The organism is Pseudomonas sp. R84, from assembly GCF_009834515.1.
In the GTDB taxonomy this organism is placed as follows: domain Bacteria; phylum Pseudomonadota; class Gammaproteobacteria; order Pseudomonadales; family Pseudomonadaceae; genus Aquipseudomonas.
This window is the reverse complement of sequence record NZ_CP019426.1, coordinates 5,475,847-5,533,517: the sequence shown is the minus strand read 5'-3', so window position 1 is coordinate 5,533,517 and position 57,671 is coordinate 5,475,847. Positions and strand designations below refer to the sequence as shown.

General features: G+C 59.9%; 52 protein-coding genes and 2 tRNA genes (2 of these 54 only partly in view). 23 read left to right on the top strand and 31 right to left on the bottom strand.

All coding sequences use genetic code 11. The features are described from left to right. The 3 genes in view from mksF to mksB are tightly spaced (each overlapping or abutting the next) and all read right to left on the bottom strand, a layout consistent with a single transcriptional unit that may run on beyond the window. Positions 1-1,695: the 5' portion of an Mks condensin complex protein MksF gene (gene mksF / locus PspR84_RS24420; protein WP_160059430.1), read on the bottom strand. 1,146 nt of this gene lie to the left of the window's left edge; 1,695 of the gene's 2,841 nt are visible here — the first part of the coding sequence; its start codon is at positions 1,693-1,695; its stop codon lies beyond the left edge, outside the window. Then, a complete protein-coding gene (gene mksE, locus PspR84_RS24415; protein WP_160059429.1) occupies positions 1,692-2,393 on the bottom strand; it encodes an Mks condensin complex protein MksE in 702 nt (233 codons plus the stop codon). The genes mksF and mksE overlap by 4 nt, the downstream gene beginning before the upstream one ends. Beyond that, the gene (mksB, locus tag PspR84_RS24410; protein ID WP_026000484.1) at positions 2,383-3,660 is read right to left on the bottom strand and encodes an Mks condensin complex protein MksB; all 1,278 of its coding nucleotides are present in this window, start codon (positions 3,658-3,660) and stop codon (positions 2,383-2,385) included. Before mksB ends, mksE begins: the two co-directional genes overlap by 11 nt. Positions 3,661-3,892: 232 nt before the next feature. On the opposite strand from mksB, the gene PspR84_RS24405 reads away from it, so the two are divergent. Together PspR84_RS24405 and rimI are read left to right on the top strand one after the other, a co-directional pair. Then, positions 3,893-4,642 (top strand): energy transducer TonB, encoded by a 750-nt coding sequence (locus tag PspR84_RS24405; RefSeq protein WP_160060138.1) that lies wholly within the window; start codon positions 3,893-3,895, stop codon positions 4,640-4,642. Continuing rightward, complete coding sequence (rimI, locus tag PspR84_RS24400; protein ID WP_007912963.1) at positions 4,635-5,087, top strand: ribosomal protein S18-alanine N-acetyltransferase; 453 nt, start codon at positions 4,635-4,637, stop codon at positions 5,085-5,087. The genes PspR84_RS24405 and rimI overlap by 8 nt, the downstream gene beginning before the upstream one ends. Before the next feature lie 97 nt (positions 5,088-5,184). Here rimI and PspR84_RS24395 read toward each other — a convergent pair whose 3' ends face one another. After that, positions 5,185-5,589 carry a serine kinase/phosphatase gene (locus PspR84_RS24395; protein ID WP_160059428.1) on the bottom strand — a complete coding sequence of 135 codons (405 nt, stop codon included), beginning with the start codon at positions 5,587-5,589 and terminating at the stop codon, positions 5,185-5,187. 141 nt (positions 5,590-5,730) lie between these two features. Here PspR84_RS24395 and can point away from each other — a divergent pair, with 141 nt between their 5' ends. After that, the gene (can, locus tag PspR84_RS24390; RefSeq protein ID WP_160059427.1) at positions 5,731-6,375 is read left to right on the top strand and encodes a carbonate dehydratase; all 645 of its coding nucleotides are present in this window, start codon (positions 5,731-5,733) and stop codon (positions 6,373-6,375) included. Between the two features lie 20 nt (positions 6,376-6,395). Here can and PspR84_RS24385 read toward each other — a convergent pair whose 3' ends face one another. The 6 genes from PspR84_RS24385 to PspR84_RS24360 all read right to left on the bottom strand — a co-directional run bounded on the left by PspR84_RS24385 (position 6,396) and on the right by PspR84_RS24360 (position 15,246). Further along, on the bottom strand, positions 6,396-6,920 hold the full coding sequence (locus tag PspR84_RS24385) for an SET domain-containing protein-lysine N-methyltransferase (protein ID WP_160059426.1): 525 nt from the start codon (positions 6,918-6,920) through the stop codon (positions 6,396-6,398). Positions 6,921-7,100: 180 nt separating this feature from the next. Further along, complete coding sequence (locus PspR84_RS24380) at positions 7,101-8,288, bottom strand: hypothetical protein (protein ID WP_160059425.1); 1,188 nt, start codon at positions 8,286-8,288, stop codon at positions 7,101-7,103. Positions 8,289-8,407: 119 nt separating this feature from the next. Then, a complete protein-coding gene (gene acpA / locus PspR84_RS24375) occupies positions 8,408-10,102 on the bottom strand; it encodes an acid phosphatase (RefSeq protein ID WP_160059424.1) in 1,695 nt (564 codons plus the stop codon). Between the two features lie 99 nt (positions 10,103-10,201). Then, entirely contained in the window at positions 10,202-11,929 is a 1,728-nt protein-coding gene (locus PspR84_RS24370) for a J domain-containing protein (protein ID WP_160059423.1), read from the bottom strand. 11 nt (positions 11,930-11,940) lie between these two features. Then, a complete protein-coding gene (locus tag PspR84_RS24365; protein WP_160059422.1) occupies positions 11,941-13,638 on the bottom strand; it encodes a molecular chaperone HscC in 1,698 nt (565 codons plus the stop codon). A 189-nt stretch (positions 13,639-13,827) separates the two neighbouring features. After that, positions 13,828-15,246 (bottom strand): TIGR00366 family protein, encoded by a 1,419-nt coding sequence (locus PspR84_RS24360; RefSeq protein ID WP_160059421.1) that lies wholly within the window; start codon positions 15,244-15,246, stop codon positions 13,828-13,830. Positions 15,247-15,597: 351 nt separating this feature from the next. Here PspR84_RS24360 and PspR84_RS24355 point away from each other — a divergent pair, with 351 nt between their 5' ends. Beyond that, positions 15,598-16,911, top strand: a complete 1,314-nt coding sequence (locus PspR84_RS24355; protein WP_160059420.1) for an MFS transporter — start codon at positions 15,598-15,600, stop codon at positions 16,909-16,911. Positions 16,912-16,950: 39 nt separating this feature from the next. Here PspR84_RS24355 and PspR84_RS24350 read toward each other — a convergent pair whose 3' ends face one another. Continuing rightward, on the bottom strand, positions 16,951-18,321 hold the full coding sequence (locus PspR84_RS24350; RefSeq protein ID WP_160059419.1) for a gluconate:H+ symporter: 1,371 nt from the start codon (positions 18,319-18,321) through the stop codon (positions 16,951-16,953). A gap of 238 nt (positions 18,322-18,559) precedes the next feature. On the opposite strand from PspR84_RS24350, the gene PspR84_RS24345 reads away from it, so the two are divergent. The 3 genes from PspR84_RS24345 to PspR84_RS24335 all read left to right on the top strand — a co-directional run bounded on the left by PspR84_RS24345 (position 18,560) and on the right by PspR84_RS24335 (position 21,304). Continuing rightward, positions 18,560-19,876 carry a methyl-accepting chemotaxis protein gene (locus PspR84_RS24345; RefSeq protein ID WP_160059418.1) on the top strand — a complete coding sequence of 439 codons (1,317 nt, stop codon included), beginning with the start codon at positions 18,560-18,562 and terminating at the stop codon, positions 19,874-19,876. 121 nt (positions 19,877-19,997) lie between these two features. After that, entirely contained in the window at positions 19,998-20,597 is a 600-nt protein-coding gene (locus tag PspR84_RS24340; protein ID WP_160059417.1) for a flavin reductase family protein, read from the top strand. Positions 20,598-20,671: 74 nt separating this feature from the next. After that, a complete protein-coding gene (locus PspR84_RS24335; protein ID WP_160059416.1) occupies positions 20,672-21,304 on the top strand; it encodes a LysE family transporter in 633 nt (210 codons plus the stop codon). A gap of 41 nt (positions 21,305-21,345) precedes the next feature. Here the strand turns inward: PspR84_RS24335 and PspR84_RS24330 are convergent, their stop codons facing one another. The 3 genes from PspR84_RS24330 to ggt all read right to left on the bottom strand — a co-directional run bounded on the left by PspR84_RS24330 (position 21,346) and on the right by ggt (position 24,105). Continuing rightward, positions 21,346-21,717, bottom strand: coding sequence for a helix-turn-helix domain-containing protein (locus PspR84_RS24330; RefSeq protein WP_064387655.1), 372 nt, complete (start codon positions 21,715-21,717; stop codon positions 21,346-21,348). 3 nt (positions 21,718-21,720) lie between these two features. Then, the gene (locus PspR84_RS24325; protein ID WP_095122959.1) at positions 21,721-22,023 is read right to left on the bottom strand and encodes a type II toxin-antitoxin system HigB family toxin; all 303 of its coding nucleotides are present in this window, start codon (positions 22,021-22,023) and stop codon (positions 21,721-21,723) included. Between the two features lie 249 nt (positions 22,024-22,272). Beyond that, complete coding sequence (ggt, locus tag PspR84_RS24320; RefSeq protein WP_160059415.1) at positions 22,273-24,105, bottom strand: gamma-glutamyltransferase; 1,833 nt, start codon at positions 24,103-24,105, stop codon at positions 22,273-22,275. 267 nt (positions 24,106-24,372) lie between these two features. Here ggt and PspR84_RS24315 point away from each other — a divergent pair, with 267 nt between their 5' ends. Beyond that, positions 24,373-25,473 (top strand): DUF2817 domain-containing protein, encoded by a 1,101-nt coding sequence (locus PspR84_RS24315; protein WP_160059414.1) that lies wholly within the window; start codon positions 24,373-24,375, stop codon positions 25,471-25,473. A gap of 190 nt (positions 25,474-25,663) precedes the next feature. Continuing rightward, positions 25,664-26,062: a helix-turn-helix transcriptional regulator gene (locus PspR84_RS24310; protein ID WP_238785170.1), complete on the top strand. Its 399-nt coding sequence runs from the start codon at positions 25,664-25,666 to the stop codon at positions 26,060-26,062. A gap of 68 nt (positions 26,063-26,130) precedes the next feature. On the opposite strand, the gene PspR84_RS24305 is transcribed toward PspR84_RS24310, so the two are convergent. Together PspR84_RS24305 and PspR84_RS24300 are read right to left on the bottom strand one after the other, a co-directional pair. Continuing rightward, a tRNA-Met gene (locus PspR84_RS24305) sits at positions 26,131-26,207 on the bottom strand. Between the two features lie 115 nt (positions 26,208-26,322). Next, positions 26,323-28,380, bottom strand: coding sequence for a methyl-accepting chemotaxis protein (locus tag PspR84_RS24300; RefSeq protein ID WP_160059413.1), 2,058 nt, complete (start codon positions 28,378-28,380; stop codon positions 26,323-26,325). A gap of 421 nt (positions 28,381-28,801) precedes the next feature. On the opposite strand from PspR84_RS24300, the gene PspR84_RS24295 reads away from it, so the two are divergent. Then, complete coding sequence (locus PspR84_RS24295) at positions 28,802-30,019, top strand: MFS transporter (protein WP_160059412.1); 1,218 nt, start codon at positions 28,802-28,804, stop codon at positions 30,017-30,019. A gap of 46 nt (positions 30,020-30,065) precedes the next feature. On the opposite strand, the gene PspR84_RS24290 is transcribed toward PspR84_RS24295, so the two are convergent. From PspR84_RS24290 to PspR84_RS24270, 5 genes are all read right to left on the bottom strand, one after another. Further along, positions 30,066-31,469: an SUMF1/EgtB/PvdO family nonheme iron enzyme gene (locus PspR84_RS24290; protein ID WP_160059411.1), complete on the bottom strand. Its 1,404-nt coding sequence runs from the start codon at positions 31,467-31,469 to the stop codon at positions 30,066-30,068. 14 nt (positions 31,470-31,483) lie between these two features. Next, positions 31,484-32,473: a LysR family transcriptional regulator gene (locus tag PspR84_RS24285; protein WP_160059410.1), complete on the bottom strand. Its 990-nt coding sequence runs from the start codon at positions 32,471-32,473 to the stop codon at positions 31,484-31,486. A gap of 171 nt (positions 32,474-32,644) precedes the next feature. Beyond that, positions 32,645-33,292 carry a 3-isopropylmalate dehydratase small subunit gene (leuD, locus tag PspR84_RS24280; protein WP_160059409.1) on the bottom strand — a complete coding sequence of 216 codons (648 nt, stop codon included), beginning with the start codon at positions 33,290-33,292 and terminating at the stop codon, positions 32,645-32,647. A gap of 13 nt (positions 33,293-33,305) precedes the next feature. Further along, positions 33,306-34,739 (bottom strand): 3-isopropylmalate dehydratase large subunit, encoded by a 1,434-nt coding sequence (leuC, locus tag PspR84_RS24275; protein WP_160059408.1) that lies wholly within the window; start codon positions 34,737-34,739, stop codon positions 33,306-33,308. Between the two features lie 104 nt (positions 34,740-34,843). Further along, positions 34,844-35,746 (bottom strand): LysR family transcriptional regulator, encoded by a 903-nt coding sequence (locus PspR84_RS24270; protein ID WP_160059407.1) that lies wholly within the window; start codon positions 35,744-35,746, stop codon positions 34,844-34,846. A gap of 425 nt (positions 35,747-36,171) precedes the next feature. On the opposite strand from PspR84_RS24270, the gene PspR84_RS24265 reads away from it, so the two are divergent. From PspR84_RS24265 to PspR84_RS24235, 7 genes are all read left to right on the top strand, one after another. Further along, on the top strand, positions 36,172-37,236 hold the full coding sequence (locus PspR84_RS24265) for an iron-containing redox enzyme family protein (protein WP_160059406.1): 1,065 nt from the start codon (positions 36,172-36,174) through the stop codon (positions 37,234-37,236). A 20-nt stretch (positions 37,237-37,256) separates the two neighbouring features. Further along, the gene (locus PspR84_RS24260; protein WP_160059405.1) at positions 37,257-38,531 is read left to right on the top strand and encodes an aminotransferase class I/II-fold pyridoxal phosphate-dependent enzyme; all 1,275 of its coding nucleotides are present in this window, start codon (positions 37,257-37,259) and stop codon (positions 38,529-38,531) included. Next, positions 38,519-38,737, top strand: coding sequence for a 4-oxalocrotonate tautomerase family protein (locus PspR84_RS24255; RefSeq protein WP_160059404.1), 219 nt, complete (start codon positions 38,519-38,521; stop codon positions 38,735-38,737). The genes PspR84_RS24260 and PspR84_RS24255 overlap by 13 nt, the downstream gene beginning before the upstream one ends. A 55-nt stretch (positions 38,738-38,792) precedes the next feature. Further along, positions 38,793-39,437, top strand: a complete 645-nt coding sequence (locus tag PspR84_RS24250) for a glutathione S-transferase family protein (protein ID WP_160059403.1) — start codon at positions 38,793-38,795, stop codon at positions 39,435-39,437. Positions 39,438-39,514: 77 nt separating this feature from the next. Next, complete coding sequence (locus tag PspR84_RS24245) at positions 39,515-40,549, top strand: cyclase family protein (RefSeq protein WP_160059402.1); 1,035 nt, start codon at positions 39,515-39,517, stop codon at positions 40,547-40,549. A gap of 72 nt (positions 40,550-40,621) precedes the next feature. After that, the gene (locus PspR84_RS24240; protein ID WP_160059401.1) at positions 40,622-41,848 is read left to right on the top strand and encodes an MFS transporter; all 1,227 of its coding nucleotides are present in this window, start codon (positions 40,622-40,624) and stop codon (positions 41,846-41,848) included. 110 nt (positions 41,849-41,958) lie between these two features. After that, entirely contained in the window at positions 41,959-43,896 is a 1,938-nt protein-coding gene (locus PspR84_RS24235) for an aconitase family protein (RefSeq protein WP_160059400.1), read from the top strand. Here PspR84_RS24235 and PspR84_RS24230 read toward each other — a convergent pair. From PspR84_RS24230 to PspR84_RS24185, 10 genes are all read right to left on the bottom strand, one after another. Further along, positions 43,893-44,693, bottom strand: coding sequence for a DNA-binding domain-containing protein (locus PspR84_RS24230; RefSeq protein WP_160059399.1), 801 nt, complete (start codon positions 44,691-44,693; stop codon positions 43,893-43,895). The genes PspR84_RS24235 and PspR84_RS24230 overlap by 4 nt on opposite strands. Next, a complete protein-coding gene (locus PspR84_RS24225; RefSeq protein ID WP_160059398.1) occupies positions 44,683-45,507 on the bottom strand; it encodes a DUF692 domain-containing protein in 825 nt (274 codons plus the stop codon). Before PspR84_RS24225 ends, PspR84_RS24230 begins: the two co-directional genes overlap by 11 nt. Before the next feature lie 156 nt (positions 45,508-45,663). Next, positions 45,664-46,764, bottom strand: coding sequence for a redox-regulated ATPase YchF (gene ychF, locus PspR84_RS24220; protein WP_034156038.1), 1,101 nt, complete (start codon positions 46,762-46,764; stop codon positions 45,664-45,666). A gap of 22 nt (positions 46,765-46,786) precedes the next feature. Beyond that, positions 46,787-47,371 (bottom strand): aminoacyl-tRNA hydrolase, encoded by a 585-nt coding sequence (pth, locus tag PspR84_RS24215; protein ID WP_007912902.1) that lies wholly within the window; start codon positions 47,369-47,371, stop codon positions 46,787-46,789. Positions 47,372-47,542: 171 nt separating this feature from the next. Continuing rightward, complete coding sequence (locus PspR84_RS24210) at positions 47,543-48,142, bottom strand: 50S ribosomal protein L25/general stress protein Ctc (RefSeq protein ID WP_064387646.1); 600 nt, start codon at positions 48,140-48,142, stop codon at positions 47,543-47,545. 141 nt (positions 48,143-48,283) lie between these two features. Then, positions 48,284-49,225: a ribose-phosphate pyrophosphokinase gene (locus PspR84_RS24205; RefSeq protein WP_003171603.1), complete on the bottom strand. Its 942-nt coding sequence runs from the start codon at positions 49,223-49,225 to the stop codon at positions 48,284-48,286. 45 nt (positions 49,226-49,270) lie between these two features. Next, a tRNA-Gln gene (locus tag PspR84_RS24200) sits at positions 49,271-49,345 on the bottom strand. Between the two features lie 36 nt (positions 49,346-49,381). Further along, complete coding sequence (gene ispE / locus PspR84_RS24195; RefSeq protein WP_160059397.1) at positions 49,382-50,233, bottom strand: 4-(cytidine 5'-diphospho)-2-C-methyl-D-erythritol kinase; 852 nt, start codon at positions 50,231-50,233, stop codon at positions 49,382-49,384. Positions 50,234-50,236: 3 nt separating this feature from the next. Beyond that, complete coding sequence (lolB, locus tag PspR84_RS24190; protein WP_053123767.1) at positions 50,237-50,854, bottom strand: lipoprotein insertase outer membrane protein LolB; 618 nt, start codon at positions 50,852-50,854, stop codon at positions 50,237-50,239. Positions 50,855-50,857: 3 nt separating this feature from the next. Then, complete coding sequence (locus tag PspR84_RS24185; protein WP_160059396.1) at positions 50,858-52,582, bottom strand: tetratricopeptide repeat protein; 1,725 nt, start codon at positions 52,580-52,582, stop codon at positions 50,858-50,860. A gap of 182 nt (positions 52,583-52,764) precedes the next feature. Here PspR84_RS24185 and hemA point away from each other — a divergent pair, with 182 nt between their 5' ends. From hemA to PspR84_RS24155, 6 genes are all read left to right on the top strand, one after another. After that, entirely contained in the window at positions 52,765-54,051 is a 1,287-nt protein-coding gene (hemA, locus tag PspR84_RS24180) for a glutamyl-tRNA reductase (RefSeq protein ID WP_007951716.1), read from the top strand. Continuing rightward, the gene (gene prfA / locus PspR84_RS24175) at positions 54,048-55,130 is read left to right on the top strand and encodes a peptide chain release factor 1 (protein ID WP_160059395.1); all 1,083 of its coding nucleotides are present in this window, start codon (positions 54,048-54,050) and stop codon (positions 55,128-55,130) included. Before hemA ends, prfA begins: the two co-directional genes overlap by 4 nt. Beyond that, a complete protein-coding gene (prmC, locus tag PspR84_RS24170) occupies positions 55,131-55,961 on the top strand; it encodes a peptide chain release factor N(5)-glutamine methyltransferase (RefSeq protein ID WP_160059394.1) in 831 nt (276 codons plus the stop codon). Next, positions 55,955-56,710: a molybdopterin-synthase adenylyltransferase MoeB gene (locus PspR84_RS24165; protein ID WP_160059393.1), complete on the top strand. Its 756-nt coding sequence runs from the start codon at positions 55,955-55,957 to the stop codon at positions 56,708-56,710. Before prmC ends, PspR84_RS24165 begins: the two co-directional genes overlap by 7 nt. Then, entirely contained in the window at positions 56,703-57,494 is a 792-nt protein-coding gene (gene murI, locus PspR84_RS24160) for a glutamate racemase (protein ID WP_160059392.1), read from the top strand. The genes PspR84_RS24165 and murI overlap by 8 nt, the downstream gene beginning before the upstream one ends. A gap of 112 nt (positions 57,495-57,606) precedes the next feature. Further along, a protein-coding gene (locus tag PspR84_RS24155; protein WP_141127540.1) for an acyloxyacyl hydrolase crosses the window boundary here: on the top strand, positions 57,607-57,671 show its beginning. It continues 454 nt past the right edge of the window; 65 of the gene's 519 nt are visible here — the first part of the coding sequence; its start codon is at positions 57,607-57,609; its stop codon lies beyond the right edge, outside the window.

The window sequence follows — 57,671 nt, the reverse complement described above, 5'->3', positions numbered from 1 at the left end:
GTCGCTGGAGCGCTTGAGTTCGTCCTGCGCGCCTTCCATCTGCGCCAGTTGCTCGAGCTTGTCGCTTTCTTCGGCGCTCAGGGTCTGCGTGCGGCGGAAATCTTCCAGCGCCTTCTGCGCGTCCAGCACTTGCTGGTACAGCGCTTCGGTCTGGGTCTTGCTCGCGGCGCGGTCGGCGGCCACGGCTTGCTGGGTCTTCAGTTGCTTGAGTTCTTTTTCCAGACGCTCTTTCTGATCGCGCAACGCTGCGCGGTCGGCCAGTGCCTGCAGCGCCGGCGGTTCGATATTGGAGATGTCGATGGACAGCCCCGGCACTTCGAAGCGCTCGCCCTTGAAGCCATCGAGAATCAGCTCAACCGATTTCACCCACTCGCCGTTGTCGTCGAGGGTGATGCCGTGTTCGCCCAACGGCAGGCTGAACAGCGCGCTGTTGAACAGGCGCATCAGACGCTCGACGTCCTGTTGCGAGAATTCTTCACGCAGGCGGGCGTAGCTGTTGTTGTCGGCGTGATCGAGTTGCAGTTTCACCGACTTCAGGCGTTTTTCCAGATCGCGCAGACGCTCTTCGAGATCTTCTGCACTGAACTGACGCGATTGCGCCAAGGCACCGGCCAGTTCGTCGTGGGCGTCTTTGGCCGCGAGCAATTGTTGCTCGAGCACTTTGACGTCATCGACCAGTGCGAAGCGATTCTTCAACACCGACAGCTCGCCGAGCCAGCGCTGAATGCCGGAAATTTCCCGCTCCAGACGCATCAGTTCCTGGGTGCCGCCGCGTTGATCGTTTTGCAGGCTGTCCTGCTCACCACGGTAATGGTCGGCCTGGATGGTCAGTTCTTCTTTGCGCGCACTGGCGTAGTCCGACCAGGTGCCGAGCAACGAGTCGAGCAGCGGCGACAGGCGATGCAGTTTGCCGCGCAGCACGTCGCGCTGTTTTACACCGTTGGCCAAGGCTTCAACCAATGGGCCGGCAGCGACCAGCGAGTTGTAGTCCTGTTCCATCCGGCGCACATCGCGGAAAGCTTCTTCGCACGCGGCGATGTAATCGACGCTGCCGGAACGCAGGCTGTGCTCGAAGGCGTCGAGGAACAACTGCTTCAACTTGGCCGCGGTGATTTCGCGCATGTGCAGCAGGTTGATGAACAGCGCGCGGAAGGTCTTCAGGCTCTGCTCGCTGGTGGAGCGCAGCGGAATCAACGTCAGATCCAAAGGAATCGAGGTGTGACCGCCTACCAGCAAACGACGCAGTTCGTCCGGCTTGAGTTCGTAGGCTTTCAGGCCTTCTTTCTCAAGGTTGCTGAACAGCTCTTTCTGGCGCAGGCAGGTGTCGTTCTTCTGGTAATGCGCCAGATCGAGCTTGCCGGCATAGGCAAAGAACTGGTGACCGAAACCACCGCCCGGGCCGCGCCCGACCACCCCGATCACGTGTGGGCCGTGGGGCAGGCTCACTTCGACAAGGATGTAACTGGTGTCGGAAGCGAAGTAAAAACGCCGCGATTGTTCGAGGCTGTACTTGCCGAAACTCATGTCCGACATGCGCGCCAGAATCGGGAACTGCAAGGCGTTGATCGACGCCGATTTACCGAGGTTGTTCGCACCGTAAACCGACAGCGGTTCTTCCAGCGGGAACAGGCCGAGGCTGTAACCGGCGGTGTTCAATAGGGCAAAGCGGCGGATGCCGTAGCGTTCCTGGCTCATGCGTCGGACTCCTGTTCTTCGGCAATGGCGCGGGCCAGTGCGTCTTCTTCGCTCTCTTCATCAAATTCCGTGAGATCGAGCGGATCGTCGGTTTCGAGGAATTTGGCTTCCGCCGCTTCGTCGATCAGCACCGGTGCCGGCAACGGCAATACGCTGTGCACGCTGGCCGCGAGATCGCGGTCCTGCTGCACCGAAAGGCACACGTCGAGGAACCGGTGCATCGGCGGCAGGAAGCGGTACACGCCGTTTTCTTCGCTGGCAAAACCGAGTTGAGTCATGCGGCGCATGATCTTTTCTTCGAGTTCTTCGACGGTCTGCACTTCGGCCTGAATAAACAGGTCGCGGTATTTCTCCAGCAGCGACGGCAACTCTTCGCGGCCGAGGCTGCCGCCATCGAGCACGGCGATCGGATCGCGGCCCTGATCGGCGAGGTGCTCGACGAGGATGAAGGTGAACAGCGCCAGACGCTGGGCGGTCTTGTTCACCGCCGCAGCGGCCATGTCCGGCACAAAGTAGTAGAAACCACGGGTATCGCAGACCAGTTCAAAGCCCAGTGCCTTGAACAGCGTGCGGTATTGATCCTGGAAGTTCGACAGTTGTGTGTACAGCTCCGGGTCGCGGCGGCTGACGTGGTAACCCTTGAACAGCTCGCGGAAGATCGGTGCGAGTTGCGACAGTTCGGAAAGATCAAGATGCATTGGGGATGCTCGCAGAATTCTCGGCGGCGCTGTCGCTGGCCGAGAGCAGGGCGAAGGAGCGCAGGCTGACCTGGTGCTCGTGAGTGTGGTATTCGCGGCGTTCCAGACGCTCGCGCTTGAAGCGTTTTTCCCGCGACAGGCGCGAGAACCAGTAGAGCAATTCGTCAGTGGCGCCGTCCGGTTCCTGCTCCAGCAGCCAGGTCATCAGATCCGGCATCGGCAGGGCTTCTTCGCAGCGGTCGACCATCTCGCGCACGGTGCGGGGGGCGCGTGGGGCTTCGCCTTTCTGGGTCTTGTGCGCTTTCGGGAAGCGCGCCGGTTTCGGCTCGAACCGCGCCAAGGCGTACACGTAGGCTTCGACCTGACTCGCACTGCCAAGGAAAGTACTTTGCGGGCGGGTGAACAGCGGCATCGCCGCTTGCGGAACGGCGTCGATGCCTTTACGACGAATCGCGGCCAATGCGAGTGCGGCACCACGGGTCACGGCGTTGTGCCGACGCGCTTCTTCACGCAGCGGCAGCAGCAGTTCGCGGGCATGACGCAAAGTCAGCTGGGCACTGGTCTGCATTTCGAGGATGCGCGCGTGGGTGCGCAGCAGCATGTCGTCGTCGACCAGATGACCGAGGCGCTGCTGTTCGCTGAGCATCTTCAGCAACACGGTTTCGACCTTGCGCACGCCTTGTTCGAAGGCGCCGTCGGCGTTCACCAGATCGATCATCGGTTCGACGTATTCGTCCCACGTCGCCAGTACTTCGGCGTAACGCTGACGCAGCGGAATCTGCCGGTCGCTGGTCTTCGCCCGTTCGGCCACGGCGACGAGGGCCTGTTCGTCGTTGTCGAGCTTCTTCAGCACGTCGCGCACGCGCATGTCGAGCAGGCGCAACTGGCGGGCAAGGTCGTGGCCATCGCGGACTTCGAACGCGTCCTGGATGTAACCGGCCAGACGCTCGAGGTGGCGCAGATAGGCTTCGATTTCCAGGCACAGGCCCAAGCGGTGTTCACGCCGCAAGTAGGCGAGGAAGTCGTGAATCTGCGCGTTCAGCTCGAAACGGTTCGGGCTTTTTGCCACCGGAATCAGAATATCGAGGCGAATCCACACGTCGAGCAGGCTGGTAATGTCCTGTGGCGTGCTGTCCAGTTGTTGGGCGGCGAGTTGCGTGCGCAGTTCGTTGAGGCTCAATGTGCCTTGGTCGAAGTGCTCACACAGTGGCTCAAGCAGTGCCCAGTGTTCAGCGAGGGCGCGCAAGACGCGCTTGGGTTCGATCATCGGAATGCCCGGCTGGTTGGCAATGAAAAGCGGCGATTGTACTGCATCACGAAGGATGCGATTCACTCTCGGGACGGGCTGTCGAATTTTCTAAGGGACAGAGCTTAGGTAAAGGCTATCGATCAACAGCAAGCGATCTTGAACGAAGGGCGGTAGAATCAGCGCACTTCAGTTATCCACAAGTGGCCGACCCTTGCTAATCGAGTCCCGCCGCCGCGCCTATTTGAACGCCATGCAGGTGGTCAACTGGCTGCCGCGCACCGAATTGCCCTTCGCCGCACCCTCGCGGCCCGAGCTGCTGGACATGCCCGAGCCCGAGGTAGAGGCGCCGGTCGTGCTTGCACCGCAGGCCGAAGCCCCGGTGCAAACGGCTGCCGCTCGTCCGGTCGAACGGCCGAAGATCGAAGTGCCGCGTCCGTCGTTGGCCAGCACCCGGACCAACGCCAAACCGGTGGAAGAGGCCGACGACACGCCAGTGGTCGCCAAACCGGCACCGGAGCCGCCACCGCGTTTCGCCCTGCAACTGCTGCGCGCCGGGCGTTGCCTGCTGCTGGTCGAGTTACCCACAGGCGAACCGTTCCAGAGCCGTGATCCCGCGTATTTGCTGCTCAAAGACATGCTGCGCGCTGCCGGTCTGCCGGATGCACCGCAAATTGTCGGCGAGCCGGTACGTTGGCCGTGGCTCAATCGCGGCACCATGGATCAGGGCCCGGAAGCGGCGCGTGACTTTGTACAGGGTTTCCTTTCCGTGCAAATGGAAGCCGCTCCGTGTGCCTGCCTGTGGCTGATCGGCCTGCCGGCGGTGCGTTTTGCCGGTGAGGCGGATGCCGAAGCGTTCAATCGTGAATTGCAGATCGAAGGCCTGGGCTCGGCCTGGGCCATTCCCGGTCTGGAATTGTTAATGGAAGAGCCACAGCGCAAGGCCGCTGTGTGGCAAGCCATGCGTCGGCTGATGGCGCGCTGGAAAGAATCGAATGAGTGACGCTGTATCGTTCCGCCCGATGACCGAGGCGGATCTGGAAACCGTGCTGAAAATCGAGTACGCCGCTTACAGCCATCCGTGGACTCGCGGGATTTTTCTCGACGGGCTGGGCAAGTACCAGATCTGGCTGATGTTCGAAGGTGAGCAGCAGGTTGGCCACGGCGTGGTGCAGATCATTCTGGATGAGGCGCATCTGCTCAATATCACTGTCAAACCTGAGAATCAGGGGCGCGGGCTGGGGCTGACGTTGCTTGAGCATCTGATGTCGCGGGCGTATGCGGCTTCGGCGCGGGAATGTTTTCTGGAAGTGCGTGACAGCAATACGGGCGCGTTCAAGTTGTACGAGCGTTATGGCTTCAACGAGATTGGCCGGCGCCGGGATTATTATCCGGCGGTGGGTGGGCGTGAAGATGCCGTGGTCATGGCCTGCACCTTGGTTGACTAATGACCTGTAGGAGCTGCCGAAGGCTGCGATCTTTTGATGTTGCGACCAAGATCAAAAGATCGCAGCATTCGGCAGCTCCTACAGGGCGGCGCGTCTATTAGCGGTTGCCATCCATCGGATCGCGCCGCGCCAGCTCCGCCTCATCCAGCCCATTGCCACCGCCAATGTCATCCTCATCGACAATGCTCAAATCCCAATCCGCCTGATTGCCTTCACCTGCCTCTTCGGCATCACGCGCACCGTCTTCATGAATCAGCGTTTCCGGGCTCAGGTCATCGTCAGTCGGCTCATGATCGGCGACTGAAGCCCCGGTCATCCCGGCCTCGCGCACCCGCTCACGCGGCATCAACTGCTCGCGTTCACGTTCAGGAATCTCATCACCGATTTTCGCGCTCGGTTGGTCTTCATCGAAATCCAGCTCATGCACCGAACCCATGCGGTCTTCGTTATCATCGATGGGCTCTGGTTGCTCCGCATCGTAAGGGCGTCGTGAATCAGTCATGGCAATTCCTCATACTGTGGGCCTTACTTAGGTGGACTCACCGGGCACACGAGAATTCCAATGAAATCACTTGCGCTGGCGGCGTGACCCCGACGGGTGGTCGTCTGTCATACCAGCGCATCTTTCTTGAGGCCTTACAGCATGCATGACTTACAAGACCTGATTGATAACAACGAGCGTTGGGCTGACGCGATCACCAAGGAAGACCCGGATTTCTTCGCCAAACTGGCGCGCCAGCAAACGCCGGAATATCTGTGGATCGGTTGTTCCGACGCACGCGTGCCGGCCAACGAAATCGTCGGCATGTTGCCAGGCGATCTGTTCGTTCACCGTAACGTCGCCAACGTGGTGCTGCACACCGATCTCAACTGCCTGTCGGTGATTCAGTACGCGGTCGATGTGCTCAAGGTTAAGCACATTCTTGTCACGGGCCACTACGGCTGCGGCGGTGTGCGCGCATCGATGCAGGATCGGCAGTTCGGTCTGATCGACGGCTGGCTGCGTTCGATCCGTGATCTGTATTACGAAAAACGTGAAGAACTGGCCAAGTTGCCGACGGAAGAAGAGCAGGTTGATCGCATGTGCGAACTCAACGTGGTCCAGCAAGTGGCTAACGTCGCCCACACCAGCATTATCCAGAACGCCTGGCATCGCGGGCAGAGCCTGTCGATCCACGGTTGCATCTACGGCATCAAGGATGGCCGCTGGAAAAGTCTCAACACCACCATCAGTGGTTTCGAGCAATTGCCGCCGCAGTATCGTTTGCGGCCGGTCGGCGCGTTGTAAGCCGCTTTTCAGCGCACCTTTCAGCGCAAACCGGAATGCCGCCAGCGCTGTAGAAAGTGGTGGCCTTCGAGGCTGGGTGGTTCGTCGAAACCGGTGATCCACCCGCGGCAACGTGAGGAACCGCAACCGCAGGCGAACTGGTGCAAGAGTTTGTCTTCGGTGGCGGCGTAGTCCATGGTCAACCGTTCCCCCCTGTGGATATCTTTCAGCGCCCACAGCCATAACTCGCTCATGTCGAGAAATACGTTGGGGTCGCAGGCGTGTTCGATCAATCCGCAGAAGCGCGGGTCGTAAATGTGGATCCCCGTCAGCAGTTGCCGGGTCTGGCGGCAGCGATACGGCAGTAATTGCCCGGACACCCGGCACATCCGGTGGGTGTGCAGAAACTCGCGCCGCGCCGCGACCGCCGTTGGGGTGCCGTGCTCATCCTTGATGATTTCGAAATCGACGCTCGATGGAAACCCCAGCCGTACGGGCAGACCGGCGAAAGGATAGATGCCTTCAGTATCGCGTGACGCCGATTGCGCCATGGCGTGGATATTCATATCAGTCCTTGTCGCAAAGCTTTTGCGACTTCCTTGGGTTGACGTCCTGTCAGTACTGCAACGCCACTGGTTGGATCCAATCGTGTCCTATTAGGTATAGCGGGTCTACTGTCAGATCTGACAGGCGATTTAGACGCTTTCCCGCGTCAGCATTGGCTGACACGGGAACGCTTCAAGCGGCTATAGGTGCGGGGCAGGGACGGCGGTGGTTGGCAACGGTGCTTGCAATTGCTTCAGTTGGGCCTTGATCGGGGTGGTAGCGCACTTGGCGGTGGCTTGTTCCGGGGTCAGATTACGGATCGAGGTGTAGAACAGCTCGCAGGTTTTGACTTTCTGCGTGACCTGCCATGTCTGTGTGCAACTGCTGAGGGTAGTCTGGGCATCGCTGCCAGGTTTGCTGCCCATCCCGGCCTGCCAGCAGGCGGCACTCAAATCCTGACCCATGACTTTCAGGCCTGCTGCATCAGCCTTGGCCTGTGCATCGTCGCCGGTGTAGCTCTTCGGGTCAGCGGCGTACCAGATGTAACTCGGGTGGTTGGAACCCAGCACCGGCACTTTCACGCCTTCGCTCGGGCTGATGGTCGCCAGCCCCAAGACATTCACAGTCGGCCCGTATTGCTGCTTGATCCAGTTACGCACCGGCGCACCGAACGCGACCATCGGCAGCGTCGTGCCGCTGGCGGTCTGGCTGAACTGTTTGACCAGCGTGGTCTGGTAGTCCTTGAAGTAGTCATACACGCCTTCCAGATCGCTGCCGGCATTGGACGGCGCGGCAATCGGGGCGATGTCGATGATGGTTTGATAGGCCGGCGTCTGCCCGGCAGGAATGCCATTGTCAGTCAGCAGCGTCGCCCAGCGGTCGGTGGTGTTCGACCGCAGATAATCCTGTGCCTGGGTCAGCGAGTAATCTGGCGGAAAGTGCAGCAACTCGACACTTTTACGGTTTTCCAGAGCCATGCCCAGCGGCAGGAACAGATACCAGCTGTAGGCCCATTTGCCGTCGGCGTTGAGTTTGCTGGCGCCGGTGTAGGCCAGATCCCCCGCATCCAGCAGCGCCGACAGCGGTTTGTCGTAATCCTTCGGCACGCCGGTGATTTCGGCATAGAGCTGGCCGTTGTCGGTTTTTACCAACACCTTGGCATCGGTATAACCATCGCGTTGTACGCTCTGGCTCAGGTAATGGGCGACGGTCTGTTCCAGCGTCCAGTTGCGGAAACAGATCACGCTGCAGTTGTTGGGATAAGCAAAGAGACGGGTGACGCGTTCGGTGCTGCCCAGTTTCAAGTCGACATCGGCGTGGGCGGCCGCGCTCAGCGTGAGTGCGGTGAGAGCCAGTGCAACGGGGGTAAGTCCTGCGAGTTTGAACATGCTCAGATCCTTTTCAGCGTCGGTTCCCCGCGTTTCGGGGGCGGCTCATAGTGGATCAGCCGCGTTTGACAGAGAAGCCGTCATCGGCAGAATTTTGCGCAAACTCGCAGGGCTGGTTTTCAGGCCTGAAAATGCAGAGCGTTGGTCAGATCGCCCATGGGTTTCTGGCCCCGGGCAATCATCGACTCGTCCCGTTGTTTGAGGCCGTCGAGGGTCTCCAACTGGAAGACACGAGTGATCAACCGCAGGATCGATGCCGTGTCGTAGACCGTGTGATCCACCGTGCTCTTGCGTGCAAACGGCGACACCACCAGCGCCGGTACTCGTGAGCCTGGCCCCCAACGGTCGCCCTTGGGCGGTGCGACGTGATCCCACCAGCCGCCGTTTTCATCGACCGTGACGATCACCACCATGTTTTTCCACTGCGGACTTTCGCGCAGCACTTTCAGCGCGCGCACGATGTGCCGATCCCCGGAAGCCACGTCGGCATAACCGGCGTGCATGTTCAGGTTGCCTTGGGGTTTGTAGAAACTCACCGCCGGCAACTTGCCCGCTTCGGCATCGGCGAAGAATTTGTTGCTGCTCGATTCATCACCCAAGCCAGCATCACGCAGACGCTTGTTGCGCTCGTCGGGGTTCTCCGGACCTTGCTGCTTGAAGTAGTTGAACGGCTGATGGTGATACTGAAAATTCGGAATCTTCGGGATGCCGCCGGAGTCCTTGTACTGATCCAGCGTCGCCTGCCACGCACCGGCATACCACGCCCAATCGATGTTGTTTTTCGACAGCTTGTCGCCAATGTGTTCGTGGGTTTGCGGCACCATGACGTTGGGCAGATCCGCTTTGGAATACGCCGGGCGCTCCGGGTCGCGAATCCAGGTGGGCCAGTAGGGCGGGGCGAGGGTGTTGACGCCGAAGCCGTCCGGAGTCAGCGCACTCGGGCCGAACTGCGGCGGGCCGGTCATGGCGCTGGCCGGCGATGCGTCCAGCGGCTTGAGGCGCGGATCGGCCGGATCATCACTTTGCAACGCGGCGATCTGTGATTTGGCGACGGAGTTGGCCGCGTCCGGATAGAACGGCGCGGTGGCGCTGATCAGGTACTGATGGTTGAGGAACGAGCCACCGAAGGCGCCCTGGAAGAAGTTGTCACACAGCACAAACTCCTGCGCGACGTCCCACAGGCGCAGGGAATAACGGCTTTGGGCGTAGTGGCCCATGGTCAAGCCACCGGAGTCGGCCCAGGCGACGAAGCCGTCATTCTTGCCGCCGTTGATCTGCATCTGGTTCTGATAGAACACGTGCCACAAATCGCGGGTCACCAGACCGAATGGCAAATCTTCAGCATTCGGGCCTTTGAGGGCGAACGGTGCATTGGCCAGGTTTTGCTGAAACTGCGTGGCGTTGGGATAAGTCACGCCATCGAGGGTTTGCGGGCCGATCTGCAGCACACCGCCCCAGACCGGAGGCAGGGTTTGCAGCAGCGAGCCGTCGCGGTCACGTTGTTGATAGTCGCCGGGCTTGAGCGCTGCCAGCGGTTTTTCGACACCGGGGAAATCACCGAACAGGTTGTTGAAACTGCGGTTTTCGGCATAGATGACCACCACGGTTTTCACCTGATCGCGCAGGGCCTTGTCCAGTTCGGCGGGCGTCAGCGGGCGTTCGGTCGGTTTGCCCGGTTGATCGCTGGCGCTGCCACACCCCGCCAGCGTGGCACCGACACCCAGCACCGCGACGCCGCCGAGAAAGCGGCGGCGACTGGTGTCGGTGGGGTGATTGGATTCAGGTGCGTCAGTGCCGTCTGTGTCGTCTTTCATCTGTCAGCCCGTTCTTGCTTAATTGTTTCAGTATGTTTCGGGCGGACGCTAGCAAGTGAATGTGACGGATGGATGACAAGCGGCACTGGCGCTGTTTGCCTAGCCGGGCATGAGTTGACTGAGCGAAAAGCCGAGTCTGCTGGCCGCCGTGATCGCGGTCATGACCACCAGAAACAGCAATTGCAGCGGACTGAAGTGCGCCCAGTGCAGTGCGGTCAGCCAAGGACGGCTGTGGCTCAGCTCCGGATCGAGCGAACCGATACGGCGTTTGTGCACCAGTCCTATCAGCAGCGTGCCGACATAAGTGAGCGCGCCCAGCGGCCCGAGCATCAGCGAAAACAGCAACAGCATGACCACCTGCGGGATCCCGTGACGTATCACCAGCCAGTGCGTGTCAGGGTTCCATTTGCGTGGAATCAGTCCTTCGGTGAGCCACAGGTCGGGGACTATCACATGGGCCGTGAGCACCACCCACCAACTCAGTGCAAAGCGGAAAAACCAGACCGGTACGCAGGCAAAGATCATCGGAATGAAGATCAGATTGGCGGTATCTCTTTTCTCAAGGCCCAGATAAAACAGGCAAAGAGCCAAGGCAATGGCCGCCCACACGCGTACCCAGGTTTCGGCAGCGATGGGCCGTGGAAAAAACCGCCGCCAGTAAAAAACGTCGGCGTAGGGCAAGCGCGCCAGCAGTTCCGGGAAGCGCCATTTGAGGTTTTCCGACAGATCGTGGCAGGCCTGCCATTCATTCTGGCCAAAGCCGTCGATGATCTTCTTCTGCTGCAGGGGCTTGAGCGGATTGATCAATAGATGCGCCGCTTGCACGTCGGCCGCCCACATCCGGTCGCTTTCAGCCTTGGCGCGCAGATTGTCGTAGAAGCTTTCCTGATCGCAGCGTTCGATCAAGGCGTCCCAGAGCCAGTCCGGTTGCGGGTGCAGGCCTTTGTTGTGATCCCAGCCGAACAGTTGGCCGATGCGGTCGAACAGCGGCACGCTCCACTCGGTGTCATTGAGCAAGTGCAGCAGGGTTTGCTGCCATTGTTCGCGGCGATCGAATACCTGCAGCCACGGTTGAGCGCTGTAGCGTTTGAGCACGTTGAGAAATTCGCGTTCGCTCTGGCTTTCGAGCAGCGCCTGCAAGGCGTTTCGGTAATCGGCCAGCAGGCTTTCGGCGAGCTGGTCGCGCTGATGATCATTCATCAGAACGTCCTGCCACGGCCCCAACCATCCAAGTTGCTCGACGGCCCAGTGCAGCACCGGGCTGCGCAGTTGCGGCTGTTCAAAACACAATTGCAGCAACAACCTTTCGAAGGCCTTGGCGCAGCCTTGCTGTTGCGCCTGATCCCAACGCTCGCCGAGGTTTTCGGGCGATAGCCCCTCAAGCAGTTGCCGTGCGGCCTGCGCTTCAAGCGCATACGCCTCTGTGTCCGGGGCCGCCGGCAGTGGCTCGACAGGCAAAACATCATCCTTCGCCGGCGGCGCAAAAGGCTCGGGGGCTGCCGGGTTGACGGGCGGAACGTCGAGATCGGCAAAATCCCACGACGGGTTTTGCCGGTGGCTGTGTTTGTTTGCCAGTGCAGCATCGACCGCCAGCGCGGCAAAGGCGCTGGAAGCCGTGGCCACGGCGACGTCGTCTTCGTCCGCAGGCTCAGCGTTTTCAAGGCGCCACCGGGCAATCGCCAGCGCTTGTTCGTAGGCTTCACGCAGGCGCTGGAAACCTTCGGCATCCTCATCGGGGCGGAAGGTTTTCAGCAGGCGCGCATAGGCGCGCTTGATGTCGCGGGTTTCAGCGTCATCGTGCAGGTGCAGCACCGACCAGCAATCCATGGCCAGGCTCCTTATTGCCACGGGGTGCGATCAAGTTCGCTCAGGCGGCGGCTCAAGTCGGTGCGCACTTCACGGATCTGGCGCTCGTCCTGAGAGTCGAGCGCGATCTGGAATTGCTTGGCCCAATCGCCCATGAGATCACGCAGATCGCCCAGGCTTTCCTGATAGAGGCGCTCCAGACGTGCAGTCAGCAGCGTGTTGACCTGCTGCTCGCGCGGATGAATCTTCAGCTGTGCGAGGTTCGCCAGGCGTTGCTGGATCTCCTCGGGGGACAGCACGCCCGGGTTGTTCTCGATGACCAGCGAATGCTGTTGTCCGGTCAGGGGGATTTTTACCTGGGCTTCGAGCAGACCGTTGTTGTCGTAGGTGAAGCGCACGTCGAGGGCAACTTCGCCGGCCTTGCGTTTGGGCACCTTGATGTCCAGTTCGCCGAGCGCCACGTTGTCTTTGACCAGGCGGCTTTCGCCCTGGAAGATCCGCACGACCACCTGTTCCTGATCGTCGTGCAGCGTGTACACGGTTTTCACTCGACTGACCGGCACGATGCTGTTGCGTTCGATGATCGGCAGGTAGTGGCCGCTCTCATAGTTGCGGCCGACCTGCGTGGAGGTCTCGATGCCCAGCGTATAGGAGCAGACATCGGTCAATACCACTTCTTCCAGCGCGGCGGCGCGGGCCTTGAGTGCCGCTTGAATCGCCGCGCCCTGTGCCACGACCTGATCCGGATCGAGGGTGATCGACGGGAACCGGCCGAACAGCCCGGCAGCGAGTTTGCGTACCAGCGGCATGCGCGTGGTGCCGCCGACCAGCAGAATTTCGTCGAGGTCGCTGACGCGGATGCGTGCATCGCGCAGCGCCCGTTCAATCGGCGCGCGCAGGCGTTCAAGCAGCGGCATGTAAAGCGTCGCCAACTGTTGCTGGGTGATGGTTTGCGTCCACTGCCGCTCACCGAGCTGCAAGCGGAATTCGGCGCTGTCGTCCTGCCCCAGCGCCTTGCGCACGCGCTCGGCCTCGCGACGTAGCGGCTGGATGACGCTGCTGCGCTCCGGGAAGTCGGCGGCCGAACGGTGCTGGCTGATGAAGTGCTCAAGCAGCACGGTATCGAAGTCTTCGCCGCCGAGGAAGTTGTCACCGGCGCTGGCGCGTACCTCCATCACGCCTTCGAACAACTCCAGAATCGACACGTCGAACGTGCCGCCACCGAGGTCGAAAACCAGGAACGAAGTTTCCTTGTCCCGTTGGTGCAGTCCATAGGCGAGGGCGGCAGCGGTCGGTTCGTTGATCAACTTCTCGACCTTCAGCCCGGCCAGTTCGCCGGCGATCCGCGTAGCCTTGCGCTGGGCATCACTGAAGTAGGCCGGGACGCTGATCACGGCTTCGGTGACGGTTTCGCCAAACGCACGCTCGACGTCTTCTTTCAGACTCTTGAGCACCAGCGCGGACAACTCTTCCGGGCGAAACGCCTTGTCGGCCAGGTACGTTTGCGTGGCGCTGCCCATGTGGCGCTTGAACAGCGATGCGGTCAGGCGCGGATGCGTGTGCAGACGCTCACGCGCCGCCTGACCGACCAGAATCCGGCCTTGATCATCCAGGCCGACAACGCTCGGTGTCAGGAACTGGCCCAGGGCATTGGGCACCAACTCGGTGGCATCGCCCCGCCAGACGGCGACCAGGCTGTTGGTGGTTCCCAGGTCAATCCCTACGATCATTGCAACGAACTCCCTTTGCGCTTGGTAAAAAATGGAAACATTTATCGGTGCGCAGAATATTACCGAGGGTGCGATGCGGTAAAGCAGGATGATGGCTCTGAGCCATTATTTGCGACAGGCAGCCCGATACGCGGCTGTTTCAGAAGAAAAGTGCGGAGCGCGGCCAGCATGACTGCGCCCCGCTCGGGATCACGGCATGACGGGCGGTGTATACGCCAAAGTCGTCCCCAGCGCCCACAGCAAAACCAGCACCAGCGGCGTGTGCACCAGCAACTGCACGAACGAGAACCCGATCAGATCCCGCGCCTTCAACCCCAGCACGCCCAGCAGCGGCAGCATGTAGAACGGGTTGATCAGGTTTGGCAGCGCTTCTGCAGCGTTATAAATCTGCACCGCCCAGCCGAGGTGATACTGCAGATCGTTGGCGACCTGCATCACGTACGGCGCTTCGATGATCCACTTGCCGCCACCGGATGGAATGAAGAAACCGAGAACCGCCGAGTACACGCCCATCAACAGCGCATAAGTGTCGTGGGAGGCGATGCTGACGAAGAACGTCGAGATGTGGTGCGCCAGGGTTTGCGCATCGGTGCCTTTGACCGTGGTCATCAGCGCGGCAATCGAGCCGTACAGCGGGAACTGGATCAACACGCCAGTGGTGGTCGGCACCGCACGCGCGACGGCATCGAGGAAGCTGCGCGGGCGCCAGTGCAGTAAGGCGCCGAGCATGATGAACAGGAAGTTATAGGTATTGAGCCCGGAAATCGCGGTGATCGCCGGTTTGGTCGAAAACTCGTGGAACAGCCATCCCGCCGCCAGCAGCACCAGCACGATGATCAGCAGTGGACTGTGTTCCAGCCATTCACCCGGCCGCGTCCGCGGTTGCAGCGGTGGCAGGTTGAAGGCCGGGTCGATGCCGCAGGCCTTGGCGTCGCGCGCCGAATTCGGCCCGGGGGCGGTGGCGTAGGCGATGATGATCGAGATCACGATCAGCGCCAGCAACATGACGCCGGACTGCCAGAGGAAAATCGTTTCGGTGAACGGAATCACCCCGGTGATCGACAGGATCGACGGCGGCAGGCTGGCGGGGTTGGCTTGCAACTGCGCAGCCGATGACGACAGACCCAGTGCCCACACCGCGCCAAGGCCCAGATAGGCCGCGGCGCCGGCGGCGCGGTAATCCATTTTCAGATCAGTGCGGCGGGCGAGGGCGCGCACCAGCAAACCGCCGAACACCAGCGACAGGCCCCAGTTGAGCAAGGACGCGACCATCGAAATCAGCGCGACCCACGCCACAGCGGAGCGGCCGTTTTTCGGGATGCGTGCCAACCGGTCAATCAGTTTCACGGCGGGTGGCGAGCTGGCGACTACGTAGCCACCAATCACCACGAAGGCCATCTGCATGGTGAACGGGATCAGGCTCCAGAAGCCGTCTCCGAACGCCATCGCCGCAGCGGTGGGTTTGGCGCCCATGGCCAGTGTGGCCAGGGCGACGATGATCACGGCCAGCGCGGCGAACACCCAGGAATCGGGGAACCAGCGTTCGGCGAAACTTGAACAGCGCAGGGCAAAGCGTGCGGAGCGGCTATCTTCGATATCAACGGCCACAGGAAGTACCTCGGATTTTTTATGGTTATTGTGGTCCGCGGGAACGCTCGCCGATCTCGACAACACAGAGATCCCTGTGGGAGCGAGCCTGCTCGCGAAGAGGTCGGCACATTCAACATTGAAGTTGGCTGGGCTGGCGCTTTCGCGAGCAGGCTCGCTCCCACATGGGGTTCACGGCGGTTGGCCGGCGTTGGCGTGGTCCCGCTGGACAGGCTTTAACAGTAATTCAACAGCCGATGCTTTGTGAGCAGGTTTTGCAAAACCGGGACTATGGTCTAACGGGTTGTCCACCAGCCCATTTGCGTAGACCATGGGCGCCTTGGTTTTTTGCCTGTTTCCGAGTTCTTTGCCATGACAGCCCAATCCCCGGCCAAACCTGCGCCGTTCAGCCGTTCCGACTACAAGACCCTCGGTCTTGCGGCCCTTGGCGGCGCGCTGGAAATCTACGATTTCATCATCTTCGTCTTCTTCGCCCTGACCCTCAGCCAGTTGTTCTTTCCACCGGAAATGCCCGAGTGGCTGCGTCTGCTGCAAAGCTTCGGGATTTTCGTCACCGGTTACCTGGCGCGGCCGCTGGGCGGGATCCTGATGGCGCATTTCGCTGACAAACTCGGACGCAAAAAAGTCTTCAGCCTGAGCATCCTGATGATGGCGCTGCCGTGCCTGCTGATCGGGATCATGCCGACCTATGCGCAGATTGGCTACTTCGCGCCGCTGCTGTTGCTGGCGTTGCGCATCCTCCAGGGCGCGGCGGTCGGTGGTGAGGTGCCGAGTGCCTGGGTGTTTGTCGCCGAGCACGCGCCGGCCGGCCATCGTGGTTACGCCCTGGGCTTTTTGCAGGCCGGGCTGACCTTCGGTTACCTGATCGGCGCGTTGACTGCGACGTTTCTCGCACAAGTCTTCACCCCGGCGGAAATCCTCGATTACGCCTGGCGCTACCCGTTCCTGCTCGGTGGCGTGTTTGGCGTGATTGGCGTTTACCTGCGCCGCTGGCTGAGCGAAACCCCGGTGTTCATGGCCATGGAAGCGCAGCGTGAAGCGCGGGTTGAACTGCCGTTGCGCACGGTGCTGCGTGAGCATCGACTGGCCATGTGGCCGGCGATGCTGCTGACCTGTGTGCTGACCTCGGCGGTCGTGGTGTTCGTGGTGATCACCCCGACCATGATGCAGAAAACCTTCGGCATGACCGCCAGCCACACCTTTGCCCTCAGTGCCTTGGGCATCGTGTTTCTCAATATAGGCTGCGTGATTGCCGGATTGCTGGTCGACCGAATTGGCGCGTGGCGCACGGTCATGCTGTATAGCCTTCTACTGCCGTTGGGCATCGGCGTGCTGTATGGCTGTTTGATCATGGGCGGTAACTGGGTAGGCCTGGCTTACGCGGTGGCCGGTCTGGCTTGCGGTGTGGTCGGCGCGGTGCCGTCGGTGATGGTCGGGTTGTTCCCGGCACGTATTCGCGTGTCAGGCATTTCCTTTACCTACAACATTGCCTACGCCGCGTGGGCGAGCATCACACCGCTGCTGCTGATCGGTCTGATGCCGTGGAGTCCATGGATCTGCGTGATGTTCTGCGCGGTGATGGGCATGGTCGGCATCCTCAGTGCGGCGTATTTCGGCGCGCGTATGCCGCGAGTCGGCAGCCAATCCGTGGCGCCTTGTTCCTGAAGGCAAGTTAACCGCCTCAGCGAAAACCCGCCGAGGCCGTCACGTCAACCAGTGCCACCACAGCAACGTTCCCACCAGGCCCACCACCGAGACGATGGTTTGCAGGATCGACCAGACCCAGATGGTCTGTTTCAGCTGCAAGCCAAAGTACTCGCGAACCATCCAGAACCCGGCGTCGTTGACGTGGCAGAAGAACACCGAGCCGGCACCAATCGCCAACGCCACCAATGAACTTTGCGTCGCGGCGAGTCCCGCCATCATCGGCGCCAGAATTCCCGCCGTCGTCGTGGTCGCGACCGTCGCGGAGCCTGTGGCCTGACGCAAGGCCACGGCGATCAGCCAGGCCAGCAACAGGTATGGCATGTGCGCGCCCTCGGCGACTTTGCTGATGGTCTGACTGACGCCGGCGTCCAGCAAGGTCTGCTTCAAGCCGCCGCCGGCACCGATGGTCAGCAACAGCACGGCAATCGGCGCGAGGCTTTTGCGCAGGGTGCCACCGACGTCTTCACGAGGCATGCCGTTGGCCCAACCGAGGCAGATCACCGCCGCCATCACTGCAATGCTCAACGCCACCAACGGTTCGCCGAGGAACTTCAGGCTCAGGGCGACGCTGCTTTCCGGGCTCATCGCGACTTTCGCCAGGGTGCTGCCGAGCATCAGCAGCACCGGCAACAAAATGATCAGCAGCGATATGCCGAAACTCGGCTGGCGCGGCGCTTTCGGCGGCGCACTGAACAAAGCACCAAGCTCTGCCGGCTCATCGACGTGCATGCGTTTCGACAGCCAATTGCCGTACAGCGGCCCGGCCAGTATCACCGCCGGGATGGCGATGCTGAAGCCGAGCAACATGGTCAGCCCGAGGTCGGCATGCAACGCACTGACCGCAATCAGCGGCCCCGGATGCGGCGGCATCAGAGCGTGTAGCGTGGTCATCCCGGCTAGAGCCGGAATGGCGATTTTCAGCAGCGGCTGACCTGAACGGCGAGCCATGACGAAGATGATCGGCACCATCATCACCAGACCCACTTCAAAAAACAGCGGCAGGCCAATCACCATCGCCACCAACGCCATCACCCACGGCAGCGACTTGCCTTTGCCCAGCCCGAGCAAGGTCGAGGCAATGCGGTCGGCGGCGCCGGATTCGGCCATCAGCGCTCCGAGCATCGAACCCAGCGCAATGATGATCCCTGCTTCACCGAGAATCGCCCCGGCGCCTTTGCTGAACGCCTTGGCCACGTCTTCGGGCGGTAAACCGGCGCCGACACCCGCGATGAAAGTGCCAATCAGGATCGAGAGAAAGGGCGGAAGTCTGGTGGCGCTGATCAACACGATGATCGTCGCAATGGCCAGCAGGCAGCAGAGAATCAGGCGGGTATCGTGAACCATCCAGGCAGCGGTCGATAAATCCAAAACGGAACTCCTTATCGGGCGGATAGCTGCAACATGTTGTTGCAATTTATCTTGAGAATACCTGATATGGCCGGGCCAGAGCGCTGGGTTTTGTATCTGGCTTGCGCAGGGCTGAGAGGTCCAATGGCCTGTTGAGATTATTTTTGACTGACCGGTCGCGAGCGCTCTTCAGAAAAGATTTTCAAGGCCGATGGTTAGGCTGCATCCCGCTTTCTACCCTGCCCACCGGTACTTTCCCATGTTCAACAAACGCCTGAAGCAAGAGCTGGCCGCTCTTCGTGAAGAACTCTCCAGCCTCGTGCAGGTGAAGGAAAGCCTGGAAAGCGAGATGCTGGTGCTGAACCTTGAGCCCGACGGGCGCATTCAATCGGTCAACCAGAACTTCCTCACCGAGATGCTCTACAAGAGTCAGGACCTGATCGGTCGGGCGATTGAAGACATCGTCCCGGCGCATGTGAAGACTGACGAATTCCATCACCGCTTCAAAAACGCCATGACCCGCGGCGAGCACTTCGCCGGTGCCGTGCGCCTGCTGCGTGGCAATGGTGAAGAAGCGTGGTTGCGATCGATTGTGCAGCCGGTGCGTTCTTCGGATGGGCGGATCAAGCACATTTCGCTGTTTGCCAGCGACCTGACCCGCACCATAGAAGCCTCGCGTGAACACGAAAACCTGATCGGTGCGTTGGTGCGTTCGACTGCGGTGATCGAGTTCGACCTCAACGGCAATGTGCTCAACGCCAACGATCGCTTCCTCAGCGGCATGGGTTACAGCCTGGCGCAGATCAAGGGCAAACATCACCGCTTGTTCTGCACCCCGGAGGAATACAACAGCGCCGAGTACCAGAACTTCTGGCGGCGTCTGAACAACGGTGAGTTCGTGGCTGACCGCTTCAAGCGTGTCGACAGCCACGGTCGTACGGTGTGGCTGGAGGCGTCCTACAACCCGGTGGTCGATGCCAACAACAAACTGTACAAAGTGGTGAAGTTCGCCACCGTGATCACTGATCAGGTCAACCGCGAACAAGCCGTCGCCGACGCGGCGAGCATTGCCTACAGCACCTCGCAGCAAACCGACAGCACCGCCCAGCGCGGTACCACGGTGGTGACTGAAGCGGTCAACGTAATGCGAGATCTGTCGCGACACATGCAAGCCGCCGGTGAGGGTATCGAGGCACTGAACGAGCAGTCGCAGGTGATCGGCACGATCGTCAAAACCATCAGCGGGATTGCCGAGCAGACCAACCTTCTGGCGCTCAACGCTGCTATCGAGGCGGCGCGCGCCGGTGAGCAGGGTCGTGGCTTTGCGGTGGTGGCCGACGAAGTGCGGCAACTGGCTTCGCGCACCAGTCAGGCGACCGAAGAGATTGTCACCGTGGTGCGGCAGAACCAGGAAATGGCGCGCAACGCCGTAGCGCTGATGACCGACGGCAAGCTTCAGGCTGAACAGGGGCTGGCGCTGGCGGCAGAGGCGGGCACGGTGATTGTCGAGATTCAGGACGGTGCGCAGAAAGTCGTGAATGCCGTCGGACAATTCGCCAATCAACTCTCCAACTGACCTGCACACAACCCCTGTAGGAGCTGTCGAGTGAAACGCCGCAGCTCCTACAAAGTTTTCACCTGCCTGTATTTCGATGCTGGCGCTACAATCTGCTCCTTTTCCCCCGGAGCAGATTCCCATGAGCGATTCCCACCGCCGCCCGGTGCCCCTGAACAAAGCCTACCGTTTGCTCAACCACGGGCCGACCGTGCTGGTCAGCGCTGCCCACGACGGCCAGCGCAACATCATGGCTGCCGCTTGGGCCATGCCGCTGGATTTCGAGCCACCGAAAGTTGCCGTCGTCCTCGATAAATCCACCTGGACCCGCCAGTTGCTTGAGGCGTCCGGCACCTTCGTGCTCAACGTCCCTTGCGTCAATCAGGCCGACATCGTGCAAACCGTCGGCAATACCTCGGGCCTGGACATCACCCAAACCCAAGGGCAAGACAAGTTTCAGGCTTACGGCTTGCAGACGTTTGCCGGCGAAAAAGTCGAAGCACCGCTGCTCGACGGCTGCGTCGCTTGGCTGGAGTGTCGCTTGCTGCCAGAGCCGCGCAATCACGAGCAATACGACCTGTTCCTCGCCGAAGTCATCGCCGCCCATGCCGATGAGCGCGTGTTCAGCGACGGGCGCTGGCATTTCGAAGGCCACGATGGTTTACGCACCTTGCACCACGTGGCGGGCGGGCATTTTCTAACGATTGGTGATGCGGTGGATGGCAAGACGCTAGCGGTCTGAATGACGGCTGATGGCAAAACATTGCAGGATGTTGCAAGGTAGAGGGCATCGTCAAACCTATCAGGCGCATGCCCATGGATCTTTCCCTTTCAAGTTATCTGGCGCCGCTGCTGTCGTTGGCCCTGTTGTGGACGGTGGCCGTGGTCACGCCCGGCCCGAACTTCTTCAACATCGCGCAACTCGCGGTCAGCCGTTCCCGCCGACACGGTGTCGTCGCGGCGCTCGGCGTGGCCAGCGGAACCGTGTTGTGGGGGCTAGCGGGTGGCTTGGGCATTCAGTCGCTGTTCAGTGCCGCGCCGACGCTATACCTGAGTTTCAAAATCGCCGGTGGCTGCTACCTGATCTACCTCGGGCTCAAGCAGTTCAAGCGCAAGGCGCCGATCGTCCCTGGCACGCTCGATACCTCGGAGCAAACATTGCTCGGCGCTTACGGGCGGGGCTTTCTGGGCAACATGACTAATCCCAAGTCAGCATTGTTCGTCGCCACCATCTTCGCCACCGCCATGCCGGCTCACATCCCGCCACTGTTACTGGCGCTGGCAGTCATGACCATGGCGACGCTGTCGTTCAGTTGGTATTGCTGCGTGGCGCTGTTCTTCGCCAGTCGTCGGATCGCCGCTGTATATGAGCGTTCGCGGCAATGGCTGGATCGCTTGGCCGGTGGTTGTTATTTGCTGTTTGGGGCGCATCTGGTGGCTAATCGCTGATCGCTAAGCTGCAGTCAAAGACTGAGTTGCTGCAATTTTTATCAGATTTGCTTCATTGGTTTGATCAGGCTTTCGGCAGGAATTCCAAACAGCTCATGAAGTTTCCATATCATTGGCAAAGTGAGTGCCCGCTTGCCATTCAACACTTCATAGACCCTGTTTGTTCGACCAATAGCCGGAGCGAGATCCGCGGCTGACAGGCCTGACTGTTCCATTCGGAATTTGATGGCATCGATCGGATTGGGCAAATCCAGTGGAAACTGTTTGGCTTCATAGGCCTCAATGAGAGTGATCATGATGTCGAAGTAATCACCTTCAGGGGTACCCGGTTCTGGCTCGTTGTCGAAAAGTGCAGACACGTTTTTGAGCGCCGCACGGTAGTCTTCTTCGTTATGAATCGGACGTATGTTCATGGGTTACTCCATTTCGACGGTATCAGCGTCGATTGCATCGTACTGCTTGTGGGTGCCGACGAATTTTATGTATATGGCGCCGAAGCGGTAGGCCACGGCTACGATCAGGCGAAAGTCATTGCCCTTGATGTTGAACACCACTCTGCGGCTTTTCAGAATGCTCGCAGAAGCAAAATGTGCCTTGATGTCCGAGGGCGTTGACCAGCTTGCTTTCCTCGCTTCATCTATCCACGCCAACAGTGGTTGCTCTGAGTCCGGATACCGTTCCCAAAAATTTTTGAGCTGACTGACAGCGATAATTCTCATGACGCGATCCTAGTCCCACTATGGGACTGATGCAAGGCTGCTGGCTGTCGGTGGACGTACGGTTCTAATATTTGCGTGTTCATAAATGCCAGCAGATCCCGAAAGTGTTGTTTGCTGAACGGCCACTTACTCTATCCGTGGCAGCAAATTTTCGGTGTAGGAAAAGGCGACGGGATGCGAGTGAACACAATCTGTTAGCCACAAAAAAGGCCTACCTCACGGTAAGCCTTTTCTCTTTGCGTCCTAGCCTCAATCCCCCAACGCTTCCCCCTCACGCCGTGGATCCGCGCCACCCTCCAACGACGCTTTCTCCTGCGCATCCTTGACCCGCACGATGGCCTGGGTGCCGCTGGTCATGTCGATTTCGTTCACGGCATGCCCTTTGTCCTTCAGTGCCTGAATCAGCGCCGGGCTGAACTGGCCTTGTTCCAGTTCGGTCGGGCCATTGCGGCTGCCGAAGTTGGGCAGGCTGATGGCGCTTTGCGGGTCGAGGTTCCAGTCGAGCAGGCCGACGGTGGTTTTCGCCACGTATTCGATGATTTGCGAACCGCCGGGTGAGCCGACCGTGGCGACGAATTCGCCGCTGTTTCGATCGAAGATCAGCGTTGGCGCCATCGACGAGCGTGGGCGTTTGCCGGGCTCGACGCGGTTGGCGACTTTCTGGCCGTTTTCTTCGGGGATGAACGAGAAGTCGGTCATCTGGTTGTTGAGCAAGAAGCCCTGAACCATCAGGTGCGAACCGAACGCGGCTTCGATGGTGGTGGTCATCGACACGGCGCCGCCGAGGTCATCCACCGCGACCACTTGCGAGGTGGAGATGCGCAGCGGCGAGCGGTCCGGGGCGTAGGCCACTTGTACGCCCGGTGGCGTGCCCGGTTTGGCGCTGCCCATGCTGCGCTCGCCGATCAGGCTGGCGCGGCTGGCGAGATAACCCGGGTCGACCAGGCCTTTGACCGGCACCGGCACAAAGTCGGTATCAGCGACGTATTGCGCGCGGTCGGCGTAGGCCAAACGTTCGGCTTCGGCAATCAAATGCACTGCCAGTGGCACCGGTTCGATGCCCGCCGGTGTGTCGGTTTTTACTGGTTTGAGCGGTGTCACGGAAAGGCGTGGATCGCGGGTTTCCAGTGCCTGCAATGTGCCGAGAATCTGCGCCACGGCGATCCCGCCCGACGACGGTGGTGGCATGCCGCAGACCTGCCAGCGTTTGTAATCGGTGCACAGCGGCGCGCGTTCCTTGGCCTGATAGCGCTGCAGATCGTTCATCGACAGGCTGCCGGGGTTGGCGTGGCCCTGCACCTTGGCGACGATTTCTTCGGCGATCGGGCCTTTGTACAGCGCGTCCGCGCCTTCGCTGGCGATGCGTTTGAGCACCGCAGCCAGCGCCGGATTTTGCAGACGTGTGCCGACGGCTTTGACGCTGCCATCGGCATTGAGGAAGTACTTCGCCATATCAGGCGACTTGCGGATAACCGGGTCGGATTCCAGCAGCGAATGCAAACGTTGGGATATCGCAAAGCCTTGCTCGGACAGTTTGATCGCCGGTGCAAACAGCTTCGCCCATGGCAGGCGACCGTGTTGTTTGTGTGCCATCTCCAGCGCGCGCAACACGCCCGGCGTGCCGACCGAACGACCGCCAATCTGCGCCTGCGGGAACGACATCGGCTGGCCATCAGCACGCAAGAACAGCTTATCGGTCGCCTCGGCCGGTGCGGTTTCGCGACCGTCATACGTGCGCACCTGTTTGCCGTCCCACAACACGATCATCGCGCCGCCGCCGATCCCGGAAGACTGCGGCTCAACCAGGGTCAGCACTGCTTGCATCGCAATCGCCGCATCAATCGCCGAACCGCCCTGACGCAGCATCTCGCGCCCGGCCTCAGCAGCCAAGGGATTGGCTGCGGCGGCCATGTGTTTGCTGGCGTGACGGGTTTGTAGATCGGTGCGGAAACCGGAAGCAGCTTCCGGTGCCAGCGGCAGGGTCGAAGAGGGCGGGGCGTTGCACGCGGTGAGGGTCAGGGCGCTGATGATCAGTGTCAGGGCTGGCAGGCGAAAGCGGCTCAAGGGCAAGGCTGAAAACACGCGGGCTCTCCGTCCGTGGGATAAAAGTCTTCGGGACTTTATCGACCGCTCGGTCGCGACGCAAACCGATGGGCATTTTTGTCTTTCTTTTCGGGGCGGATGTTCGCTAGGGTCAAGCTCAAATTTATGGAGCACCAACATCCCCTGTAGGAGTGAGCCTGCTCGCGATAGCGTCATTACGGCCAACATCAGTGTTGACTGAACCACCGCTATTGCGAGCAGGCTCACTCCTACAGGTAAAGGCATAAAAATCACAAGAGGCCACGCATGCACAGCGAGTTCCCCACCGAATCCAGCTACCGCGATCAACGCGAACAGTTCATCACTGCCGCCACTGCCGCCGGCGCCACGCTCACCTCCTACGCACATCCAAGTTGCGGCCCTTTTGGCGAACCGCTGAGCACAGACGTCGCCGTGCTCGGCGATCCACAGGCCAAACGCCGACTGGTAGCGCTCAGCGGCACTCACGGCGTCGAGGGCTATTACGGCTCGGATTGTCAGATCGATTGGCTGAAAACCTTCGAACCGGGTTCGCTGCCCAAGGATGTTGCGGTGGTCATGGTTCACCTGATCAACCCATGGGGCACGGCGTGGTGGCGCCGGGTCAACGAAGACAACATCGACCTCAACCGCAACCACCTCGATTTTACCGGGCCGCTGCCGGATAACCGCGCGTACGCCGCACTGCATGAAATCTACGCCTGCACTGATCTGAATGGCGCCGAGCGTCAGCGTGCCGACGCCTTGCTCGATGCGCAGATCAAAGAGCACGGCTGGCCAGCGGTGATGTCGATTGTCGAGGGCGGTCAACACAGCCATCCCGACGGCCTGTTTTACGGCGGCCGCGCGCCGAGTTGGTCGAATCGCACGTTGCATCAAATCATCGAAGCGCACCTGGCCGGCGCTGAAACCGTGATGTGTTTCGATCTGCACACCGGCGCTGGTGAATACGGTCATCCGATGTTGCTGACTATCACCCAGGCGCCTTACCCGGCACTCGCGCAGGCCCAGGCAATTTATGGCCCATGGCTTTACACGCTGCACACGGGCGCCGACACCTTGAGCGAAACCGGAGTGGCAGCGACGGCTACCGGGTACACCTCGCAGGCGTTGCTCAATGCCTTGCCGGACGTGCAGTTGATGCCGTTCGTGATCGAGTGCGGAACGTATCCGGGGCCGGATGTGCATCGGCGTTTGCGCGATGACCATTGGTTGCATTTGCATGGCGATCCGCTGGATGCGACGGGGCGGGGGATCAAAGTGAATCTGCTCGAGCAGTTCTATCCGGCTGATCCGGATTGGCGGGCGATGGTCGGTTTGCGCACGCGGCAAATCTGGGCGAAAGGGTTGGTGGCGTTGGCTTGCTGAAAAGGCATTTCGCGCCTGTAGTACCTCGCCGCAACTTGGCGGTTGCTCCACATTTCTCCTACAGATTTTTCAGGTCGACAACTTACGCGCCCTTACCTGAGGATGGTTTCTATCGTTTTTTCCAGGATGGATTTCAGATGAAAGGGATAAGTCCGTTGCCATTCAACTCTATTTTCAGTCGGCCATTGTCATGAGTGTTTCCAATGAGGATCGCGATTTTCTGGTGGCGATGGGCAGTCGCATTGTTCACTTACGCACAGTTCACGAGATCACACAGACTCGGTTTGCACGGGCTTTAGGTCTTTCCCGGCAGACCTTTCAGGGTTACGAGGAGGGCACGCGCAGCATGCCGGTCACGACGCTGGTGAAGATGGCATTTGCGCTGCGCGTGCCTGTTGAAGACCTGCTCGGGGTTCCCTCGTACACCGAGACGCCCAGGCGCAGCTTGACCTCGACGTGGTATCGACGGTTGCAGTCCATCAATGAGCTTTCGAAGGTCCAACAGAAGGTCATTGCGCAGATGCTTGATGCACTGATCGCACAGGCAGCAACCAAAGCGAGCGACGAAGAGAAGGATGTTTTGAAGTAACCGATTACCGAGACTTTTCTCGAGGCATAAAAAAACGGCCTACCTTTCGGTAAGCCGTTTTTAGTACTTGGTGGCTACACAGGGACTTGAACCCCGGACCCCAGCATTATGAATGCTATGCTCTAACCAACTGAGCTATGTAGCCAAGTGGCGCGCATTATTCCCCTGAAATGGAAAAGCGTCAAGCGTAAATTTAAAATATTTCTTCTTATTTTCAACCGCTTATCCTCCAGCCCGGAAAATCCGGGCCGGGCAGGGCTTCAACGCAGCTGAAATCTTGCAGTATTGGCGCTCAAGGCATGGCTGCCCTGACTCAGGGTGTCCGCCGCGAGGTTCACCGCCCGCGCGCCTTCGAGCAAACGCACGGCCGCCTGATCTACCTGCTGGATATTGCCGCTGACTTCGTCGGCGGTACTCGCTTGCTCCTCAACCGCTGTGGCGATCTGCGCCAACGTGTCGGTGACGCTCTGCACGGCGCTGGCGATTTCTCCTAAACGCTCACCGAGACCAGTGACCGAATCGGCATCGGTTTGCGCCTGACCACACGCCGCTTCCATCAAACTCACGGCTTCGTTGACCGTCGCGCGCAGGCTGTCGACGGTGCCGGCGATCTGCGCGGTGGACGACTGCGTGCGTTGCGACAGACTGCGCACTTCGTCGGCGACCACGGCAAAGCCGCGACCTTGTTCACCAGCACGCGCAGCTTCGATGGCCGCGTTGAGCGCGAGCAGATTGGTCTGTTCGGCGACGCCGCGAATGGTGTCGACGACCAATTGAATCTGCTGGCCTTGCTCGCTGACCCGGCCCAGCGCTGCAGCGGTGTCGTTCAAGCGTTGATTGAGCTGCTGAATACTCGCCGTGGTGCGCTGGCTGTCACGGCTGCTGTCGGCCGCGATGCGCCGGGTGTGCTGTGCGCTGCCGGAGGCCTGTTCGCAACTTTGCGCCACGCCTTGCGAGGTCGCGGCCAGTTGCGTGGCAGCTGCGGCGATCTGGCTGATCTGCAACTGCTGTGCTTCGACTTCACTGAGAGCGCCGCTGGAGTGTTCGTTGAGGCTGCGCACCGCGTTGCTCAGTTGCGAGGTCTCGTGATCGACACCGAGCATGCTGCTGCGCAGTTGCACTACGGCAACGTTGAGCGCGGTGCTGATCGCGGCCAGCTCATCGCGCCCCTCCACCGGCACTTGCAGACTGAGGTTGCCGTCACGCAGGGCTTCGGCGAGCAGGGTGATGCCGCTGGCGCTGCGACGGATAGAGGCTTGCAGGCAGACAAACAGGTACAGCGCCGCGAGCAGCAGGCAGCCGAAGATCGCCGCGACGATGATGAACTGACGGATCGCCGAGCCGTGATAGGCGTCGAGTCGCTGATCCAGCGATACCAATGACTGTTGGCGCAGGGCGGCGAGATCGGTCAGCAAAGCGTCGAGGCTGCGTTCGAAATCTTCCGGTTTGAGGTTGATGCTGCCGCCGAACACGCCGTCATCCAGCACCTTCAGGCCGCTGTCGAGGTGTTTGAGGCTGTCGTGATATTGGCTGGCCCAGCTCTGCTGATCCTTCGGCAGGCGTGCTTCGAGCAGCGTGGCGGTTTTCACCAGTTGCTCGCGGGCATCGCCGATGCGGCTGCGCAGGTCGCGCAATTGCAGACGGCTTTGCAGGGTGAATTGGCCGGAGACCACCGAGGCCTGCCCGACCGCAGCGAGGCGTCCAACCCGTTCGATCAGGTCCGGCGCGTGTTGGGTCGAGATCTGCGTGAGCAGATAGGTTTCCAGCCAGGGTGCGAGGGTCAGGCGGTTGTCCATGACGATCTGTTCGCGCAACGCTTGCAGGGCGCTTAGAGCGTTGGTGAAGCGGTCGTAACCGTCCGGCCACCAGCCGACGCCGCTGAGGCTTTTCGAATCCAGACCATTGAGTGCGGTTTGCAGTGCTTGATAGCGGCTGAGGGTTTCGCCTTCGGCGCCTTCGTTTTTCAGCGCGTTGCCCAAGTCCGTGGTGGCTTGCAGAACCGCCGGTTGCACCGCGTCAAACGCGCCCATGGCGGCGAGGGTGGCCGGCGTCGGTTGGCGATTGGTTTCGGTGGCGCGCCAACGGGCGGCGCGGTCGCGTTGGGCGGCGAGCAGGTTGTCCAGCGCATCCAGCGCGAGCAACTGGCGTACGCCGGCGCGTTCGCCGGAAATCAGATTGAGCTTGTCGCGATAGTCCTGGCCGATCATCAACAGGCTGCCGGCCAACGGCAGAATGAACAGCAGAAACAACAACTGGAATTTACCTGCGAAGCCAAACCGCCCCAGCAATTTGATCCCCGGTGAAAGGAAAGCCTGCATGCCCCATGACTCCTCTGGACACCACGCACCATCGGCGTGCATCGCGCTCGTTTCGATCGCGACCTGTGCCCTGCTAAAAGGCCTCGAAAGTTCACTCTCGCCCGCTCTGTAGGCCGGCTCTGTAGCGAAACTTCCCATTGTCGGTGCCCTTTGTAAGGGCGCCGCGTTCAAGGCAAGTAGCAAGGCAAGATTCAGACCATGGCGTTGCGCTATCACCTATCCCTTGTAGGAGCTGCCGAAGGCTGCGATCTTTTGATCTGTGTTTTTAACGGCAAGATCAAAAGATCGCAGCCTGCGGCAGTTCCTACATGATTCGGTCAGGTCAGTTAGTTAGCTGGCTAAGGGGATGGCGCTGGCGCACCGAAAAATGGCACATTGACGCACCTGCCTGTGTGCACCCATCTGCTGTCCGGAAACTTTCATGGCTATCAGCAACGTTCAGACCGCCGCTGCCTCGGCGCCCGCTGTTCCGCAAAGCAGTCCTTTGGTGATGCGTATCATCGGCGCGGTGGCGCTGGCGCATTTGATCAACGACCTGATTCAGTCAGTGTTGCCCTCGATCTACCCGATGCTCAAGGCCAATTACGGCCTGACCTTTACTCAGGTCGGCCTGATCACTTTGACCTTTCAACTGACCGCCTCGCTGTTGCAACCTTGGGTCGGTTATCACACCGATCGGCATCCGAAGCCGTGGCTGTTGCCGGCGGGTTCGATCTGCACGCTGATCGGCATCGTGATGATGTCGATGGTTGGCAGTTTTCCGTTGATTTTGCTGGCGGCGGCGCTGATTGGTATCGGCTCTTCGACGTTTCACCCTGAGGCCTCGCGGATTGCGCGACTGGCCTCCGGTGGACGCTTTGGCCTGGCGCAATCGACCTTCCAGGTTGGCGGTAACGCCGGTTCCGCGTTCGGTCCGTTGCTGGCGGCGGCGATCATCATTCCGTTCGGTCAGGCCAATGTGGCGTGGTTCGGTCTGTTCGCGGTGTTTGCACTGTTCGTGCTGTACCGCATCAGTCGCTGGTACGCCCATCACCTCAATCTGTTCAAGCTCAAGGCTGGCCAAGCGGCGACTCACGGGCTGTCGAAGGGCCGGGTGATCAGTGCTTTGGTGGTGCTGGGGCTGTTGGTGTTCTCCAAGTATTTCTACATGGCCAGCCTCACGAGCTATTTCACGTTCTACCTGATCGAGAAGTTCGACCTGTCGGTGGCCAGTTCGCAGTTGCACCTGTTCCTGTTTCTCGGTGCGGTAGCAGCGGGGACGTTCTTCGGCGGGCCGATCGGCGACAAGATCGGGCGTAAGGCGGTGATCTGGTTCTCGATCCTCGGCGTGGCACCGTTCACGCTGCTCATGCCTCACGTTGATCTGTTCTGGACCAGTGTTCTTAGCGTGGTGATCGGCTTCATTCTGGCTTCGGCGTTCTCGGCGATTGTGGTGTACGCGCAAGAACTGGTGCCGGGCAATGTCGGGATGATTGCCGGGGTGTTTTTTGGTCTGATGTTTGGTTTTGGCGGAATTGGCGCGGCGTTGCTCGGGCATCTGGCGGATATTCACGGGATTGAGTACGTGTATTTCCTGTGCTCGTTCCTGCCGTTGTTTGGCGTGTTGGCGATCTTCCTGCCGCGCACCCAAAAAGCCTGAAGCACCGACAGGAGCGGGCAATCCGCTTCTGTCGACTGCCGTCACTCTAAAGTTCGCGCACCACTCTGAAGCCAATGTTGCTGGTGCGGCCCTCGACCTTGTAACCCGCTCGGCTGGCCGAGCGGATGAAGGCGGGAATATTGCCCCACGCGCCACCGCGAATGACCCGTTGACCGCACTGCGCGTCCTGCCAGGCACTGCCATCCTCGGGCGCACCGGTGTAGTCGTGGTGCCAGCAGTCAGCGGTCCATTGCCAGACGTTGCCGAGCATGTCGTACAGGCCAAAGCCGTTGGCGGCGAAGCTGGCCGTGGGGGCGGTGTTCAGCCAGGCGTCCTGGCCCGATACAAATCCCCCGCAGCGGATCTGTGCCGGACAATCGTCGGGACCGTAATTGGCGTGATCACGTCTGGCCGCTTCCCCCCACCAGCGCGCCGTGCTCGTCCCTGCACGGGCGGCGTATTCCCATTGTGCTTCGCTGGGCAGGCTATAGCGATGGCCAGTCTTGGCGCTAAGCCATTGCAGGTAGGCGCGGGCATCCCCCGGGCTGACGTTGATGACCGGCCGATTGCCGCGGCCCCAGCCTTCATCACTGGGCGTGTAGCCTGCGCAGCCACCGTCATCCACGCAGGCCTGCCATTGATCGAAGGTGACGCTGGTGACCCCCATGGCGAACGCCTTGGGGATGTTCACCGGATGTTGCTGTTCATTGCCGAAACGCTGTTCCTCGGAGGCGGGTGAACCCATGGTGAAGTCTCCGGCCGGGATCGGCACCAGAGGCGGACAAGCCCTGTCGCAATCGCTGAACGGCTCGCCGATCACCCGATCGTTCTCGCGTAGTCGGGTTTGCAGGGCTTCGGTTCTGAGGCGATTGGCTTCGGTGAGCGGGGGGCGTGTCGCCAGATAGTAGGACAGCTCGGTAATGTCCTTATCCGACAATGATTTCGCCGCCACCGCCATGACCGAAGAAGGCCGTGAGCCGTCGCGAAAGGCTTGTAACTGGCCATCGAGATAATCGGCGAATTGCCCGGTCAGTTTCGGGTAAGCACTGTTTTGCGAGTTACCCTGCGGGCCATGGCAAGCGACACAGGCTGGAATGGTACGGGCCGGATCGCCTCGGGCGTACAAGGCCGCGCCGGCCTGCAGATCCGTGGACGGGGCGATGGTGGCCGTGTGCGCCGAGCAGGCCTGGGGCTGGGCATGCGGCACACCGCCCAGTTGCGTGCAAGTGCCTTTGGGCACCATGGTCCATTCGCCAGGGTCATTGTCGACACTGCTCATGCCTGAGCAGGAGTGGAAGCAACTGGTATCGGCACAATCGTTATGGCCGGCTTTGGCCACGCCGTAACAGACTTCGGTGGCGGCAGAATCGGCGGCGTCCGCCCTTTCGCTCACGCCTGCGGCATTGAGGGAGGCCAGGGCAGTGGCAACCAAAAGATCTTTCAGGTTCATCAAATCACCCGGGCTCAGGAAACACGCAGCAGTGAAGGACGGTCTTGCGGCTTGCGCTCGCCGGCGTGGGCCATCCACAGGGTGCCCGTTTGCGCTTTGCTGGCATGGGTCAGGTGGCCGAACAACTTGCTGGCCGCCGGTGACAGCAGCCGTGGATTGCGCACCACCACCATCAGATTGCGGGTGGCCCAGGGTTCGTGCAGATCCAGCGACACCAGATTCTTCGGTGGCCCAAGGCTGGTGAACACCTGATACGGAATCAGGCCGACGCCCACACCGGCCTGCACCATGCGGCAGAGCACTTCAAAGCTTGGCACTTGGGTCTGAATGTTCAGCGGTTTGCCAGCGGCGAGGGAGGCCTGCAGAGTGTGTTGGCTGATCCAGTCATTGCCATGCAGGCCAATGTGGTGATTGTCCAGGGACTCTTCGAAGCTGATGCGTCCGCGTGTGGCGAGCGGGTGCTTGTCATGCACGACCATGACCAGCCGATCCTGTCGGTAGGGCTCGCTGTACAACCCGTGAGCGCTGCCGTTGTCGGCGAAAACACCAATGTCGGCGCTGCCACTCTCCACGGACTGCAAGACATTCAGGCTCGATTCTTCGGTAAGGTCGACGCAGATATTCTTGTGCGTCTTGAGAAACTGGCTGACGTCGTCCGGCACGAATTGCGCGATGGAGGAGGGGTTGGCCGCCACCCGCACACAGTCCTGCGCCTGGCGGGCGTGCTCGAGCAGTTGCAGGTGAATGCGTTGCACTCCTTGCAACATTTGCCGCGCGTGGTCGAGCAGGGTCTCGCCGGCGGCGGTGAGCGTCATGCCTTTGGATTCACGGATAAACAGGGGCAGGCCAATGGCTTGCTCAAGGCCGAGCAGTCTTTTGCTGGCTGCGGAGATAGCGATGGATTCTCGACGGGCGCCGCGGGTCAGATTGCCTTCCTCACTGATCGACAGCAGCAGCTTCAGCGTGGTCAGGTCCAAATGATGCAACAAACTGATCGGATACATGTACTCACTCCGTTAAACCTCGGCGGCCCTGGACAGGGCAACCGGCATCCATTCCAGCCCCGCAGGCAATCGGCGATATCACGCGCCGGTGCTATGGGGCATCGATTCCGCAGGGATTGTGTCGAAGGTACGGTGACAGTCCCGTGCGGCAACGCGGTCAGCGGATGGCGCTTACAAAGTGTTCAGCAGCCAGGGAAAACGCTTTAGATGAGTCTGCTCGAACGCCTGAATACGTGCTTCACGTTGCAGGGTCAGGGCGATGTCGTCCTGGCCATTGAGCAGGCAGGCCTTGCGGAAGGGATCGATGTCGAAAGGGATATCCAGCGAGTGCTGGTCGTCGCGGATCCGTTGCGCTTCAAGATCAACGGTCAACTGCAGCGGTGTGGCGCCGGTGGCAGCGTCGAACAGGCGGTCTACTTGCGCTTCGCTGAGGACGATCGGGAGCATGCCGTTCTTGAAGCTGTTGTGAAAGAAGATGTCGGCAAAGCTGGGCGCGATCATGATCCGAAATCCGTATTGCTCCAACGCCCACGGGGCATGCTCGCGTGACGATCCGCAGCCGAAGTTGGCGCGAGTCAGCAGAATCGAACCGCCTGCGTACTTCGGCTGATTGAGCACGAAATCCGGGTTCAATGGCCGCTGTGCACAGTCCTGGCCCGGCTCGCCGAGGTCCAGGTAACGCCATTCGTCAAACAGGTTCTGACCGAACCCGGTGCGCCGGATGGACTTGAGAAATTGCTTGGGAATGATTGCGTCGGTGTCGACGTTCACTCGATCGAGGGGAACGACCAAGCCTCGATGTTGGGTTAATGGCTTCACGGTAACGTCCTTATTATGGTGATGGGTTCTGCAGGGTGCGGATGTCGATAAAGCGTCCAGCGATCGCGGCGGCTGCGGCCATCGCCGGGCTGACCAGATGCGTGCGCCCACCGGCACCCTGGCGTCCTTCGAAGTTGCGATTGGAAGTAGAAGCGCAGCGCTCGCCGACACTCAGGCGATCGTCGTTCATGGCCATGCACATCGAGCAGCCGGGCTCGCGCCACTGGAAGCCGGCATTGATGAACACCTGATCCAGACCTTCGAGTTCGGCCTGGCTTTTCACCAGACCAGAGCCCGGCACCACCATGGCCAGTTTGATGTTGTGCGCCAGCGAATGACCCCGTACGACGTCGGCGGCGGCGCGCAGATCCTCGATGCGGGAGTTGGTGCAGGAGCCGATGAAGACCTTGTCGATGACGATATCGTTGATCGCCGTTCCGGCTTGCAGGCCCATGTAGGCCAAGGCTTTGCGCATGCCGTCACGTTTGACCGGATCGGCCTCCTGGGCGGGGTCGGGAATCGAGCCGCCAATGGGCGCGACCATTTCCGGCGACGTGCCCCAGGTCACTTGCGGCTCGATGGTGCTGGCGTCCAGATTGACCACGACGTCGAAGTGCGCCTCGGCATCGGAGTGCAGCGTGTGCCAGTACTCGACAGCCTGATCCCACTGCTCACCCACCGGAGCCAAGGGACGTCCCTTGACGTAGTTGAGCGTCGTATCGTCGAAGGCGATCAGCCCTGCACGTGCCCCGGCTTCGATGGACATGTTGCAGATGGTCATGCGGCCTTCCATCGACAGCGCGGCAATGGTCGAGCCGGCGTATTCGATGGCGCATCCGGTGCCACCGGCGGTACCGATCTTGCCGATGATCGCCAGGACAATGTCCTTGGCCGTCACGCCGGGCGGAAGTTCACCATCGACCTGGACTTTCATCGACTTCATCTTTTTCGTCAGCAAAGTCTGGGTGACCAGCACATGTTCGACTTCGGATGTGCCGATGCCGTGCGCCAGGCAGGCGAAGGCGCCGTGGGTCGAGGTGTGCGAGTCGCCGCAGACCACCGTCATGCCTGGCAGCGTCGCGCCTTGCTCCGGGCCGATGACGTGCTCGATGCCTTGGCGCGGATCGTTCATGCCGAAGTACGTGAAGCCGTAGGTCTGGGCGTTGGCGTCAAGGGTTTGCACCTGCATGCGCGAGAACGGGTCGCGAATCTTGCCGCCGGCACGATCACTGGTGGGCACGTTGTGGTCGGCCACGGCGAGATTGGAGGCCACTCGCCAAGGCTTGCGCTGGTTGAGCTTCAGGCCCTCGAAGGCTTGCGGACTGGAGACTTCGTTGATCAGGTGACGGTCGATGTAGAGCAGCGTCGTACCGTCGGCATCGGTGTCAACGGCATGGGCGTCCCAGATCTTTTCGTACAGAGTCCTGGGGCGGGCAGTGATGGTCATGGCAACGGTCCCGGTGGAAGTGTTTCCAAATATTACTTCGTCGATCCACTTCCAGACGTGACATGTCGAGATGGCTACCGTGCCGATTGGCGAGCGTCAGCACCTCAGTGCTTGTTGGTCAGATAGTTGACCAGCGCCGCCGCCGTGGCGGTCAGGCGATCGCGGTGGCGGAATACCACCACCAGTTTGCGCGTCGACCACGGCTCCACGATCGGGATGACCCGCAGGTCGAGGGCATTCACATTCAGCTCCGCGACCAATTGCGGGACCACCGCCACACCCAGTTTGACGTGGACCATGCGGCACAGCACGTCGAGGCTGCGGACGCGGATCTTGACGTCGAGTTCTCCGCCAATGTCCCGCGCGCGCTGGGCGAGCAAGGTCATCAGCGAGGTTTCTTCACCCAGCCCGACGAAACTTTCATTGACGATGTCGGCAAACGTCACCGCGTTGGCTTCGGCCAGCGGATGGCCGAGCGGCACCACCAACACCAGACGATCGGTGCGATAGGGCAAGTGTTCCAGTTCGCCGGTGCCGTAGTTGGCATTGCAGATACCGACTTCGGCGCTGCCTTCGCTGACGCTGCGAATCACGTGCGCGCTGTTGTGTTCGTCGACGAGGATTTCGACGTCCGGAAACAGCCGTTTGAAGGCGGCCAGGTCTTCAGGCAGAAACTGCACGATGGCTGACAGGTTGGCGGCAATCTGCACGCTGCCCTTGGCACCGGAGGTGAATTGCGAGAGTTCGGCGTTGAGACTTTCCAGGCTGGCGATCATGGCCTTGGCGTGGCGAATGATCATCTCGCCCACCGGCGTAACGGAAATACCCCGCGATTCGCGATGGATGATCGGCAGCCCGACGATCGCTTCGATTTCCGTGATACGACGGCTGACGGCGGAAGGGGTGATGCACTCGCGCTCGGCGGCCCGGGCGATGTTCTTCTCTTGGCACACTGTCACGAACAGACGCAAGGAAGTGAAGTCCAGCTTTCTGACTAAGTGATTCATGACAATCCCTTGGGTACGACAGACTTTTAACTATCTCCATACCGCGACAATAAGAATCGTTATTGTTTATGCCGCCCGAAAAAGCAACTGCCGGGCGCTCGCGGCTTTCTTCTTTGGTATTACGAATACACGGTTTTGCACGGTATTAGAAGTGCGCCGTGACGACCCGTTCATCCATGAGCGGGAAAAAAAGCCGCTGCCCGCGACATGAACAGAACGACATTTTGCGCCTTCGTTCTCGATAAGTTGAAAGCGTTCGAAAATTCGAGAATTGATTTTAGAACAACCTGAATGGACTATAGAACGCAACTGAATAGCAACCTACTGAATGGCTCTAAGTGCAACTGATACGGTGTGCTTAGTGTGAGTTGGTCTGGCTGTTATTTGCGGATGAAAGTCAGGCTTTTCGTCAAAAGGAGTATTTGATGCAAACTCAAGATTTCAATTTGATTTCATTTATCAGCGACTACTGCAGCCAAGGGGCGAGTGGCGTTCAGCCGTATGCGCTTAATAATGAATTGCGTCAGCGTGTCCTCGACGAATGCCTGCGCCTCAAGCGTCTGGCCGCCTCTGGCCAAGCGCAGGCCCGCGAAGAACTGCATCGAGTGCTGGCCGTCATTTATGACTACCGGTTTTCCGTTCCGGCCATGGAAACAGTAGAGGTCGATGTCTCTTGTGTATTTGCAGATATCACCACATTGCTTGAGCCGGCTATCCTGCAAAAAGAAATAGATGGTATTCCTGCCGATATATTCGATGTCATGCCCACCGGTGGCGCTGCATTCGTTACTTGGTTCAAACAATTGATTTCGCAACATCCGGCGGGCGCGCATCCGTTCTTTCAAAACTATCTTCGCGATCAGGCGAGTGTCGAAGGGTTCAGAACTTTCCTGGCTCAGGAAACCACACTTGATCCGCGCTTCGACGACATCCTCGCCCTGATGCAAGTGGGCACGGTCGGCGCCGAGAAAATGGAGATCGCCAAGAACTATTTCGATGAAATGGGTAACGGCGATGAGCGTGAAGTCCACACACTGTTATTCAGCAAAGCCTTGAAAGCGCTGGAGGTCGATGCACGCTACATCGAACAGTCATTGCTGCCTGAAGCGCGAGTGTGCGGCAATCTTTCGGCGTGCCTGGCGCTGAGCCCGCGGCATCACTACAAAGCCATCGGCTATTTCGGCGTGACCGAATATCTCGCGCCCCGGCGCTTCAAGAAACTGGTCGCCGGCTGGCGGCGCCTGGGCCTGCCGGAATTCGGTCTGGCCTATCACGACCTGCATATCCGCATTGACGCCATCCATGGCAAAGGTTGGTTCGACAACGTCATCGAACCCGCGGTCGAGCACGATCCTCGCGTGATCAAGGAAATCGTGTATGGCGCCCTTATCCGCCTCAATTCCTCCAACACGTTCCTCGATGCATTGCTCGGGCATCTGCAGCGCCAGGATCGAATCCTTCAACCGCAGAACGTGCGTTCGATTGCCTGAACCGGCCGAGGATGGCGTCCATGGTTACCCTGAATAACTACAAGCGCTCAGACGACGCGGCGGCCTCGGCGTTCGAACACGTGGCGGCATTCGATCTGGATCACATTGCCGGTTCGCAATTGGTCGGCGTTGCACGTGAAGCGTTTCGCTTGGGCGATGTGGATTTTCTCTGCTTCGGCGAAAGCGATCACCCGAGTCCTGTCAGCGCCCAAGTGGCGCTCAAGCAGGCGATTGACGCCGGGTTGACGCGTTACCCGGACATTCGCGGGATGCCGGTTTTGCGTCAGGGCCTGGCGGATTATCTGAGTGATCTCTACCAGACCGATGTCGATGAAAGCCGGATTGCCGTGACCGCGTCGGGCATGGCTGCCATCAACGTTGCCTTTGCCGCGTTGCTGCGCGAGGGCGACAGCGCGGTGTTGATCTCTCCTGCCTGGCCCAACCCGGGCAATCTTGCCGCGCTGAAAGGTGTCAACGTCCGGGAGGTGGCGCTGGACGCGGGAGAACACGGTTTCACGCTCGACCTGCACGCGCTGGAAGTTGCGTTGCCCGGCGCGCGGGTGCTGTTTCTCAACTCACCGAACAACCCCACCGGCTGGACGGCCAGTCGCGAGCAGATGCAAGCGATCCTGACGCTGTGTCGGCGTTACGGGGTGTGGATCATCAGTGACGAAGTGTATTCACGTCTGACTTACGACGGCAGTCGCTCAGCCCCTTCGATGCTCGAATTCGCCACTGACCAGGATCGCCTCGTGGTGTGCAACAGCTTCAGTAAGGCCTGGGCCATGACCGGTTATCGCGTCGGCTGGCTGGTGGTGCCCACCGGGCAGCGGGAAAAGCTCGGTGAACTGATCGAGCTGACCCATTCCGGTGTCGCGCCGTTCGTACAGATGGCGGCACTGGCGGCTTTGCAGGACAGCGTTTTTGTCGACAGCTTTCGCGACTACTGCCGCACCGGTCGGGAGATCGTCTGCAGCGCTTTGGCCGATGTACCGGGCGTGACGTGTCATGTCCCCGACGCGGCGTTGTACGCGTTCATTCGGCTGGAAGGTGTGACCGACAGCCTTGCGCTGGCCATGGCGCTGGTGCAACGACATGGCGTCGCCATTGCGCCTGGCAGTGCCTTCGGTTCGGCTGGCGAAGGCTTTATCCGTATCTGCTTCGCCCAGAAACCCGAATTGCTGCGCCGCGCAATGACGCGGCTGGCGCGAGGTCTTGAGGCGCAATTGAGCCTTTGCAGCACCACCCCGGACATCCAGCCCACTGCCATGAGGAGCGCCGCATGCCTTACGTAAATATCAAGATCACCGATGAGGGTGTGACCCGCGAGCAGAAGCGCGAATTGATCGCGCAAGTCACTGAAGTATTGGAGCGCGTACTGCAGAAGAACCCCCGCAGTACCACGGTGGTGATCGACGAAATCAATGTCGACAACTGGGGCATGGCCGGGCTGCAAGTGCCCGAGTACCGGGAAATGTTCATGAAGAAGCCGGCCGAGTAGGGCCGTTGACACCAGCAATGCCAATCAACCAATAAAATTGAACGAGGGATCAGTCATGTTGACAGTTTGGGGCAGAGAGCGCGGTTTGTGTGTCAAAAAGGTGCTGTGGTGCCTGGAAGACCTGAAGCTGGATTTCGAACGCATTGATGCCGGTCGCCAGTACGGTCGCACCAACGACGAGGAGTACCTGCGGCTCAATCGCAACGGTCTGGTGCCGACGCTGATCGATGACGAGTTTGTGCTCTGGGAGTCCAACGCGATCATGCGTTATCTGGCGCTGCGCTATGGTCCGGCCAGCCTGTATCCGTCCGAGCCGAAGCTGCATGCCGATTGCAACCGCTGGCTGGACTGGTCGGTGGGCGCACTGTGGCCAGACATCGTGCCATTGTTCACTTCATTGATCCGCACGGCGCCGGACCGTCGCGACATGACCTCCGTGCGCACCCAGTCAGCGCGCCTGGCGAAGAATTGGGCCATTGCCGATGAGTACCTGGCGGGCAAGCAGTACATCACGGGCGACTACTTCACCATCGCCGACATCGCTTTGGGCGTCCTCGCGCAAACCTACGAAACCTTCGAGCTCGACAACAAACCGGTGACGCCGCATCTGGATGCCTGGTACCAGCGCATCAGCCAGCGCCCGGGCTTCAAGCGCTTTGCCGTGCTGCCACCGGAGCCGGATCCGACCGAGCACAACTGAGTCAGCCGTGCTGAAGATGTTCATCTGAGTTGAAACGGGCAGCCTGCGGGCTGCCCACTTGTCTGAGGGAGTGACACATGCGCTACAAACAACGGCCGGCGGGTTCGAACTGGGGTGATTTCGGCCCCGACGATCAACTGGGGCGACTGAATTTGCTGACCGCTGAAAAGATCCGCCAGGGCGCTGCTGAAGTGGTCGCTGGCAAGTCGTTTTGCCTGAGCCTGCCATTGGATCTGCCCGGTGGCTCGAAATGGAATTCGCGCCGCCAGCCGCCCGTTCTGAAACCGGTGCTGCGTAACAATCGCTCGAACATCGACTATGAATTGAGCCAGGACGACCCGCACCTGACTGATGTTTTGTGCGATCACACCGTGACCTTGTGCACCCAGTATTCGACCCAGTGGGACAGCCTCGCCCAAGTCGGCAGCCTGTTCGATGCCGATGGCGACGGACGCCTGCAAAGCTGTTTCTACAACGGCTACCGCGCCGAACGCGATATTTTCGGCGAGATTGTCCGCGAGCCGGATGCTCATGGCGACTTTCCGCCGGCACCGGCAAAGTTTCTCGGTATTGAGCACATGGCGGCTACCGGCATGCAAGGGCGGGCGGTGCTGATCGATCTGCATGCGCATTTCGGCCGGGAAAAACGCCGCGTCGGTTATGACGATATCCGCCGGATCATGGATATCGACAATATTGTCGTCGAACCTGGAGATATCGTGCTGTTCCACACCGGGTTTGCGCAGATGCTCGTCGACATGCAAGGCGACCCGGACGTGCACCTGCTGGAACATTCTTGTGTTGACCTCAACGGTCGCGATGAAGCACTTTTACGCTGGATTGATGAAGCACAGATCAGTGCCATTGCTGCCGACAACCATGCGGTGGAGGCGTTTCCGTCGGAAAAACTCGACTTGCCGCATTACCCGATTTTGCCTTTACACGAACTGTGTCTGTTCAAACTGGGTATCCATCTGGGAGAGCTGTGGTATCTGACGCCGCTGGCCCAATGGCTGCGTGAACAAGGGCGTAGCCGTTGCCTGTTGACCGCTCCGCCCCTGCGCCTGACCGGTGCGGTGGCATCGCCGGTAACGCCGGTGGCGACTGTCTGAGCATCGCACCAAGGACGCGCGGGATGCTGTCAACGCCCCGCGCGTGCGGTCAATTTTCCAGGAATCCATTCCATGAACAGCCTGTATTGGCAGCGTAATCTGGCCATCTGCTTTTTTGGCTCCTTCATCAACATTGTTGCCATGACCTTGCTGCTGCCGTTTCTGCCCCTCTACATCGAGCAACTGGGCGTGGAGGGGCACGCGCAAATCGTGCAATGGTCAGGTATCGCCTACGGCGCCACTTTTCTCTCCGCAGCGCTGGTCGCACCGCTGTGGGGGCGTCTTGCCGATCGGTATGGCAGCAAGCCGAACCTGATTCGCGCCAGTCTCGGCATGGTCGTGACCATGGGCCTGATCGGTCTGGCGGAAAACGTCTGGCAGTTGGTGATCCTGCGCTTTCTGGTCGGACTGGCCGGAGGGTATACCTCTGGATCGTATGTGATCATCGCCGCGCAGACGCCCAAGGATCGCTCGGCGTGGGCCTTGGGCATGCTGGCGTCGGGGATCATGGCGGGCAGTCTGGTGGGGCCCTTGATTGGCGGGGTGCTGCCAACGGTGCTGGATATCCGCAGCATCTTCTTCATTGCCAGCGGCTGCATCTTCCTCAATTTTCTGGCGACGTGCCTGTTTGTGCGCGAAGAGCGTGTCGCGCCGCGCACGAAAGCTGCGCAGGATAAAACGGCGGCAGCGACCACACTCTCTTCCAGCCAGCGCACGCTGGTGCTGACCATGCTGGCAACGGCCTCGTTGCTGATGGTCGCCAACATGTCGATCGAACCGATCATCACCGTGTACGTGCAGCAGTTGGTGGACGCCGTTGATAGCGTCACGTTTTATTCGGGCCTGACCATGTCGGTCGCCGCGCTCGGCAGCATCATTTCCGGGCCGCGTCTGGGCAAGATCGCCGACCGCATCGGTGGCCTGAAAGTGGTCGCCGCCAGCCTTGCACTGGCCGGTCTGCTGCTAATCCCGCAGGCGTTCGTCACGAACATCTGGCAACTGATCGTCTTGCGCTTTTTCATGGGATTGGCGCTCGGTGGCCTGTTGCCCTGCGTGACGGCACTGATCCGGCACAATGTCGATGACCGTTCGGTGGGGCGGATGCTCGGCTACTCGACCTCAGCACAGTATGCCGGACAGGTGCTGGGCCCGGTGGCGGGCGGTTTTTTTGCCGGGCACATCGGCATCCGTTCGGTGTTCATGGCTACCTGCGTGCTGCTGCTGTGTTGCGCCTTGTGGATCGCTCGTTTGTGCCTGCAACATCGGCGCACGGCGCTTGCCGGGAAGCTCGCCGACTAAGCCGCGTCGGGTGTTTGCCCATTCGTCTCCGATGGGCATCGCTGGGTTCTCCAACCGTCAGCACGAGCGTCGGTGGCCGCTGATAGAGTGGTTTTCAGGAGACCACATCTATGAACAATGCCATACGCTTTTCCGGACGCGTCCTGTACCTCTCGCAGAATCCTCAAGCCATTCGCCGCCAACTCGACGGTGAGGACCTGACACTGGCCGAGGCCGGGCCGCTGCGAGACAACATCTCAACCGACGAAATCACCCCCGTCACCGTCATGATGGTGTACGACGAACGCCTGGGCGAATTCCCCTATGTCGGATTCAAGGCCGGTGAACAATTGCCGATCGCCCGCAATGCGGTGAAGAACGCCGGGTTTGAAATCACTGTTGCTGGCAAGCGCTACGGCAAAGGATCTTCGCGGGAGTCCTCACCGGTGGCCGAGTTGTCGGCGGGGATTCGACTGATTGTTGCCGAGAGTTTTGAACGTATCTACCAACAGAACTGCGACAACATCGGCATCCTGACCACCACCGACTTTTCCGTGCTTGAGCGAATTGCGGCCGGTGAAGCCATCGAGTTTTCGACCTTTCTGGAGGGACGTGACGAGCTGACCCAAGCGATCATTCGCAGCGGCGGCTTGCTCAAATACAGTCGCTCGGCGCGTTGGCCGTTACCGGACGCAAGCCCGGTCGCGCAGGGGCCGCAGACGCTGGTGGAAAAAATCATCAGCCGCCATGTGCATCCCGATACGCGAGGGGTAGTGCGCGGCGAGGGTGTGTTTATCGCTGCGGATTTCCGTTTCAGCCATGACTATTTCACCGGAATGAGCGCGCACCTGATGCATCAGGCATTCGGGCAGCCAGCGCAGCTGATCGATCCGGCGCGGATCATTGCCTTCGAAGATCACCTGGTGCTGGCGCCGCAAAGCATTCCGCATATCCAGCAGGGTTTATTGGACGGTGTCGCCGATCTGGCTCGCGGACATGAACATTTTTCCCGGCAATATCCCGTGCAGTCCCACGGCGCATTGCACGACAAAAGCGGTTCCGAGGGGATTTGTCATGCCCTGATGATCGAACGCTACGCCTTACCTGGGCAGGTGATTGCCGGCACCGACTCGCACACCCCGCACTCCGGCGCACTGGGCTGTCTGGCCTTCGGCGTCGGGGCCACCGAAATGGCCAACAGCTGGGTCACCGGTTACGTGCGCTGCAAGGTCCCCGACACCTTGCGCATCGAAGTCAGCGGGCCGCTGGCGCCAGGCGTGATGGCCAAGGATCTGGTCCTGTATCTGCTGCAGATGGAGTCAATCAAGGCCGGCGGTGCCATTGGCGCAGTGTTCGAGTATGCCGGCTCGGCGATCGAAGCCATGAGTCTTGATGAGCGCGCGACCCTGACCAACATGGTTGCCGAACTGGGTGGCATGACCGGCATTGTCGCCCCGGATAAAAAAACCGTGGCGTTTCTCAAGGAGCGGCGGGGCATCGATTTCCAACTGCAAGACTGGATGCGCAGTGATCCCGATGCGCATTACCGGGAAACCATTCGCATCGACGGCGCGCAGCTGCAACCGATGCTGGCGCGACCTGGCGATCCGGGCAACGGCGTGGCGGTTGGCGATCTGCCAGAGTCGGTGAAGATCGACATCGCCTATGGAGGTTCCTGCACCGCTGGCAAGCGTAGCGACTTCGACTGCTATCACGAGGTCTTGCAGTGGGCGCTGGATAACCAGTACCCACTTACCGCCGACACTCGGCTGTTTCTGCAATTCGGCACGATGGATGTCCACGATTACTGTGAGCAGAGCGGTTATCTGGAGACCTTCGCACGGGCGGGAGCGGTGCTGATCAAGCCAGGATGCGGTGCTTGCGCCAACTGCGGCCCGGGGCAGTCAGTGTCGGCAGATCAGGTCACCATCAGTGCCATCAATCGCAACTTTCCCGGGCGTTCCGGACCGGGAAGCGTGTGGCTTGCCAGTCCGTACACGGTGGCGGCCAGCGCGATTGCCGGACGTATTGTGACCTTTGATGAGCTGCAACAGGCGAGCGCCGGCTAATCTTCGGTGGCGATGAGTAACGCCTCGCCCAACCAACGACTGAGCAGTGCGGCACTGTCGATCAGTGCCGTGGCCGCAGCGGGTCTGGTGGTGGCCCATTGTGCTTGTGCCGCCAGCAACGCTTCGCCCAGCGTGGCGCCCGCGATGAAAAGGCTCAATGCCGCCGCCTCCCATGGAGAAACCGGGCGCACCCTGGCGTGCCAGCCCTGCCGATAGACCAGCGTGACATAACTTCCCGATTGCAGAGCCGGCAGCACTTGCGCGTGCTCGACATGGGCCTGCCACAACGCCGCTATCGGCCACTCGCTGTGCAACAGCGCGCAACCAGCATGCAGGGACAATCGCCGCCCATCGATCTGCTCGGGCTTCAGCACGGCGAGATCCAGCGCGCTCAAGGCGACGATCTCTTCGGTGCGTGCGCTGCAGTGGACAGCCCACTCCAGTGCGGCTATCTCGGCAAAATATGGATAATCGCGGGCGGCCGGGTAATGGGTGAGAAATCCCGGAAGGTGTTCACCAAACAGGCTCAAGTCGGGGTGTCGTGAAGGGTGCACGCGCCCGAAGTCATAGGCGAGCGTGCGGAGAAAATCTTCACCCACCAATGCGGTGAGCACCGGAAACGTCAGTCCCAACGATTGCACCTGATGTTGCCAAAGCCCTTTTCGATAACGGGAAAAACGTTGCCAGTCATCCCCATGACCGTTGCACCAGCCGTCGGGCAACACCGAGGCTGCCGAGTCAGCATCGAGCGCTCGGACGAAACGCTCCTGCAAGGTCGCTAGCTGGTCAAGCGTCATGCAATACCTCCCGGGCGATATCGCGTGCCGTCGCGACCTGTTTCAACAATTCGCCCAGAGGCGGCAGACAGGCATCCCATTCGACCAGCACCGGAACATCGCCGAAGCGTTTCAATGCCTCGCGGTACAACGCCCAGACGGGTTCGGACACAGCGCTGGCATGGTCGTCAACAAGCAGACCTTCTTCTTCGCTGTGCCCGGCCAGGTGCAACTCGCCCACGCAGCCGCGCGCGAGTTTGTGCATGGCCGGCAGCGCAGGCTCAGCATGGTTGTATTGATTGACGTAGAGGTTGTTGATGTCCAGAAGTACACCACAGCCCGTTCGCGTGACGACCTCGGCAAGAAACTGACTTTCGCCCAAGGTGTCGTCTTTGAAGCGCAGACTGGTGGAGACGTTCTCCAGCAACAATTGGCGACCCAACACCGTTTGCACTTGGTCGACCCGTTCGCACACCAGGCTCAGGGATGTCTCGTTCAGCGGCAGGGGCAGCAGATCATTCAGGCATCGGCCTTCGACCGCGCCCCAGCTCAAGTGCTCGGACACCAGAAACGGTTCAACGCGTGCGGCCAGTTGGCGAATACGCTCGACGTGCGCCATGGAAAACCCGCGCACCGAGCCGATGCCCAGCCCAACCCCGTGCAGGCTGATCGGGTAGTGCCGGGCCAGACGTTCAAGGATTTGCAGATCGCGACCGCCCGCGCTCAGATAATTTTCGCTGTGAACTTCCAGCCAGTCGACGGCGGGTAGATCCTTGAGGAAATCGTGGTAGTGGAAGGCTCGCAGGCCAACGCCAATGGGTGGCAGTGGAGGCACGTCAGGTCTCGCGGTTGCTGGGCTCGCGACTGATCATAACGTAGGTGCCGCGCGCTGCCTGCGATGAAATTGATGAAGTCCACAAACGAAAAATCCCCGCATCACTCAGTGATGCGGGGATTTTTCAGGCGCGATAGCGTGTTGCCACGGCCCGGATCAGACGTTGAAGCGGAAGTGCATCACGTCGCCGTCCTTGACGATGTAATCCTTGCCTTCCAGACGCCATTTACCGGCTTCTTTGGTACCGGCTTCGCCCTTGTACTGGATGAAGTCGTTGTAGGCGATCACTTCGGCGCGGATGAAGCCTTTCTCGAAGTCGGTGTGGATCACGCCGGCAGCCTGAGGTGCGGTGGCACCGACTTTGACGGTCCATGCGCGGACTTCTTCGACACCGGCGGTGAAGTAGGTCTGCAGGTGCAGCATCTCGTAGCCAGCGCGGATCACGCGGTTCAGGCCAGGCTCTTCCAGGCCCAGGGCCTCGAGGAACATGTCCTTCTCTTCGCCGTCATCGAGCTCGGCGATTTCCGCTTCGATCTTGTTGCAGACCGGAACGACCATCGCGCCTTCTTCTTCGGCAATGGCGCGAACCACGTCCAGGTGCGGGTTGTTCTCGAAACCGTCTTCAGCAACGTTGGCGATGTACATGACCGGTTTGGTGGTCAGCAGGTGGAAGCCCTTGATTACCGCTTTTTCGTCGGTGCTCATGTTCTTCATCAGGCTGCGTGCCGGCTTGGCTTCGGTGAAATGCGCGATCAGTTGCTCCAGCAGAGCCTTCTGAACCACCGCGTCCTTGTCACCACCCTTGGCGTTGCGCGCGACTTTCTGCAGTTGCTTCTCGCAGCTGTCGAGGTCGGCGAAGATCAGTTCCAGGTCGATGATTTCGATGTCGCGCTTGGGGTCAACGCTGTTGGAAACGTGGATCACGTTTTCGTCTTCGAAGCAGCGTACGACGTGAGCGATCGCGTCGGTTTCGCGGATGTTGGCCAGGAACTTGTTGCCCAGACCTTCACCTTTCGAGGCGCCGGCCACCAGGCCTGCGATGTCGACGAATTCCATGGTGGTCGGCAGGATGCGCTTCGGATTGACGATGGCCGCCAAGGCTTCCAGGCGCGGATCCGGCATCGGCACGATGCCGCTGTTCGGCTCGATGGTGCAGAAGGGGAAGTTCTCGGCCGCAATACCGGATTTGGTCAGGGCGTTGAACAGGGTGGACTTGCCGACGTTAGGCAGGCCGACGATGCCGCAATTGAATCCCATGGTGTTTCCCCTCGGAGTAGAGTCAGGCCTTCTGGCTGTGCAGGTTTTTCATCGCGCGGTTCCATTCACCGGCGAGGATATCCGGCAGCACGCCGAGGGCAAAGTCGATGCTGGCATCGAGTTTTTCCTGTTCGGCGCGTGGCGCACGACCCAGGACGAAATTTGAAACCATACTGGCAACGCCTGGGTGGCCGATGCCAAGCCGCAGACGGTAGAACGTATTCTGATTGCCCAGTTGCGCAATGATGTCGCGCAACCCGTTGTGACCGCCATGGCCGCCACCCTGCTTGAGCTTGGCAACGCCCGGAGGCAAGTCGAGTTCGTCATGCGCCACCAGAATTTCTTCAGGCTTGATGCGGAAGAAACCGGCGAGTGCCGCCACGGCCTGGCCGCTGCGGTTCATGTAAGTGGTGGGAATCAGCAGACGAACATCCTGACCCTGATGCGAATAGCGCCCGGTCAGGCCGAAATATTTGCGATCGGCGACAAGGTTGACACCTTGTGCGTCAGCGATGCGCTCAACAAAAAGGGCCCCTGCGTTATGCCGGGTCTGGTCGTATTCAGCGCCTGGATTTCCCAGGCCAACGATCAGTTTGATGGCAGTCACGATAGGGGCCCTTCCTTTGAGTGGTGAATAACATCGCCGCGATCAGGAAAGGCGGCGAAAGTGGACGAAAAATGCTCATTTACCATGGATGTAAACTCCGCGTTCTCGCCCGCTTTCTCGCTACGTTCCAGTCCGCGATGTTACTTGCTCACTCAGGCACGACAGAGTGAATTACTCTGCTGCGCCTTCTTCAGCTTCTGGAGCAACGCGTGGAGCGTGTACGTTTGCAACAGCTTTGTCGTCACCGTGAGCCAGTGCAACGAACTCAACGCCTTTAGGGGCTTTGAGGTCGGACAGGTGAACGATTGCGCCGATTTCCAGAGCCGACAGGTCGACTTCGATGAACTCAGGCAGATCTTTCGGCAGGCAAGTTACTTCGATTTCGTTCAGGACGTGCGAGATCTCGCCGCCTTTCTTGATCGGAGCTTCTTCACCAACAAAGTGCACAGGCACGATAGCAGTCAGTTTCTGGCCGGCTACGACGCGTACGAAGTCAGCGTGCAGAACGTGACCCTTGGACGGGTGACGTTGCAGAGCTTTGATGATGACGTTCTGCTTTTTGCCGCCAACGTTCAGTTCGATAACGTGGCTGTAGGCAGCATCGTTTTCGAGCAGTTTGGCAACTTCTTTGGCCAGCATGCTGATGGATTCAGGGGCTTTTTCGCCACCGTAAACAACAGCTGGAACCAGAGCGGCGAGACGACGCAGGCGGCGGCTCGCACCTTTCCCCAGGTCGGAACGCACTTCAGCATTCAGAGTAAAATCGTTCATTTTGTATCTCCAAAATAGCCATGACCGAGTGGCGTTTGCGACCAGCGCCGAACACGGTATGGGCAAAAAAGCCCCGCCCCGACAGGAATGCCGGGGCGGGGCGCTTTTCGTCAACGAGACATTTCGAGAAGGGCAGGGCCCTTAACGGAACATCGCGCTGATCGATTCTTCATTGCTGATGCGGCGAACCGCTTCGGCAACAACCGGTGCGATATCCAGTTGACGGATACGTGCACAGGCTTGTGCTGCAGCGGACAGCGGGATGGTGTTAGTCACCACCAACTCGTCCAGCACGGAATTTTCGATATTCTCGATGGCCCGACCCGACAGCACAGGATGTGTGCAGTAGGCAAAGACCTTGGCTGCGCCATGCTCTTTCAAGGCCTTGGCCGCGTGGCACAGAGTGCCGGCGGTATCGACCATGTCATCGACCAGAATGCAGGTACGCCCTTCGACATCACCGATGATATGCATCACTTCAGAGTGATTGGCTTTCTCACGGCGTTTGTCGATGATCCCGAGATCCACGCCCAGGGATTTGGCAACAGCACGTGCACGCACGACGCCACCAATGTCCGGGGACACAATCATCAGGTTTTCGAAGCGCTGATCTTCAATGTCATCCACCAGAACCGGGGAGCCGTAGATGTTATCTACCGGAATATCGAAGAAACCCTGAATCTGGTCAGCATGCAGATCAACCGTGAGAACACGGTCGATGCCGACTACGGTAAGCATGTCAGCGACGACTTTCGCGCTGATAGCCACACGTGCGGAACGCGGACGGCGATCCTGACGGGCATAACCAAAATAAGGAATAACAGCAGTGATACGAGTAGCCGAGGAGCGGCGGAAGGCATCAGCCATCACTACCAGTTCCATCAGGTTATCGTTGGTCGGAGCGCAAGTCGGCTGAATAATGAAAACGTCTTTACCGCGAACGTTTTCATTGATCTCGGCAGTAATTTCGCCGTCGGAGAATTTACCGACAGAGATGTCACCGAGAGGGATATGCAGCTGACGTACGACACGTCGAGCCAGATCGGGGTTAGCGTTCCCCGTAAAAACCATCATCTTGGACACGCGCAGTACCTAGAGGCTGAGGGTAACCTGGATGAGTATAGAAAATGGCAGGGGCGGCTGGATTCGAACCAACGCATGGCAGGATCAAAACCTGCTGCCTTACCGCTTGGCGACGCCCCTGTATCTGTTGCATCAAGTGCCGTGCACTTGGTTCCTTTAGAGCAGACTTTGCAGCTTGCGGTGCAACATCGAAACGTTGCTTCCTTTCGCTACAAACCCTGTAAGGGTCTCTGTCAGAAGGGCCGAGACTTTATCAGCTTCAGCTTTGCTTGGGAAGCCCCCAAACACACAACTTCCAGTTCCGGTGAGCTTTGCTTCGGTAAATTTACCTAACAAATCCAATGCGTTACGTACCTCTGGATAACGCCTTGCAACCACCGGCAAGCAGTCATTTCGACTGTTTCCCTCGGGAACGGGGCGCACTTTAATGGGCGGCGTGTTACGTGTCAACAAAGGATCGGAAAAAATTTCTGCCGTACTAACAGAGACTTGCGGTACGAGCACCAGATACCAAGGTTCTTCGGGATCGACCGGGGTCAGTTTCTCACCCACACCCTCGGCAAATGCCGCATGGCCACGGACGAAAACCGGCACGTCGGCACCCAGCGTCAGGCCCAGAGTAGCCAGGCGATCTTCATCCCAACCCAGTTGCCAGAGATGATTGAGGCCGAGCAACGTGGTCGCCGCATTTGAACTGCCCCCACCAATGCCACCGCCCATGGGCAGCACTTTGTCGATCCAGATGTCGATACCCAGCGTACAGCCCGATTGTTGCTGGAGCATTTTTGCCGCGCGCACGATCAGGTTGCTGTCATGCGGCACGCCAGCGAATTCGGTGTGCAACTGAATCACGCCGTCATCACGCACGGCAAACGTGATTTCATCGCCGTAATCGACAAACTGGAACAGCGTCTGCAACTCGTGATACCCGTCGTCGCGGCGCCCGAGAATATGCAGCATCAGGTTGAGTTTGGCCGGCGAGGGCAAAGTCAGGCGTGCAGCGGTCATGGGTTATTGCCCCAACTTGCGCGGCTGCCAGGTCTTGATCACCAGCGTCACGTCGAGGTCAGTGCCGTGCAGCTTGATGCGCTCCGGCAACCAGTAACCGTTTTGTTCGGTGTAGGCGGTGTATTCGACTTTCCAGCCATCCTGTTCAAGGCTGGCCAAACGACTGTCGGCGTCCAGATTCAAACGGCTTTTAGTGTCCGGAGCCGGCAGGCCACGCACCCACCAGGCCAGATTCGACACCGGCAGTTTCCAGCCCAACTGCTCTTCAAGCAGGGCTTCCGGGGATTGCGATTCGTAGCGGCCCTGGTTGGCGACTTCCAGCGAGACCTTGCCCGGACGCCCGGTCAGGCGTGCCGCGCCACGACCCAGCGGGCCGGACAGGCGAATGTCGTAATAATCCTGACGTTGCAGCCAGAACAGCGTGCCGCTACCGGAATCTTTCGGTGCGCGGATGCCGATCTTGCCGTCGATCTGCCAGCCGTCGAGGCCGGTCAGCTGTTGTTTGTTCGCGGCCCATTGAGCTGGACTGCCGTGGCCCTCGACCGATTCGCGAGTGCCAAAACCGGAGCAACCGGCGAGCAGGGCGATGAAGCTGAAAACAATAACGTGGCGCAAAAACATGAGTTAAAGAGTCTCGGATCCGGTCAGGCGCTTGATGGTGCTGCGCAGAATGGTGCTGTCGGGCTGATCTTTGAGGAATTTGCCCCAGATTTGTTTGGCTTCACGCTGGTTGCCCTTGGTCCACAACACTTCACCGAGGTGCGCGGCGACTTCGTGATCCGGGAAACGCTCCAGCGCCTGACGCAGATATTTCTCGGCGTCATCCAGATTGCCCAAGCGGTAATTCACCCAGCCGAGGCTGTCGAGTACGGCGGGGTCTTCCGGGTTGATCTGGTGCGCCTGCTCGATCAGCACTTTGGCTTCAGCGTAGCGCGTGGTGCGATCGGACAGGGTGTAGCCGAGTGCGTTGAGCGCCATGGCGTTGTCCGGATCACGCTTGATGATCAGGCGCAGGTCTTTTTCCATTTGCGCCAGGTCATTGCGTTTTTCCGCGAGCATGGCCCGGGTGTACAGCAGATTCAGATCGTCCGGATACTGCTGCAAGGCTGTCTGCAAGACTTTCCAGGCCTTGTCGTCCTGCTTGTTGGCAGACAGGGTTTCCGATTCGATCAGGTACAACTGAATCGCGTAGTCCGGTTGCTCGTCGCGCTGGGCGGCGAGTTTGCTTTGCGCTTCAGCGGTTTTGCCGTTGTTCATCAAAATATCGGCCTGACGCAATTGCGCAGGCAGATAGTCGTTGCCCGGGCCGACCTGGGCGTACTCGATGAGGGCGCCTTGCGGGTCGTTGCGCTCTTCTGCGATGCGACCGAGGTTCAGATGCGCCGAATCGACGTGGCTTTCACGAGCGATCAGGTCTTCCAGATAACCCTTGGCTTCGTCCCAGGCTTTGGCTTCCAGGCAGACCAGGGCCAGCGAGTAACGCAGTTCGTCATCTTCCGGGTATTGCTGCACAAGGCTGGAGAACTCGGCTTTGGCGTCGTCCATGCGGTCTTGTTCGACCAGCATGCGTGCGTAAGTCAGGCGCAGGCGTTTGTCGTCCGGGTATTTCTTGATGCTTTTTTGCAGCAGGGGCAGCGCTTCATCGCCACGGTTCAGCAACTGAAGCAGGCGCGCGCGCAGCAGAATCGGAGCGATTTCGCCATCTTCCGGCGGATTGTCTTCCAGTAGTGCCAGTGCCGCTTTGTTGTCGCCATCCTGCTGCAACAGCAGGGCCTTGCCGAAAATCAGCTGACTGTTGTTCGGATGACGCTGCAACAAACGGTCAAAACTTTTCATCAGGCCGTTGCGGGTTTCCTGATCGGTATCGGCGGCCGACAGCGCGAGGAAGTCGAAATGGGTATCGCCCTTGCCCTGCAGGACTTTCTCCATATAGACCATCGAGTCGTCATAGCGCCCGGCGCGTGCCAGTTGCACGGCGGCGGCGCGTTGCGCTTCGAGGTCGTCCGGCGCATTTTTCGCCCAGATCAGCGCGGTATCGAGGGCCGGTTGATCGGCGCCCAGATATTCGGCGATACGGAATGCACGTTCGGAGACGCCCGGATCCTGCGTATTGATGGCCTGGGTCACGTAGTTATCCAGGGCAATGTCGAAACGATTGCGCTGGCCGGCGAGTTCGGCGCTCAACAGGCTGAAAACGGTTTCCTCGCTGAACGAGCTGTAAACCTTGGGCTTTTCAGGCGCGGGCGTGGTGTCTTCAACCGACGGCGTACCGTCCGTCGACACGGGAGCCAAAGCCTGGCAGCCGCTGAGGAAGACAAAAGCGAGGAGCAACGCGGAAGATCTATTCATATAGGAAGAGGACGACTAACCTGCGGTCGGATCATCATGACACAAGCCTTCGGCCAAACATAACCGAGTCTCAGTTGTGCCCATTATAGGGGCTGACGATTGGGACAATAGTCAGCGGTAGTTGTTCTGAATCTTTCGAAGTAGGACAATTGCCGGCTTCACGTCACCATCAGCGACTTTGAATGGCCTTCCTTGCACTCGGTATCAACCACAAGACTGCTTCAGTAGACGTCCGCGAGCGCGTGGCCTTTACCCCTGAGCAACTGGTGGAAGCTTTGCAGCAGCTTTGCCGACTGACCGACAGCCGCGAAGCTGCGATCCTCTCGACCTGCAATCGCAGTGAGCTTTATATAGAACAGGATCAGCTTTCTGCCGATATCGTGCTGCGCTGGCTGGCCGACTATCACCATTTAAGTCTCGATGAGCTGCGCGCGAGTGCTTATGTGCATGAAGATGATGCGGCAGTTCGTCACATGATGCGCGTCGCCTCCGGGCTCGACTCGCTGGTGTTGGGCGAACCGCAGATTCTCGGTCAGATGAAATCGGCCTACGCCGTGGCCCGAGAGGCCGGCACCATCGGTCCGCTGCTGGGACGACTGTTTCAAGCGACATTCAACGCGGCCAAGCAGGTGCGCACCGACACCGCCATCGGTGAAAATCCGGTATCGGTGGCGTTTGCCGCCGTCAGCCTGGCCAAACAGATTTTCAGTGATTTGCAGCGCAGCCAGGCCCTGCTGATTGGCGCCGGCGAGACCATTACTTTGGTCGCCCGCCATTTGCACGAGCTGGGGGTCAAGCGCATCGTCGTTGCCAATCGCACGCTGGAACGCGCCAGTCTGCTGGCCGAACAGTTCGGCGCCCACGCGGTGTTGCTGTCGGACATCCCGGCAGAACTGGTGCGCAGCGATATCGTCATCAGTTCGACTGCCAGTCAGTTGCCGATCCTCGGCAAAGGCGCGGTGGAAAGCGCATTGAAGCTGCGCAAGCACAAACCGATCTTTATGGTCGACATCGCCGTTCCCCGCGATATCGAGCCGGAAGTCGGCGAGTTGGACGACGTTTACCTTTATAGCGTCGATGATCTCCACGAAGTGGTCGCCGAGAATCTCAAGAGTCGTCAGGGTGCAGCGCAAGCCGCTGAAGAGATGGTTTCGGTCGGCGCCGATGATTTCATGGTGCGCCTGCGTGAGCTGGCGGCGGTCGATGTGCTCAAGGCCTATCGTCAACAGAGCGAACGCCTGCGTGATGAGGAGCTGCAAAAAGCCCTGCGCCTGCTCGCCAACGGTGGCAACGCCGAAGACGTGCTCGGGCAACTGGCCCGTGGCCTGACCAATAAACTGTTGCATGCGCCTAGCGTGCAATTGAAAAAGCTTTCTGCCGAAGGCCGCCTCGATGCGCTGGCCATGGCTCAGGAACTCTTTGCCCTTGAGGGCTCACCGGATAGCTTTTCGGATAAAAAACCGCAATGAAAGCGTCACTGCTCAATAAGCTGGATGTTCTCCAGGACCGTTTCGAGGAACTGACCGCGCTGCTCGGCGACGGCGAAGTCATTGCCGACCAGGCCAAATTCCGCGCTTATTCCAAGGAATACGCTGAACTCGAGCCGGTCGTGCAAGGCTATAAAAAGTTGCTCAGCGTACAAAGCGATCTTGAAGGCGCCCAGGCGCTGCTCAAGGACAACGACCCGGACATGCGTGAAATGGCCGTGGAAGAAGTCCGCGAAGCCAAGGAGTTGCTGATCACCCTGGAAGCCGACCTGCAACGCATGTTGCTGCCCAAGGATCCGAATGACGGCCGCAACGTCTTTCTCGAAATCCGCGCCGGCACTGGTGGCGACGAGGCGGCGATTTTCTCCGGCGACCTGTTCCGCATGTACTCGCGTTACGCCGAGCGTCGGGGCTGGCGCGTGGAGATCCTCTCGGAAAACGAAGGCGAACACGGCGGCTATAAAGAAGTCATCGCGCGCATCGAAGGCGACAACGTTTACGGCAAGCTGAAATTCGAATCCGGCGCGCACCGCGTTCAGCGTGTACCCGCCACCGAATCCCAGGGCCGTATCCACACTTCGGCCTGTACCGTGGCGGTATTGCCCGAGCCGGACGAGCGCGAAGCGATCGAGATCAACCCGGCGGATTTGCGTGTTGATACGTTCCGCTCCTCCGGGGCCGGTGGTCAGCACGTCAACACCACCGACTCGGCGATCCGCATCACGCACATCCCGACCGGCACCGTCGTCGAGTGTCAGGAAGAACGTTCCCAGCACAAAAACCGTGCCCGGGCGATGGCGTGGCTGTCGGCAAAACTCAACGATCAACAAACCGCTGCGGCGGCCAATGCCATCGCCAGCGAGCGTAAATTGCTGGTCGGTTCCGGCGACCGTTCCGAGCGAATTCGTACCTACAACTTTGCTCAGGGCCGGGTCACTGACCATCGCGTCAACCTGACCCTGTACTCCCTTGACGAAATTCTTGCCGGTGGCGTTGAAGCGGTGATCGAGCCATTGCTGGCCGAATACCAGGCTGACCAACTCGCAGCGATAGGTGAATAAATGACCATCATTGCCAGCCTGTTGCGTGCCGCTGAATTGCCGGATTCACCGACTGCGCGTCTGGATGCCGAGTTGCTGCTTGCCGCCGCACTGGGCAAGTCGCGCAGCTTTCTGCACACCTGGCCCGAGCGCATCGTGCCGAGTGAAGCGGCGCTGACCTTTGCCCAATACCTGCAACGGCGTCGTGGCGGCGAGCCGGTGGCCTACATTCTCGGGCAGCAGGGGTTTTGGAAACTCGATCTGGAAGTCGCACCGCACACGCTGATTCCGCGTCCGGACACTGAATTGCTGGTGGAAGCGGCGCTGGAATTGCTGCCCGCGACGCCGGCCAAAGTGCTCGACCTCGGCACCGGCAGCGGCGCGATTGCTTTGGCCTTGGCCAGCGAGCGTTCTGCATGGAAAGTTACTGCAGTGGATCGCGTGCTCGAAGCCGTGGCCCTCGCTGAACGCAATCGCCAGCGTCTGCATTTGAACAACGCCACGGTGCTGAGCAGTCATTGGTTCAGCGCGCTGGAAGGTCAGCGTTTTCAGTTGATCATCAGCAACCCGCCGTACATTGCCGCCGCCGATCCGCATCTGGTTGAAGGCGATGTGCGTTTCGAACCGGCCAGCGCATTGGTCGCCGGTGAAGACGGGCTCGACGATCTGCGTCTGATCGTTGCGCAGGCCCCGGAGCATCTGCAGGCCGCTGGCTGGCTGATGCTCGAACACGGCTATGATCAAGCCGAAGCCGTGCGTGATCTGTTGCTGACGCGCGGTTTTGAAGACGTCCACAGCCGCACCGATCTGGGCGGCCATCAACGCATCAGTCTGGGGCGCCTGCCGTGCTGAATGATCAGGAATTGCTGCGCTACAGCCGGCAGATTCTGCTGCAACACATCGACATCGACGGGCAATTGAAGCTCAAGGACAGTCGCGTGCTGATCGTCGGTCTCGGCGGTCTCGGTGCGCCGGTTGCCTTGTATCTGGCCGCGGCGGGTGTCGGTGAGTTGCACTTGGCGGATTTCGATACCGTCGACCTGACCAACCTGCAACGCCAGATCATCCATGACACCGACAGCGTCGGCATGAGCAAAGTCGACTCGGCGCTCAAGCGTCTGACCGCGATCAATCCAGAAATCCAACTGATCCCTCATCTTCAGGCGCTCGACGAGGATTCTCTCGCGGCTGCCGTGGCGGCGGTGGATCTGGTGCTCGACTGTTCCGATAATTTCTCCACCCGCGAAGCGGTCAACGCTGCGTGTGTAGCTGCGTGTAAACCGTTGGTCAGCGGCGCGGCGATTCGACTCGAAGGGCAGTTGTCGGTGTTCGACCCGCGTCGTGCCGAGAGCCCGTGCTACCACTGTTTATACGGGCACGGCAGCGAAGCCGAACTGACTTGCAGCGAGGCCGGTGTGGTCGGGCCGCTGGTCGGCCTGGTCGGTAGTCTTCAGGCGCTGGAAGCGTTGAAAGTACTGGTCGGTTTCGGTGAGCCGCTGGTGGGCCGTTTGCTGTTGATCGATGCTTTGGGTTCGCGTTTCCGCGAGTTGCGCGTCAAGCGCGATCCGGGTTGCAGCGTCTGTGGTTCGCGCCATGCGTGAAGCGCCGATCGGCGTGTTCGACTCCGGCGTCGGCGGCCTGTCGGTGCTGGCGGAAGTCCAGCGTTTGCTGCCCAACGAATCGCTACTCTATGTCGCCGATTGCGGGCACATTCCCTACGGTGAGAAAACCCCGGAATTCATCCGTCAGCGTTGCAGCGTGATGGCCGGTTTTTTCCGTGAGCAAGGCGCCAAGGCCTTGGTGCTGGCCTGCAACACGGCGACGGTCGCAGGCGTTGCCGATTTACGACGTGATTTTCCCGACTGGCCGATTGTCGGCATGGAGCCTGCGGTCAAACCTGCCGCCGCCGCGACCCGCAGCGGTGTTGTCGGCGTGCTTGCCACCACCGGCACGTTGCAGAGCGCCAAGTTTGCCGCGTTACTGGATCGCTTTGCCGCTGACGTACGCGTGATCACCCAGCCATGCCCCGGCCTGGTCGAGTTGATTGAATGCGGCGATCTGCACAGCGCCGAGTTGCGCGCATTGCTGCAAAGTTATGTCGACCCGCTGTTGGCCAGCGGTTGCGACACGATCATTCTGGGCTGCACCCACTACCCCTTTCTCAAGCCGATGCTCAAGTCGATGATCCCTGTGGAGATCAGCCTGATCGATACCGGTGCTGCTGTAGCGCGGCAACTTCAGCGCCTTTTGGCGGAGCGCGATTTGCTCGCTGCCGGCCCGAACCAGCCGGTCAGATTCTGGACCAGCGCTGATCCTGCGTACTTCACAAACATCCTGCCGCTACTGGGTCAGAGTGCCGGCGAAGTGCAAAACTTTGACTTGTAAAAAAATTGTGAAATAACTAAAAAATCAGCTGAACTTCTAAGCAGGCGCTAGCTTCTATAGCGAAGAGTTATCTAGAAAACCAAACGATCGTTCCGGAAAAGGAAGTTTCAACGTGAAGCGACTATTCTGCTTGGCCGCGATTGCGGCCGCACTGATGGGGCAAAGTTTTACTGCACA

Coding starts and splice junctions, on each gene's coding strand:
- mksE (WP_160059429.1), bottom strand. CDS start 2,393: ATGCATCTTGATCTTTCCGAACTGTCGCAACTCGCACCGATCTTCCGC.
- mksB (WP_026000484.1), bottom strand. CDS start 3,660: ATGATCGAACCCAAGCGCGTCTTGCGCGCCCTCGCTGAACACTGGGCA.
- PspR84_RS24405 (WP_160060138.1), top strand. CDS start 3,893: ATGCAGGTGGTCAACTGGCTGCCGCGCACCGAATTGCCCTTCGCCGCA.
- rimI (WP_007912963.1), top strand. CDS start 4,635: ATGAGTGACGCTGTATCGTTCCGCCCGATGACCGAGGCGGATCTGGAA.
- PspR84_RS24395 (WP_160059428.1), bottom strand. CDS start 5,589: ATGACTGATTCACGACGCCCTTACGATGCGGAGCAACCAGAGCCCATC.
- can (WP_160059427.1), top strand. CDS start 5,731: ATGCATGACTTACAAGACCTGATTGATAACAACGAGCGTTGGGCTGAC.
- PspR84_RS24385 (WP_160059426.1), bottom strand. CDS start 6,920: ATGAATATCCACGCCATGGCGCAATCGGCGTCACGCGATACTGAAGGC.
- PspR84_RS24380 (WP_160059425.1), bottom strand. CDS start 8,288: ATGTTCAAACTCGCAGGACTTACCCCCGTTGCACTGGCTCTCACCGCA.
- acpA (WP_160059424.1), bottom strand. CDS start 10,102: ATGAAAGACGACACAGACGGCACTGACGCACCTGAATCCAATCACCCC.
- PspR84_RS24370 (WP_160059423.1), bottom strand. CDS start 11,929: ATGGATTGCTGGTCGGTGCTGCACCTGCACGATGACGCTGAAACCCGC.
- PspR84_RS24365 (WP_160059422.1), bottom strand. CDS start 13,638: ATGATCGTAGGGATTGACCTGGGAACCACCAACAGCCTGGTCGCCGTC.
- PspR84_RS24355 (WP_160059420.1), top strand. CDS start 15,598: ATGACAGCCCAATCCCCGGCCAAACCTGCGCCGTTCAGCCGTTCCGAC.
- PspR84_RS24345 (WP_160059418.1), top strand. CDS start 18,560: ATGTTCAACAAACGCCTGAAGCAAGAGCTGGCCGCTCTTCGTGAAGAA.
- PspR84_RS24340 (WP_160059417.1), top strand. CDS start 19,998: ATGAGCGATTCCCACCGCCGCCCGGTGCCCCTGAACAAAGCCTACCGT.
- PspR84_RS24335 (WP_160059416.1), top strand. CDS start 20,672: ATGGATCTTTCCCTTTCAAGTTATCTGGCGCCGCTGCTGTCGTTGGCC.
- PspR84_RS24330 (WP_064387655.1), bottom strand. CDS start 21,717: ATGAACATACGTCCGATTCATAACGAAGAAGACTACCGTGCGGCGCTC.
- PspR84_RS24325 (WP_095122959.1), bottom strand. CDS start 22,023: ATGAGAATTATCGCTGTCAGTCAGCTCAAAAATTTTTGGGAACGGTAT.
- PspR84_RS24315 (WP_160059414.1), top strand. CDS start 24,373: ATGCACAGCGAGTTCCCCACCGAATCCAGCTACCGCGATCAACGCGAA.
- PspR84_RS24310 (WP_238785170.1), top strand. CDS start 25,664: ATGAGTGTTTCCAATGAGGATCGCGATTTTCTGGTGGCGATGGGCAGT.
- PspR84_RS24300 (WP_160059413.1), bottom strand. CDS start 28,380: ATGCAGGCTTTCCTTTCACCGGGGATCAAATTGCTGGGGCGGTTTGGC.
- PspR84_RS24295 (WP_160059412.1), top strand. CDS start 28,802: ATGGCTATCAGCAACGTTCAGACCGCCGCTGCCTCGGCGCCCGCTGTT.
- PspR84_RS24290 (WP_160059411.1), bottom strand. CDS start 31,469: ATGAACCTGAAAGATCTTTTGGTTGCCACTGCCCTGGCCTCCCTCAAT.
- PspR84_RS24285 (WP_160059410.1), bottom strand. CDS start 32,473: ATGTATCCGATCAGTTTGTTGCATCATTTGGACCTGACCACGCTGAAG.
- leuC (WP_160059408.1), bottom strand. CDS start 34,739: ATGACCATCACTGCCCGCCCCAGGACTCTGTACGAAAAGATCTGGGAC.
- PspR84_RS24270 (WP_160059407.1), bottom strand. CDS start 35,746: ATGAATCACTTAGTCAGAAAGCTGGACTTCACTTCCTTGCGTCTGTTC.
- PspR84_RS24265 (WP_160059406.1), top strand. CDS start 36,172: ATGCAAACTCAAGATTTCAATTTGATTTCATTTATCAGCGACTACTGC.
- PspR84_RS24260 (WP_160059405.1), top strand. CDS start 37,257: ATGGTTACCCTGAATAACTACAAGCGCTCAGACGACGCGGCGGCCTCG.
- PspR84_RS24255 (WP_160059404.1), top strand. CDS start 38,519: ATGCCTTACGTAAATATCAAGATCACCGATGAGGGTGTGACCCGCGAG.
- PspR84_RS24250 (WP_160059403.1), top strand. CDS start 38,793: ATGTTGACAGTTTGGGGCAGAGAGCGCGGTTTGTGTGTCAAAAAGGTG.
- PspR84_RS24245 (WP_160059402.1), top strand. CDS start 39,515: ATGCGCTACAAACAACGGCCGGCGGGTTCGAACTGGGGTGATTTCGGC.
- PspR84_RS24240 (WP_160059401.1), top strand. CDS start 40,622: ATGAACAGCCTGTATTGGCAGCGTAATCTGGCCATCTGCTTTTTTGGC.
- PspR84_RS24235 (WP_160059400.1), top strand. CDS start 41,959: ATGAACAATGCCATACGCTTTTCCGGACGCGTCCTGTACCTCTCGCAG.
- PspR84_RS24230 (WP_160059399.1), bottom strand. CDS start 44,693: ATGACGCTTGACCAGCTAGCGACCTTGCAGGAGCGTTTCGTCCGAGCG.
- ychF (WP_034156038.1), bottom strand. CDS start 46,764: ATGGGATTCAATTGCGGCATCGTCGGCCTGCCTAACGTCGGCAAGTCC.
- PspR84_RS24210 (WP_064387646.1), bottom strand. CDS start 48,142: ATGAACGATTTTACTCTGAATGCTGAAGTGCGTTCCGACCTGGGGAAA.
- ispE (WP_160059397.1), bottom strand. CDS start 50,233: ATGACCGCTGCACGCCTGACTTTGCCCTCGCCGGCCAAACTCAACCTG.
- lolB (WP_053123767.1), bottom strand. CDS start 50,854: ATGTTTTTGCGCCACGTTATTGTTTTCAGCTTCATCGCCCTGCTCGCC.
- PspR84_RS24185 (WP_160059396.1), bottom strand. CDS start 52,582: ATGAATAGATCTTCCGCGTTGCTCCTCGCTTTTGTCTTCCTCAGCGGC.
- hemA (WP_007951716.1), top strand. CDS start 52,765: ATGGCCTTCCTTGCACTCGGTATCAACCACAAGACTGCTTCAGTAGAC.
- prfA (WP_160059395.1), top strand. CDS start 54,048: ATGAAAGCGTCACTGCTCAATAAGCTGGATGTTCTCCAGGACCGTTTC.
- prmC (WP_160059394.1), top strand. CDS start 55,131: ATGACCATCATTGCCAGCCTGTTGCGTGCCGCTGAATTGCCGGATTCA.
- murI (WP_160059392.1), top strand. CDS start 56,703: ATGCGTGAAGCGCCGATCGGCGTGTTCGACTCCGGCGTCGGCGGCCTG.